Source organism: Streptosporangium sp. NPDC050855, from assembly GCF_044456585.1.
Classification (GTDB): Bacteria; Actinomycetota; Actinomycetes; order Streptosporangiales; family Streptosporangiaceae; genus Streptosporangium; species Streptosporangium longisporum.
Map to the genome: position 1 here is coordinate 171,477 of NZ_JBITFY010000016.1, position 57,671 is coordinate 229,147.

The following is a 57,671-nucleotide window of genomic DNA, read 5'->3' on the forward strand; positions in this document are numbered from 1 at the left end:
GACTTCGCCACCATCGTGACCTCGATGATCACCCTCAAGGGCATCTACGGCCGGGAGATGTACGAGACCTGGTACGCCATGTCCGTGCTGCTGGAGAAGGGCCTCGACCTGTCCCCCGTGATCACCGACCGCTTCTCCTACCGCGACTTCGACGCGGCCTTCGACACCGCCGCCGGCGGCAAGACCGGCAAGATCATCATGGATTGGACGGCCTGATGTTCGACAACGTTCGCGACGACCTCCGTACCACCCTGGACGAGATCGCCGAGGCGGGCCTGCTCAAGCCCGAGCGGGTCATCACCACCCCGCAGCGCGCCGGGATCGCGGTCGCCGGGGGCGGACAGGTGCTCAACTTCTGCGCCAACAACTACCTCGGGCTGGCCGACCACCCCGAGGTGGTCGCCGCCGCCAAGGAGGCCCTGGACCGCTGGGGCTTCGGCATGGCGTCGGTCCGTTTCATCTGCGGCACCCAGGAGGTGCACAAGGAGCTGGAGGCGCGGCTGTCGGCCTTCCTGGGCCAGGAGGACACGGTCCTGTACAGCTCGTGCTTCGACGCCAACGGCGGGGTGTTCGAGACGCTGCTCGACGACCGGGACGCGGTCATCTCCGACGCGCTCAACCACGCCAGCGTCATCGACGGCATCCGGCTGTCCAAGGCGCGGCGGCTGCGCTACGCCAACCGCGACCTGGCCGAGCTGGAGGCGCGGCTCAAGGAGTCCTCCGACGCCCGGCGCAGGCTGATCGTCACCGACGGCGTCTTCTCCATGGACGGCTACGTCGCCCCGCTGGCGGAGATCTGCGACCTGGCCGACCGCTACGACGCCATGGTGATGGTCGACGACTCGCACGCCGTCGGCTTCGTCGGCGACCACGGCGGCGGCACCCCCGAGCTGCACGGCGTACGCGACCGGGTCGACATCCTCACCGGCACGCTCGGCAAGGCGCTCGGCGGGGCCAGCGGCGGCTACGTCGCGGCGCGGAAGGAGATCTGCGAGCTGCTCCGCCAGCGCTCGCGTCCCTACCTGTTCTCCAACTCCCTCGCACCGGTGATCGCCGCCTCCTCGCTCCGCGTCCTGGACCTGATCAGCGGCTCGGACGAGGCCAGGACGCGGCTGCGCGCCAACACCGCGCGCTTCCGCACCGGCATGACCGAGGCCGGGTTCGACATCCTGCCGGGCGACCACCCCATCGTCCCGGTGATGATCGGCGACGCCGCCGAGGCCGGGGCGATGGCCGAGCGCCTGCTGGAGCGGGGCGTCTACGTGATCGGCTTCTCCTACCCGGTGGTCCCGCACGGCCAGGCCCGGATCCGGGTCCAGCTCTCGGCCGCCCACTCGGCCGAGGACGTCGACCACGCGATCGAGGCGTTCGTCGCCGCCCGCGGCTGAACACCCGTCCCCTCGCCCCGTCCCCCTCCCCCTCGGACCGCCGGTCCTCCGGACGGGTCCGGGCACGGGGCGCGGGTGATCTCGGCGACAATACAGGCGTGATAGACACGCGGCGGCTCAGGACCCTGCGCGCGGTCGCCGATCACCGTACGGTCACCGCGGCCGCGGCGGCGCTGCACCTGACCCCCTCGGCGGTCTCCCAGCAGCTCCTCGCCCTGGAGCACGAGGTGGGACACCGGCTGCTCGACCGCGACGGCCGGGGCGTGCGGCTGACCGCCGTGGGCCGCATCCTGCTCGGTCACGCCAACGAGGTCCTCGCCCAGCTGGAGCGGGCCGGGGCCGACATCGCCTCCCACACCGCCGGTACGGCGGGCGAGGTGACGGTGGCCTCCTTCGCCACCGCGATCGGCCTGGTCGTGGCCCCGGCGGTCGGCGTCCTGCGCGACAGGGAGCCGGGCATCCGGGTGCGCGTCCTGGACGCCGAGGGCGACCAGAGCCTCACCATGGTCCTGGACGGGGCGGTGGACGCGGCCGTGGCCGTGGAGTACCGCGGCGCCCCGGCCGAGGACGACCGGCGGCTCTCGCGCGTACCGCTGTACTCCGAGCCCTTCGACGTGGTGCTCCCCTCAGGCCACCCCCTGTCCGGGAGCGAGGTGACGGTGGCGGACCTGTCCGGCGAGACCTGGATCGGCCCCTACCCCGGCAACCCCTGCCACGACGTGATCGCCCTGGCCTGCGAGCACGCGGGCTTCACCCCCGAGTTCGCCCACTCCTCCGACGACTTCAGCGCGGTGGTCGCGCTGGCCGCCGCCGGGGCCGGGGTGGCGATGGTGCCGCGCCTGGCCCTGCGTGGCGTCGGCCTGTCGGGTGTGACCGTCCGCGAGGTCGCGGGACCCGAACGCCGTGTCTTCGCCGCCGTACGCCGGGGCGCGGAACGCCACCCCCTGCTCGTCCCACTGCTGGAGGTCCTGCGGGACACCGCGACGGCCCTGCGCCGTACCGCGCCCGCGTAGGGCGGCCACGGCCACCGCCTCGCCCACCTCCCGGCCCTTGCCACGGGTGGACGCCCCCGGGGAGTGGGCGCGCTTCGGGTGGCGCTACGAGGACGCCTCCGGGCGGAGCCTGCTGACCGGGACGGACATGGTGCACGTCACCCCCGGGGGTGACATCGACGAGATCGTCGTCTTCGCCGACCGCCCGGAGTGATCCCCGGAGCGGCCTTCGACCGGCCATGCCGGTTCAGGCCGGACGACGACCGGCCGGTGTGATCCTGGCGGGGCTTCCGGTACCGAACGGCGTGCACGCGGCGGGGCCTCTCGTTCACGAGGCGCGTCCCACGAGCCGTGCCCGTTCTTCCGAATACCGGGATTCAATGATGAGCCGACCTATAATAAACGTCTTCATCATTGACGGAGATGCGCATGGACAAGCCCGCGGGAATGTTCGACCGCGACTACGAGTGGTCGGAACTGTCGCGCTTCGTCCGCTACACCGGACCGGAGGCGACGCTCGGCGTGGTGTCCGGACGCCGCCGCCAGGGCAAGACCTTCCTCCTGGACGCGGTCTGCCGGGCCACGGGCGGGTTCTACTTCGCCGCGACCGAGGCGACCGAGACCGAATCTCTCCAGCAGTTCGGTACGGCCCTCGCCCGTCATCTCGGAGAGCCGGTCCCTCGCAGGTTCGCGAACTGGGACGAGGCCGTCGAATCCCTGATGACCATCGCCGTCGCCGGGCCGACCCCCGTGGTCATCGACGAGTTCCCCTATCTGGCCAAGGCCTCCCCGCACCTGCCCTCCCTGATCCAGCGGGCTCTCGGCCCCCAGGGGCAGCGTCACGGCAGCGCGGTACGGCTCCTGCTGTGCGGGTCGGCCCTGTCCTTCATGGGCTCACTCCTCGCGGGAACCGCGCCGCTCCGTGGTCGCGCGAGCCTGGAGCTGATGGTCCCCACCCTCGACTACCGGCTGGCCAGGGACTTCTGGGGCATCGCCGATCCGGCCCTGGCGTTGCAGGTCAACGCCGTCGTCGGCGGTACCCCCGCCTACAGACGCGAATTCACCCTCGGCGACGTCCCCTCCGGCATCGACGACTTCGGACCGTGGGTGACGCGTAATGTGCTCAACCCGGGCCGTCCCCTCTTCCGCGAGGCCCGGTTCCTCCTCGCCGAGGAGCCCGAGCTACGGGACGTCGCCCTGTACCACGGTGTCCTGTCGGCGATCGCGAACGGCAACCACACTCGGGGCGGCATCGCCGGTTACCTCGGCCGCAAGTCCACCGACCTGGGCCATTCCCTGACGCTCCTGGAGGACGTCGGAATGATCGCCCGCGATCCGGACGCCTTCCACGGCAAACGTTCCACCTATCGCATCACCGAGCCCATCCTCAGCTTCTACCACGCGATCATGAGGCCGGAGTGGACCGACCTGGAGCGTCCCGGTTACGCCGAACAGGTCTGGCGGCGTTCGCGGACGGCGTTTCACAGCAAGATCCTCCGCCCGCACTTCGAACACCTGGCCCGCACCTGGACGCGCTGGTACGCCCATGCCGAAACCCTCGGTGGTCTGCGCACCCGTGTCGCCTCCGGCGTCCTGCCCGACCCTGCGGCCAAGAGCAGCCACGAGATCGACGTCGTCGTCTTCGGACGTAACGACGAGGGCGGGGAGGTCATCCTCGCGATCGGTGAGGCGAAGTACGGCGACGTCATCGGCCGTGGTCACCTTGAGCGCCTCGAGCGCCTCCGGGAACTTCTCATCCGTCGCGACGACCGCGCCACCCCGGGCACCCGGCTTCTGTTGTTCGGCGCCGCCGGTTTCATGCCCCAGCTGCGGGAGACCGCACGGGACCGCGTGGACGTCCAGCTCGTCGACCTGACCCGTCTCTACGAGGGTTCCTGAACCCTCACGTCCCGTGAAGGACGGGGCGCCGGGTCGTCCTCGGTGCGGGGTGACACGAGCAGGGCGGCCAGCAGGCAGGCCGCGGCCGTCGCGAGGACGAGGGTCAGGCCGGCGCGCGTACCGGGCGCGACGAGCAGGATCCAGCCGAACGCGGCGGTGCCGAGCGAGCCTCCGAGCTGGCGGGCGAAGGTCAGGGTGCCCATCGCCGCGCCGATCTGCTCGGGACGGGCACGCCCCTGGGCGATCAGCGTGTACGCCTGCATGGACAGACCCAGGGCGCCGCCCGCCAGGGCCATGCCGAGCACGGCGATCGCGACCGACAGCGGGCGCGGGGCCTGGTGCAGGGCGGGGAGCAGGGCCAGCGCCGCCGTACCGGCGACGCCCATGACGAGGGCGAGACGGCCCCAGCCGGTGACGGCCGGCCGGCGGCGGGCCAGGACGGAGAAGGCCGAGGTGGCCGCGAGCTGGCCACCGGTCAGGGCCAGCAGCAGCAGGCCCGTGCGCCCGCCGTCCGCGCCGGTCCCCTCCTGGACGGCCATCGGGACGAAGGCGAAGGTGCCGAACAGCGCGACACCGGCCAGGCCGGTCGCGACGATGCTGCGGGCCAGGCCGCGATCGGCGAAGAGGGACGGCGGGATCAGCGGCTCGGCGGCCCGGCGCTCGGTCCGGACGAACAGGACCGCGCAGACGGCGACGGCCGCGACCACGGCGCCGGCGCCGGCGCCGAGCGGGCTGCGGGCCAGGGACTCCGAGGCTCCCAGCGCGACCGTACCGCCTCCGACGGCCGCGACGAGCAGGGCACCGGCCAGGTCGAACGGGGTACGGGCCCGCTCCGGCGGCCGTCCCGGAAGCCCGCGCAGCGCCAGGAGCGCGGCGACGGCACAGAGCGGGAGGTTGATCGTGAAGATCCACCGCCAGCCGGGTCCGGCCGCCAGCAGACCGCCCAGGGGCGGCCCGGCCAGCGAGGAGAGCGCCATGACGCCGATGAGGTACCCCTGGCGCCTGATCAGCTCCTCGCGGGTGAACATCTGCGCCAGGGCGCTGATCGCGGTGACCACCAGGCCGCCCCCGCCGACGCCCTGGACCGCCCGCGCGGCGATCAGGGCGGGAAGGGAGGGGGCCAGGGCGCAGGCCAGCGATCCGGCGGCGAAGATCAGCAGGGCGCCGTGGAAGACCGCGCGGCGGCCGAGCAGGTCACCGAGCTTGCCGTGCACGGGGGTGGAGACGGTGACGGTGAGCAGGTAGACGGCGGTGACGGCGGCGATCGCGCCGCCCGATCGCAGGTCGGCGGCCATGGCCGGGAGGGCGGCGACCACGACGTTGCCGTCCAGCTGGGCCATGAACATGCCCGCCAGCAGGGCGGCGAAGGCGAACCGCGTCGCGCGGGAGGACCGGGAGGGCCGGGAGGGCACGGCGGTGCCGCCGGAAGAAGATGCGTGCATATCGCACACATTACGATGGTTGCGATATGCACGCAATACGCGACGAGTGGTCTCGCGAGACCAGGCCGGGCGCCCCGTCATCACGAAAATGAAAACGATTATTTACATGACCATGATGACTACTTTATGCTGTCGTTCGATCACCCTTCGACATGACAGGAAGTAGGTGAGCACATGCCGGACAACGGCACGGAGATCCCTCCCGACCCCCGGGTGGCCTTCACGGACCTGACGACGGCCGACACGGGCCAGACGGACCAGCGCCCCGGGGTGGCCGACCGCACCGCCGTGGCCGCCAAGGGCGGCGACCCCCTGCCCCCGCTGGCCGACGAGGAGCTCGACGACAGACCGCTGGCCCTGCGCTTCACGGAAACGGCATCGGAGGAGTAGACATGCAACTGCGCTTCCGCAACCGCTACAGCTCCAAGGTGTGGGTCGCGATCATGTTCTACAGCCCGGACGGCTGCCGCGACTACGGCCAGTGGGGCACCCGGGGCTGGTGGGCGATCGACCCGGGCGGCGAGGCGTTCGTCCTCAACACCACCAACCGCTACGCCGCCTTCTACGCCGAAGCCGCCAACGGGGCCGTCTGGACCGGCCCGTACGGCCCGATGTACGTCTACCAGAACGCCTTCGACTCCTGCCTGGGCATCGGCAGCACCGCCGCCAGGCTCGTCGGTACCCGCCTGGTCGACATGAACGGTTACTCGACCTACTACGTGAACCTCACCGCATGACGCGCTCCGCCCCCTGACGCACCGCCCGGCAGCGGCCGGCCCGGTGCGACGGTACGGCGGACGCGGATGAGCGCCTCCCGGGCGACGGCCACCGATCCCCCTTTCCGGGCCGTCCCCCCTTACCGGGAGGCGCTCGATCCCACGCATCACCTCGGCGCCGGCGCGACTCCCGCCGTCCCGGCCCCCGGACACCGGCCGTGCCGATCTCGTCCGGACGGGCGGCGGCTCACCTTCTCCGCGCCCGCCCCCGCGTCATCGGCGGCCGCTCGCGACCGCCGCCGGCTCGACCGGCTCGGCGTCCGCCGCGGCCCGGGAGAGCCTCCTGCGGCGATAGGGGATGATCACGCCCGTCGCGTAGATCGCCACCCCCAGCAGGACCATGAACACGATCGTCGGCCACTGCAGCCACGGCGGCAGGTAGAGGGCCAGGAACCACGCACGCGTCGGGCTTCCCGTCGCCTTGAGGTATCCGGCCACCAGCCCCTGCGGGAACAACGGGATCGCGCCCACCATGAAGCAGAGCCCCACGATGATCTGCTCGTGGCGCGGCAGGTCCTCGAAACCGGTCCGGACGCCCGGCGTGCCGCTCGGCCCGGAGGACGACCTGCGGCCGGTGCGCATCATGTTGAGCAGTTCGGGCCCCTGCGCGAGCAACCGTCGCTCGGCGAGCAGCCCGAGCCCCCAGTACCAGAGGATCCCGGTCAGGACGCCGACGGCCACGCCCGCCCAGCCGTACAGCGCCGCCACGATCACCGCGGGGGCCGCGGTGAGGATCGCCAGCATCAGCACCGCGTACACCATGCCGGTGACCGCGCCGTCGTCGTCGGTGGAGCGCAGCGGGTTGCCACCGCGCCGGTGCGGGTCGGTGCCGGGGATGAGCCCGTACACCGAGACCAGGGCGACCAGCCCGGCACCGCCACCCAGCAGTGCGGGCAGGACGGCGAGCAGCATGGGCCACGGCCCGCCGGTGACCAGGGCCAGGCCGACCGTCAGCACGACGGCGAGGGGCGCGACCGACAGCAGCCACGCGTGCTGCCGCCCGCGGACGTCGCTCGCGCCGGGGGTCATGAGCGTCAGCCACAGCGCGGTGCCGTCGGTGCCGTAGAGGTTGGCCGACATGGCCGCGGCCATCACGACGAAGACCGGTCCCGCCCAGGGCAGCATCCCGGTCCAGCCCATCAGCAGCGGGGCCGCGGCGAAGCACACGCCGTAGGCGAGGGCGAAGGTCAGCTGATGGGTGCGCACCAGGTCACGCGACCAGGTACGCGCCTCCTTGGCCAGTACGGCGCCGGAGGCGGTGGTGGCCCGGATCGGGCGCCGTCCCCTCGTGGCCGCCCTGGACGCGCCGGCCCTCCGGGTGAGCAGCACCGCCCACGCGGCCAGCAGCAGGACGACCAGCAGCGCCATCCCGCCCAGGGCCGCAAGCACCCGGAGCCAGTCGGCGGACCCGGCGGCCTCGACCGCGACCGTCCCCCAGCCGGAGGGCAACCGGCGGGCCAGGTCCGTCACCACCGGCGGGATGCCGTTCGTCTCCCCGAGCACCACGAAGACGACCCAGATCTGGCCCAGGAACGCCAGGATCACGCCGTTGGCCAGGCCCGCGCCGATCGCGCCCACGCGGGAGCGCAGGGCCAGGCCGAGCACGGCGACCGCGACCCGGGAGAGCAGGACGAACACGGCGAGCTGGAGCAGCATCGCGGGGAGCGAGACGAGCGCGGCCACGACCCCCTGCCGCACGCCGAGGACCGCCAGCCCGGCCAGGGCGATCAGGCTGATCGCGGGCGCCACCCCGACGAAGGCCGCCATGAGCAGTCCCGAGGCCAGGCGGCGCGGGCGCAGGCCGAGCAGCGTGAAGTACTCCGGGCGGAGCGTCTCGTCGCCGCCGCCGGCGAAGACGGGGCCGAGCACCCAGCCCAGCATCCAGACGGCGTAGACGGCCACGAGCAGGTCGGCCCCGGACAGGGCCGCGATGATCGTGCCGGCCGCGAGGGTCAGGCCGAGCAGCGCGCCCATGAAGACGAAGCCGGCCCGCTGTCCCGTCATCGAGTGACGGAGCACGGCCACCTTCATCCGGACCATGGTCAGCTCGACAGCCATGTCAGCTCCTTCGATCCGCCGTCGGAGGTGCCGACCAGCTCGACGAAGGTGTCCTCCAGGGAGCCGGTGCCGCGGACCTCGTCCAGGGGCCCCGCGGCGGCCACCCGGCCCTTGTCGATCACTCCGACGTGGTCGCAGAGCTGCTCCACCAGGGCCATGACGTGGCTGGAGAGCACGACGGAGCCGCCCCCGGCCACGAAGCCGCGCAGGATCGTTTTGATCGTCGCGGCGGAGACGGGGTCCACCGCCTCGAAGGGCTCGTCGAGCACGAGCAGCCTCGGCGCGTGCAGCAGGGCGGTGGCCAGGCCGATCTTCTTGCGCATGCCGGTGGAGTACTCGATGACGAGCGTCTTCTCGGCCACGTCGAGCTCCAGCACGGACAGCAGCTCGTCGGCGCGGCGGTCGACGACGTCGCGCGGCAGCCCGCGGAGCAGTCCGAGGTAGGTCAGCACCTCGCGGCCGGTGAGCCGTTCGGGCATGGCCATCCCGTCGGGCAGGACGCCGACCAACGTCTTGGCCGTGGCCGGATCGGACCAGACGTCGGCGCCGAAGATCCGCGCGTGGCCCTCGTCGGGGCGCAGCAGGCCGACGGCCATGGACAGGGTGGTGGTCTTGCCGGCGCCGTTCTGGCCGACGAGCCCGTAGAAGGAGCCCTGGGGGATGGTCAGGTTCACGTGATCGACGGCTACCTTCTCACCGAAGGTCTTGCACAGGCCGTGGATCTCAAGTGCTGCGGGCATTTGATGACTCCGGATGGCGGGGGGAACCGGCCGGTTCGCGTGCGAGGTGGCCGGGTGGTGGATCAGCGAAAATACGCGCTAGAGACGTTACAGGCTCGACTGAACGTTAAATCCCTCATGTCCGAAAACTCAGGGCGTCCCGTCAGGTCCGGGCGCCGTCCCCGGCCACCGCGATCGCCTCGGTGAAGTTCCGGTAGCGCGTCAGCTCCTCCTCCACCGGCTCCAGCACCAGCTCACGGCCGACCCGTTCGACGCTCTCGCGCAGCGACCGGGCCGCCTTGCGCGCGCGGCGACGGCCGCCCAGCCAGGCGGCCACCCGGGAGAGCAGCGCGATCAGCAGACCGAGCAGGACCCCTCCGATCAGCAGCGCGCTGGGCCAGGGCAGCTCCCCCGCGGTCGGCAGGTAGAGCTGCGGGAGCCTCAGGTAGTCCAGGGCCACCAGGACGACCAGCCAGATCGCCCCGGCCAGCACGGTCGCGAGCGCCAGCCACTGCGCCACCCCGGCGAGCCGCCACCACAGGGGCCGCCGCGACACCCCGAGCGAGGTGGTCGCCACCGCCCGGTCCAGGCCGTCCTCCAGCTCGTCCCCGCGCGACCTCGCCGCCTGGCGCACGGCCGTCGCCCACGGCGCGGGCAGCCCGGCCGAGGCGGTTCCGGCGGCCTCCCGGATCGCGGTGTCCATCCGCGAGCGCTGGACGACGGTCGCGGCCGGGATCGACGTCCGGCCGACGATCTCGCTCCCGTCGGCGTCATCGGTGTCGCGCGTGCCGGCCGGGGTCCGGCTCGCCGCGTCCAGGCGCAGGCGCCGGAGCGGGTCCGGGCGCAGGCGCCGGATCCACCGGGTCGGCGGCCACCCGGTGGCGGCGATCGAGCGGTGCCGGTGCGACCTGGCCACGGCCTGCACGACCACCGGCACCCCGGCCGCCTCCGAGAGCGCGTCCCGCAGTGATCGCACCAGCCCCTCGGGCCTGGTCCCGGCGTCGGCGGAGAGCGTCTCGCCGGGGGCGACACCGGACGCGCGCAGCAGCTCGTCCGCGGCCATGCCCGCGTCGGCGGCGAGGCGGGCGGCCCAGGAGCGCCGGTCGGCGACCCGCGAGACGAGCAGGGAGCGCAGTTCGGGAACGCCCGCGCCGGTCCGGGTGGAGATCCCGACCACCGGCACCCCGGTCAGGCCGTCCTCGTCCAGGAGCCGCCGCAGATCCTTCATGCACCGCTCGGCGGCGGCCGGGGAGAGCCGGTCGATCTGGTTGAGGACGACGACCATGACGTCGCGGTGGCGGGCCAGCGGCCGCAGGTAGCGGTCGTGAACGGCCGCGTCGGCGTACTTCTGCGGGTCGAGCACCCAGACCAGCAGGTCGACCAGCTCGACGAGCCGGTCCACCTCCATCCGGTGCGAGGGCTCGATCGAGTCGTGGTCGGGCAGGTCCAGCAGGATCAGCCCCGCGGCCTCCCCGTCCGTCCCGAACGCCTGCCCTGCCGCACCGGACGTCTGGAGCGCCGTGCCGGACGGCCGGGACGCCGCGCCGGACCCCGGCCCGGCCCCCGCGGCCGTGCCGGACGGCCGCAGGACGGCGTCCGGGCCGGGGTCGAGGGTGTCGTCCTCCTTCGGCCAGGCCATCCGGTCCGCCCGGTCCGTACGGTCCCCTGCGTCCTGGGCGTTCACGAGCTCGTGGCGGCGGGGGATCTCCAGCCAGTCGAGCAGGGGGCCCGCGCCGCTCCCCTCCCACAGGGCCGCCTGGGCGGTGGAGGTGGTCGGCCTGGTGACCCCGACCGTGGCGAGCGAGGTGCCCGAGAGCAGGTTGAACAGCGAGGACTTGCCGCTGCCGGTGGCACCGGCCAGCGCGACCGCGGTGTGGTCGACCGACAGGCTGGCCCGTACCCCGGCGCGGGAGACCACCGACCGCGCGGCGGCCACCGCGTCGGCGTCCAGCCGTCCGTCCGCGAGGTCGGCGGCCCGTGCCAGCGCCTCCAGCCGGTCGTCCAGCGACACCGTCTTCGTACGTCGCAGCAGTTTCACGCCTCGCCCCCCTCTGTACCGTTCGCCCGGGGCACCCCGGCGGGACCTTCGTGCGGCCCCGGCGGGCCCCCGGGATCGCCGTCCGCCCGGGGAGCGATCTCCGGCGTCCCGGGCGTCCCGGGCGTCCCGGGCGCGGAGCCCACCTGCCGCGCCGAGCCCGCGGAGCCTGCTGAACCCGCGGAGCTCGCGGAGCTCGCGGAGCTCGCGGGGAGCGCGGCCCGGCGGTTCGCGACGGGCAGCTCGCGCAGGTGCTCGCGTACGGCGTCGGCGGTGCCGCGCAGGGCCGGGGCGGTCTCGTCCGGGGGCTGGACGGCGTCCAGCAGGTCGGTGAAGCGGTCGGCCTCCTGGCCCAGCAGGATCGCCACGCGGGCCCGCAGGTCGGAGCGGGCCTTGACCGTGAGGGTACGGACGGCCTGGTCGCCGAAGACGGCCTCCAGGACCTTCTGGCTGAGCACGCTGGTGCCTCCGGCGATGCCGACCTCGATGCCGGTCAGCCCGCCGGTCGAGGCGAACACCGCGATCATGAGCAGCAGGCCGGCCCCGTTCAGGCCGTAGGAGGTGATCCGCGCGGTGGTCCGCTTGTCGGCCCCCTCCTGCCGGACCAGGTCGAGCACGTAGGACTGCCATCCCCTGACGGCCTCCTGCGCCCTGGCGGGCAGGTCGGCCGAGGCCCTGCCGAGACGGGAGGTGACCTCCACCCCGGCGTCCTCCAGCAGCGCCCGCCCGGCCGGGTGCGACGACCACGACTCCATCAGGCGCTCGGCGGCGCCGTCGGCCGAGGCCCTGATCAGCGACTCCACCCCGCTCTCCAGCGCGACCCGCAGCTCGTTCTCGGGCGCGGGACGCCCCATGACGAGCGCCACGAGCCGGTCCCTGAACCGGCCGACCCGGCTCTCCAGGGAGCGCATCAGGTCGCCGGTCCCGATGAAGTCCTGCCAGCGGGCCAGCACCTCCCCGCGCAGCAGCGTCCCGTCCCGCATGCCCTCGTCGAAGGTGGACAGCCCCACCGCGTAGGCCCCGTCCGCCATCGAGCGCAGTTCCGCGGCCCCGGCGTGCTGGCGTTCGACCGCGGCGGCGAGGGCGGGCACCCGGGTGGCCAGGCTCTCCAGCGCGCCCGACAGGGTCTGGCGCACCACCTCGGCCCGGGAGCGGGAGTCGGCGGCGAGCGCCAGGAGCCAGTCGGCGACCGGCTGGACGGCCTGGCGGGGCAGCCGGGCGTTCTCCTCGGGCAGCACCAGCTCGGGCACCTCGAACAGCCGGGTGCCGCCCAGCCCGTTGGCCTCCAGCAGCCGGGTCAGGTCCTTGCGCACCACGCCCAGGGCCTCGGGCGGGACCCGGGACAGCACGATGGCCAGCGCCGTGCTGCGCTCCCTGGCCGTACGCAGGAAGCTCCAGGGGACCTCGTCCGCGTAGCGGGCGGCGGTGGTGGTGAACAGCCACAGGTCGGCGGCCGACAGCAGCTGCGCGGCCAGCTCGCGGTTGGCGGTGACGATCGAGTCGATGTCCGGGGCGTCGAGCAGGGCCAGGCCCGGCGGGACGGCCGAGGCGGTGACGATCCGGATCGTTCCCGGCTGGCCCCGGCCGCCACCGGTGACGCGGGACAGGCCGGGGAGCACGTTCTGGGCGGTGAACCACTCCCGGTCGGCCGAGGAGGTGACCAGGGTCGGGGCCATGGTCGTGGGCCGCAGCACCCCGGGCTCGGAGACGTCCGCGCCCACCAGGGAGTTCACCAGCGTGGACTTGCCCGCCCCGGTGGAGCCGCCGACGACGGCGAGCAGCGGAGCGTCGATCGAGGTCAGCCGGGGAATGAGGTAGTCGTCGAGCTGCCCGGACAGCTCGCGCGCCGCGCGGCGGTCGGCCGTCACGTCGCCGATCGCGAGGGGGAACAGCTCGCGGCCGAGATGCCGCCGCAGCTCCCGCAGCGTCTCCAGAAGACCGTCGTTGTCACCCATACGGTCGTCCTGCCCTGCGAGGACCCCTCTAGACGCGTTTGGCCCCACCGCTCGACCGGGTTACGGGGGCGAACTCGGTAAAGCGGTGGGGCCCTGCCCTCGGATCTCATCCGGAGGCCGTACAGGGTTCGTCTCCCCCGCAGCTGGAGGCGAACCCGAGCCTCTCGGACGGTTCCGAGGTGATCGGGGGTCGTGCTTCGTCTATTTGAACACACAAAACTGCGAATCGGGTCAGTCGGAGCTGAATATCGGCTGAAAATTCAATCACTCTGCGGCGGGCGCAGGACGTAGCCCACCCCGCGGAGGGTGTGGATGAGCCTCGGCTCGGCCGTGTCGACCTTGCGGCGGAGGTAGGAGACGTAGGACTCGACCACCCCGGCGTCGCCGCCGAAGTCGTAGTTCCAGACGTGGTCGAGGATCTGCGCCTTGGACAGCACCCTGCCGCTGTTGACCATGAAGTAGTGCAGCAGCTTGAACTCGGTCGGCGACAGCCGCACCGGCACCCCGGAGCGCCAGACCTGATGCGCCTCCTCGTCCAGCTCCAGGTCGCCGACCTGCAACCGGGTGGGCAGGTCGAGATCCCCCCGGGTACGGCGGAGCACGGCCCTGATCCGGGCGAGGAGCTCCTCCAGGCTGAACGGCTTGGTCACGTAGTCGTCGGCCACGCGCAGCCCGGTGACCTTGTCGTCCGTGCCGTCCCGCGCGGTCAGGAAGAGCACGGGGACCTGCCCGTTCGTCTCCCTCAGCCGTCCGGCCACGGTGAAGCCGTCCATGTCGGGGAGCATCACGTCCAGCACGACGAGGTCGGGACGGAGGCGTTCGGCGAAGTGCACGGCCTCCCGGCCGTCCACCGCGGTCATCACCTCGAACCCGGACATGCGCAGGCTCGCCGAGAGCAGCTCCCTGATGTTCGGTTCGTCGTCCACGACCAGCAGACGGGCTTCCACTCTGTCCGGCACACCCCGAGGTTCGCCCACCTCGCTGGAACGCCGCTCAGCCGGGGCTGAAGGTTTGCTGGGAGGAGTCCCGCTCGGCCGGAACCGGAACCCGGCTCGGGCCCGCGCCCGCGCCGGGTCCCGGTCCGGGTCCCGGTCCGGGTCCCGGTCCGGGTCCGGACGGCGGGACCCGGCGGTCCGGGACGGCGGGGTCAGTCGGACTCCGACGCCAGGGGGAGGAAGACCCGGAACGTCGCGCCCTTGCCCGGCTCCGACTCCACCGCGACGTCGCCGCCGTGCGCCTCGACCATCGCGGCCACGATCGACAGCCCGAGCCCGCTCCCGCCGTCCTCGGGAGCGCGCCGGCCCCGGGCCGAGTCGGCGCGGTAGAACCGCTCGAAGACCCGCTCGCGCTGCTCGGCGGTCAGGCCGGGCCCCTCGTCGGCGACCTCGATGAGGGCCATGTCGTTCTCGCCGGAGAGCGCCACCCGCACCGGGGTGCCCGCGGGGGTGTGGGTGAGCGCGTTGGTCATGAGGTTGCCCACCACCTGGCGGAGCCGTACCTCGTCGCCGGAGACGATGAGCGCGGAGCCGTCCACCGAGAGGCCGATCTCGCGCTCGGGGGCGAGGATGCGGGCGTCGTGGACGGCGTCGGCGGCGATGGCCAGCAGGTCGACCGGGCGCATGACCAGCGGCCGCTGCTGGTCCAGCCGGGCGAGCATCAGCAGGTCGTCGACCAGCAGGCCCATCCGGACCGCCTCCGACTCCACCCTGCGCATCAGCGGCGCGGCGTCGATGCCGGGCGCCTGCCGGTAGAACTCCGCGAAGCCGCGGATCGAGGTCAGCGGGGTACGGAGCTCGTGCGAGGCGTCCGCGACGAACCTGCGCATGCGCTCCTCCGACCTGCGGGCCGAGGACTCCGACTCCGACCGGGCCTGGAAGGCCGCCTCGATCTGGGCGAGCATGCCGTTGAGCGAGCGGCCCAGGCGGCCCACCTCGGTACGCGGGTCGGCGTCGGGGACGCGGCGGCTCAGGTCCCCTGCGGCGATGGCCTCGGCGGTGCGCTCGATCTCCTCCAGCGGGCGCAGGCTCCTGCGGATGATCAGCACCCCGGCCCCGGCGAGCATCAGCACCAGGCCGCTCCCGCCGAGCACCTCCACCAGGGCGAGCTGGCCGACGATCTGGTGCACCTCGCCCATGTCCACGGCCACGACGAGGCTTCCGTCCTGCGTCGGCACCGTACGGACCCGCCAGTCGCCGCTGTCGAACGGCAGCGCGCCCTGGCCCGCCGGGACGCCCGGCCCCGGCCTGTCCTCCACGTCGGCCCCGCTGAACGCGGCGAAGACCTCGCCCGCGTGGTTGCGCAGCTCCAGCTTCGCGTCCGGGGAGAGCGGCCTGCCGATGGGCGTGGCCCCCCGGTGCATCCGGCGCAGCGCGGTGTCGACGATCATGCCGATCTGGCCGTCGACGCGGTCGATCAGGTAGCCGCGCATGATCGAGACGCTGCCGATCCCGATGAGCGTCAGCGCGATCGTGAGCAGGATCAGGATGATCGCGATCAGCTTCACCCGGAGCGGGGTCGTGTCCAGCATCACGGCCCCGGGGGCAGGCGCAGCACGTATCCGACCCCGCGCAACGTGTGGATCAGCCGGGGGTCGACATTGTCGATCTTGCGGCGGAGGACCGAGACGTAGGACTCCACGATCCCGACGTCGCCCCGGAAGTCGTAGTCCCACACGTGGTCGAGGATCTGCGCCTTGGACAGCACCCGCCCGGCGTTCGCCATGAAGTAGCGCAGCAGCTTGAACTCGGTCGGCGACAGCGCCACCGCCCTGCCCTCGCGCCAGACCTCGTGGCTCTCCTCGTCCAGCTCGATGTCGGCGAAGGTCAGCCGGGGCGGCCGGGGCGGCAGGTCACCGGCGGAGGTACGGCGCAGCACGGCCCGGATCCGGGCCACGACCTCCTCCAGGCTGAAGGGCTTGGTCACGTAGTCGTCACCGCCCATGGTCAGCCCGCGGATCTTGTCCTCGGTGCCGTCGCGGGCGGTGAGGAAGACCACCGGGGTGTCGCTGCCGCCACCGCGCAGGCGCCGTACGACGTCGAAGCCGTCCATGTCGGGCAGCATCACGTCGAGCACGATGAGGTCGGGGCGGTGGCGCTGCACGGCCGCGACGGCGTCCGTGCCGTTGCTCGCCGTGTTGACGCCGAATCCGGCGAACCTCAGGCTCGCCGCGAGAAGTTCGAGAATGTTCGGCTCGTCTTCGACGATCAGCAGGCGGGCCTCGGGCGAATCGGTCACCGCTCTATCCTCACCGGCCCATATGAGAAAACAGTCAACTGGTCAATGTCGAGGTTATCCCCACAATATGCCTGGCGATCGCCAGGCTGGAGGTCGCCGCGGGCGAGGGGGCGTTCCGCACCAGGACGACGCGGCCGTGCACGTCGATCGAGAAGTCGTCCAGCATGCCGCCGCGGGCGTCCACCGCCTGGGCGCGCACGCCCCCGGTGGTCCTGACCAGATCGCCGGCGGTCAGGGCGGGCACGTAGCGGCGCGCGGCCCTCAGGAACGACCGCCTGCCGATCGACCCGGCCACCTCCTTCACGCCGGTCCGCCAGTGCCGGGCGGCCATCCTGCGGGTGCCCGGCCAGGTCAGGATCCGGGCCAGCTCGGCCGGGGCGAGGTCCCGCCAGGAGTAGCCCTCCAGCGCCAGGGCCATGACCGCGTTCGGCCCGACCAGCACCTCCCCGTCGATCCTTCGGGTCAGGTGCACGCCCAGGAAGGGGTAGCGGGGGTCGGGGACGGGGTAGACGAGCCCGCGGACCAGGTCCCTCGCCGTACCGGCCAGCGCGTAGTACTCCCCCCGGAACGGGACGATCCGTACGTCGCCGGGCGCGCCGGCCATCCGCGCGACCGCGTCGGTGCCGAGCCCGGCGCAGACGATCAGCCGGTCGAAGGTCAGGGTCCGCTCACCGGCCACGACGCGCACCCCTCCCGCGGTCTCCCGGACGGACCGCACCGGGTGGGAGAGCAGCACCGACCCGCCGCCCTGCCGTACGTCCTCGGCCAGGCGGCGGGCGACGGCGGGGAAGTCGGCGATCGCGGTACGCGGGGAGTGCACCGCCCCGGTGCCGACGACGTGCGGCTCGATCTCGCGCAGCGCCAGCGCGTCCAGCTCCGCGATCCCGGGCACCCCGTTCGCGCGGGCCCGTACGGCGATCTCGCGCAGCGCGGGCCGCTCGGCCGCGGTGGAGGCCACGACGAGCTTGCCGACCTCGGCGTAGGGGAGGCGGTGCTCGGCGCAGTACTCCCGCAGCAGCGCCACGCCCTCCCGGCAGAGCCGGGCCTTGAGCGAGCCCGGCCGGTAGTAGATCCCGGCGTGCACGACGCCGCTGTTGTGCCCGGTCTGGTGGGCGCCGACGCGGTCCTCCTTGTCCAGGACGGTCACCCTGGCCCCGTGGGCCAGCGCCGCCTGCCTGGCCACGGCCAGCCCGACGATCCCGCCTCCGACGATCCCGACGTCCATCGCGGCCTCCCCTTCCCGTGAAGCCCGTCACCGCTTCCCGTGACGCTCGTCACCGTTTCCTGACCGTGACGCTCGTCGCCGTTCTGCGTGACGCTCGTCATGGTTTCCGTGACGCTCGCCACCGCCCGGCCGCCCGAGGGTACGTCACCGGGCGACGCTGTCCGCCAGCCTGCCGACCCTGCCGGCGTCGAGGTGTCCCTCCTGCGCCAGCCAGCGCAGCGCGTCGGCGACGGTCTCGTGCACCGGGCGCAGGCCCACTCCGAGCGCCTCCAGGGTAGGGGTGTCGTAGGTGCGGACCATCGTGACCATCATCTCGACGGCGTCCCGGGTGAGCGGGTAGTCGATCTCCTTGATCAGCTTCATCGCGTCCCCCACGGCAGCCGCGCCGCGCAGCACCGCCCGGTGGATCCTGAACCTGCGGCAGCGGCTCCCGGTCACCTCGTCGCAGACGTCGGCGAGCTGCGACCAGGTGAGGTAGTGCCCGCCCAGCATGAACCGGCGCGGGCCCCGCCCGGGTTCGAGACAGCGGGCGAGCACGACGGCCAGGTCCCGCACGTCGACGATGTTGACGCCGCCCTCGGTGATCGGCCAGCCCTGCTCCAGGCCGGCGCGCAGGCCCTCCATCAGCGCGTCCAGCGAGGGCTGACACGGCCCGGCGACCCCGGACGGGTAGACGATCGTGACCGGCATCCCCTGCTCCTGGAGGCCCCGGGCGTACCGCTCGGCGGAGATCTTGGTCCTGCCGTACTCGTTCCTCGGCACCGAGAGCGGGCTCTCGGTCGTGATCACCGGCCCGGACGGGGGGACGAAGACGCTGATGCTGGAGACGTGCACGACGGGGTCGAGACCGAGCTCGACGGCCTGGCCGAGGACGTTCTTCGCCCCCGTCACATTCGTACCGTCCAGATCGTCCGCGCGGCCGGTGACCCCGATTTCCGCGGCGGCGTGAATGACCGCGTCGCAGCCCTCCAGCGCGTCCCGTACGGCCGCGGCGTCGCGGATATCGGCCTTATGCAGAGAAATGGGCTCGTTCACCCCGAGGCGGGCCAGCACCCGGCACGTTTTCCCTGGATCGCGCACGAGGAGCAGCGGCTCGTGCCCGTCGGCGAGAAGGCCGGGGACGGCGTGCGAGCCGACGAAACCTGATGCTCCCGTTACCAGAACGCGCATGCTCGCAAGTTAGCGGCAATCCTCACCGGAAGAGAAGGGATAACCGGCACCGTTCTTAGTCGTCATTGTTCATTGCGGGATATCCGTACGGCACGGTCAAGGAATACGCGAATATGTCCGGTCAGTAAATCGCGATGCGGTCATTCACCTTCGGCATGAGAACGTGTTCCATGCCGATCCCGGGGAGCCGTCCCCGGGCCGGTCCGGCGGGTGTGGTCACCGGTGAGTGCACGCGCCGTTACGCACATGTCTCCGGTCCGTCGCCCACGCCGGCGTCCGGGCGGGGTATACCTTGATCGGGCCGGACGGCGGCCCGAGTCGACCGTTCCCGGGTGGAGATGCGAGGCGATGAGCAGAGAACTCTCCATCGGCGTCGACCACCACGAACACACCGGCTGCACCGTGATCACCGTCACCGGCGACATCGACCGCAACTCCAGCGGGCTGCTGAGGGCGACCATCGAGCGGCTGGTCTCCGACCGGCACACCCGGATCGTCATCGACGCCGAGGACATCAGCTTCTGCGACTCCACCGGCCTGCGGGCGCTCCTCAGCGGCATACGCGTGACCTCGGAGGCGGGCGGCTGGCTCCGTCTGGCCGGGGTCTCCGGGGTCCTCGAACGCCTGCTGCGGATGACCGACCTCTACGGCTGGTTCCCTGTCGACGCCGACGTGATCGCCTCCCTGGGCCACGCCCGCGGCCGGAGCCTGTAGCCCCGGCCTGGGACCGGACCACGACCAGCGGGGACGGTCAGCGCATCCGGCCCACGGCCGCGCGCAGGCGCCGTACGTCCCGCAGGCGCGCCTCGTAGGTCGCGCCGACGGCCACCAGCAGCAGCCCGCCCAGCGCCATCGGCACCCACCGGGGCACCAGCGCGGCCAGCTGCGCGACCCACGGCGTCAGCTCGTGCAGGGCCACGGCCGCCAGGGTCAGCCCGCCGAGCACGACCGGCGCCTGGCTCCGGAACCGGGCACCGGCCAGCAGCACGGCCAGCGCGGCCACGCCGAGCAGCAGCGGCCGGAGCGTGCCCGAGCCGCCCAGGAGCGCCAGCAGGGAGGGCAGCAGGCTGGAGGCGAGCCCGGGGCCGTAGGCCACCCAGGACGAGGTCGGCCCGCGCCGCGCCCGCAGGAGACCGATCACCAGCAGCACCACCGAGAACGGCACCGTGTAGGCCTCGACCACGGTGACGTCGGAGGCGAGCAGCCGCAGCCAGGAGGCCGCCAGCAGGAACCCGGTCCCCACGTACCCGGCCCACCGCCGCCGGTCGGGCCGCAGCGCGGTCCCGGCCATCAGCACGCCCGCGACGGCGCAGGCCAGGCTCGCCGTCGGCAGATCGGCCGACGCGAGCGGCAGGCCCACGCCCACCAGCGCGTACCCGGCCGCCTCCACCCCGGCCGCGAACGGCGACCGCCTGAACCGGCCCGCCAGGACGGCGGCGGCGCAGGCCACGGCGAGCGGGCCGAACGCCGCGTACCGCACCGGCCAGTCCGGTGCCAGACCCGCGGCCAGCGCCTCGCCGCCCGCGAGCAGCGTCGCCAGCCCGGCCGCGACCGGCGCCACCCCGGCCGCCCGGCCCCGCAGGGCGACCGCCGCGGCGACGACGGCCAGCACCGGCAGCACGACCAGGGTGGCGGTCTCGCTCGCCAGGGCCCAGGAGATCGCCACGAAGGCGGCCCAGGTCGCCGCCACCCCGCCGAAGGCCCAGGCCGCGCGGCTGCGCGCCGCCGCCCACGCCGGCGGGACCACCCCGGCGACGAACATCGCCACCTCCGTCCCGTACGGCAGGGCGACCGAGACCGGCAGGGACACCAGGACCAGGGGCCAGGCCAGCAGGGCCGTCCTGACCGCGCCCGGGCGGCGCGCCATCTGCCAGGAGACCAGCACCGCCGCCGTCGCGGTGAGGACCACCACGGCCGCGAGCACCGGATGGACGACCCCGGGCCAGGCCGGCGCCGTCCAGGGCCGCAGGAGGGGCCGGTGGAAACGACCGATCGCGATCAGGGCCGGGGTGGCGGTGAGGACCGCGAGGAGGGCCAGCGTCCCGCTCAGTACCAGCCCGGTGAGACGTCTCGGGTCATCCACCGAGGCCGCGGAAGCCGGGGTCGTGGAAGGCGAGGTCGCGGAAGGCGAGGTCGCGGAAGGCGAGGTCGCGGAAGGCGAGGTCGCGGAAGGCGAGGTCGCGGAAGGCGGGAGGGCGGACGGCATGAGGGCGGGCAGGACGAGCAGGGCGGCGAGCACGGCCCCGGCCGCCAGCGCGAGGGACAGTCCTTCCCCCTCGGCCGCCCATCCGAATCCGCTGAGGAACGTCCAGCCCAGACCGATCGCCGAGAGCACGCCCGCGACCAGCGAGAGCGCCGCCACCGCCCGCACCCGGGCGGTGTACGCGGCCACCCCCCAGGCGACGAGCAGGACGGTGAGCACGACGTACGTGGTCGTCCGGGTGGCGAGCCCGACCGCCAGCGCCTCGGCCGACACCGTCCCGGCCGCCACCGCGAAGGCCCACGCCCACCGCGGTCGCGTGGCCAGGGCCAGGGCCGCCACGAGCGCGACGGCCAGCACCGACAGGACCGCCAGGTCCACCCGGTGGCCCCAGCCGAAGGCGACGGGTGCGACGGCCACGGTGAGCGTCCCCGCGGCGATCGCGGCGAACCCCAGGAGGGGCCGGCCCCGCAGGGCCGCCACCGTCGCGGCCAGGGCCAGCAGCCCGGCCACGACCGGGAACTGCGGGAAGGACGCGATCGGCCACGCGGCGCCGAGGTTCCCCGCGGCGTCCAGGCGGGCGTACTGCCCCCGGTTGAGCAGGGCGAAGGGCACCACGTCCACGAACGGGAGCGTGGTGACCGCGGCCAGCACCGCGCCGGAGCGGGCTCCGGTCGAGCGGAGCCGCGGCTCGTCCAGGCCGGGCGCGCGGAGCATGACCACCACCGTGGCCAGGGCCGCCAGGGTGTAGAGGACGACCTCCCAGGCGCTGGGGAACAGCGGCCGGAACGGCGCCGCCAGCCCCACGGTCAGGGTGAGCGCGGAGACGGCGGTGGCGACCCCGAGACGGCCGTCGTGCCGTACCCGGCGCGCGACCGCCAGCCCGGTCACGGCCATCGCGACCAGCACGGCGCCCTTGGCCGCGGAGGCCGCGACGCCGTCGCCCAGGCCGTCGCCGAGCACCTGCTGCAGGAGGACGGCCAGGATGCCGTGGCACACGCCCAGGCCCCAGACCACACCGAAGCAGACCGCCACCGTCGCTCTCACCCCGGCCCGGGGGGTGGACGCGGGGACGGGCGCGGGGTCGCGGCGGGCCGTGAGGATCAGGAAGGCCGCGTCGGCGGCGGCCGTGGCGGCGAGGGCCGCGGTGATCCACGACGCCGACTCGTCGAAGGCGAGGAACGAGAGCGGGAACTGGGCGACGACGACCGCGACGGGCAGCGGCAGCCGCAGCGGGAGCAGCCGCGAGTACCCCGCCACGGCGAGGGCGACCAGCGTGAACAGCAGCGCGGCGTAGTGGGGCCCGGTCAGCTCGTCGGCCCCCGCCAGCCCCGTGTGCCGGGCCGCGTAGCCGTCCAGGAACAAAAGCGCGACGCCGAACATCGCCATGGTCTCGGCGGTGGTGACGAGGCCGCGTCTCACCAGCGGGACCGGCGCGGCGAAGGCCAGCCCGGTCACCCCGGCCAGGACCGCCGCCCTCCCGCCGATGCCCATGCTCCCCCAGCTGACCACCGTGAACACCACGGCGGCGACGACCAGCAACAGGCCGCCCAGACCGAGGAGCAGGTTCTGCACCGCCCGGGGCGAGACCTCCTTCTTCGGTACGGGGACGGGTACGGGTCCCGGAACCGGCACGTCCCCGGGTCCGGCCGCGAACCCGGGCCCCGGCACGGGCCCGGCCGCGGCCGTGGAGGAGGCTCCGGACCCAGGCTCGGCACCGGCTCCCGGCACGGCCCCCACCCGAGGGCCGGAGCCGGGTCCGGAGGCAGCGGCCGGGGACGGACCCGATGCGGGCGCCACCGGACCGGCCGTCCCCGCGCGGGCCCGTTCGGAACCGAGCACGCCGAGCAGGTGGGCCCGGCGGGCGAGGAGCCCGGCCTCGCGGGCCCGCAGCCCGGCCAGATCCCGGTCGAGCCGCCACAGCTCGGCCGCGACCGGCCCCCGCAGGAGCAGCGCGCAGCGCGGGCAGCGCTCGTACGTCCCGGCCAGGGGGGCGTCGCACTCGGGGCAGGTCACCCGCATCGGCGGGCGGCCGGGCGGGGGTGCCGGGATCTCGTCATGCATGCCCCACAGGATGACGGTGACGGCTTGCGGTGCGCTTGCGCCGGATTACTCAACCGTGCCTGAGTACCCCTCAGCGGGTGTGGCGGGCGATCAGCGTGATCACGCCGGTGGCACCCGCCGCGATGGCCAGCCACAGGAGCACGGCCGAGGCCGGCACGCCCGCGTCGGCGTCGTCCTCGGCGGCGTCGGCGTCCCTGGTCCCGGCCACCGGTGTGGTGCCCGGGTCGGCGGTGCCGGGCGTCGTCGCGGGAGCGGCCCGTCGCGCGGCCGGTGTGGGCTCGGGGGCCGCGGCGGCGAGGACCGTCGCGGGCAGCGGCACCCGGTGGACCGGGCTGCGGTTCCCCTCGGTGCCGGTCAGCAGGCTCCTGCCGTCGCGCGTGTAGGCGATCGACTCGGCCTGCTCCAGGTCCGGCATGGTCACGCGGGCGATCTGCTCGTCGGGCGCGCGGTAGACCGTGGCGGAGAAGTAGGTGCGGATCACGAAGCTCGACCCGTCGGGGGCGTAGGCGGCGTCGGTGGCCATGATGGGCGCGGAACCGACCTTGCGGAGCACGTTGACCCGGTCGGTCCGCAGCCGCTTCGGCGCCTGGTAGACGGCCCCGGAGAACTGCTTGGTCACGACGAGCAGGCGCCCGGTGCGGGGGTGGACCATGATCCCCTCGGCGTTGTGCCCGCCGTCCTCGTAGCGGAACCGGTAACGCACGGCGGGGACGACGGCGTCGGTGAGCGTCGCGGGCTCCTCCACCCGGTACACCGACACGTCGGGCCAGGCGCCCTCGAAGTTGTCGCCGATGTCGGCGAACCAGAGCACCCCCCGTCCGGTACGCGGGTCCGTGGAGGCGGCCATGCCCTCCCAGTCGCGGGAGTCCGCCCCCCGCAGCGTGAAGGTCGCGCGGGTCCGCCCGTCGGGGCCGACCGCGAAGAAGACCGGGCCCGCGGAGCTGTCGTTGTGGGTGTAGTAGACGCCGTCACGGGTGGGCGAGACCGCCAGGCCGCTCGACTCGGTGATCCGCTCGTCCTTGAAACGGAAGAGGATCCGCCCCCCGTCATCCCCGGGCGAGCCCTGCCCGGGGTCGCGCGCCGTGCCGGCCCCGGCGTCCCGCGCCGTTCGCAGTCCCGCACCGGCCCGCGCCTCCTGACCCACCGCGGCTCGTGTCTCCTGCCCTGCCGCGGTCCGCGTCTCCTGGCCCGTACCGGCCGAGGCGCCGTGTCCGGTGAGGACCACGGCCGCGGTCACGCCGGCCACCGCGAGCACGCGCATCACGACATCCCCCGGCTTGTTCAGCATGCAGCCATCATGCCCCGGCGGCACCGGTGGGCGGCGCAGACGCGGCGGGCCGTACCGGTGCGGATTTCCCTCCGCCCCCGCTCGCCTGGAGTGCACTCCAGGTACCTAGTGTGGGTCGCATGGATTACACGCAGCTCGGCCGTACCGGCCTGAAGGTCAGCCGTCTCTGCCTGGGCACGATGAACTTCGGCCCCCAGACCACGGAGGACGACTCCTTCGCGATCATGGACCATGCCCACGAGCTGGGGATCAACTTCTTCGACACGGCCAACGTCTACGGCTGGAAGAAGGGCGAGGGCATCACCGAGAACATCATCGGCCGATGGTTCGCCCAGGGGGGCGGGCGCCGCGAGAAGACGGTGATCGCCACGAAGCTCTACGGCGACATGGGCGACTGGCCCAACGACGGACGGCTCTCCGCGCTCAACATCCGCCGGGCGGCCGACGCGTCGCTGAAGCGGATGCAGACCGACTACATCGACCTCTACCAGGCGCACCACGTCGACCGGAACACCCCGTTCGAGGAGTTCTGGGAGGCGATGGACGTCCTCAAGCAGCAGGGCAAGATCCTGTACGTGGGGTCGTCCAACTTCGCGGGCTGGCACATCGCCAAGGCCCAGGAGGAGGCCAGGCGCCGCAACACCCTCGGCCTGGTCTCGGAGCAGTCCCACTACAACCTGCTGGTCAGGGCTCCCGAGCTCGAGGTGATCCCGGCGGCCGAGGACTACGGCCTCGGGCTGATCCCGTGGAGCCCGCTCGCCGGCGGCCTGCTCGGCGGCATCCTGCGGAAGATCGACAAGGGCCGTTCGGCCACCCCGCAGATGGCCTCGGAGCTGGAGAAGCACCGCGACAAGGTGGAGGCCTACGAGGCGTTCGCCGACGAGCTCGGCGTGGACCCGGCCCACCTGGCGCTGGCCTGGCTGCTCCACCAGAAGGTCGTCACCGCGCCGATCATCGGCCCGCGTACGATCGACCAGCTCGACGGCACCGTCAGGGCGCTGGAGGTCGAGCTGGACGAGAAGGCGCTGGCCCGGCTTGACGAGATCTTCCCCGGGTTCAGGACGGCACCCGAGCACTACGCCTGGTGACCCGTGGCCGGACGGCGCCGACCGGCGCTGACCGGCGCTGACCGGCGTCGGCGGCGTCGACCGGCTAGGAGACGAGGGCGCCGACCACCACGAGGAGCACGAGCAGTACGAGCACCGTGGGCAGAAGCCAGCGACTGGGACGATCCACGCCCTGGAGCCTAGCCCTGCCCACGGGGTGCCCGTGCCGCCAGGCGCCATTCCGCGACGCTCTCGTAGCGGACCCGGCCCCCGCGAGGGGCCGCGGTCCCGGCGTCGCTGCGCATCAGGTGGACGGCCGAGGCCTCCCAGGAGGTGCCGGAGAACGGCGCGAACTCCTCGACGAGCCCGCGCACGTCCGTACCGGGACGGCATCGGGCCAGGCTGAGGTGGGGGACGAACCGCCGCTCGGCCCCGCCCGCCCGGCCCGTCGCGGACCCCGCGGCATCCTCCAGCGCGGCGCGCACCCCGTCCCGTACGGATCCGGCCAGGCGCGCGAGGCGGGGGACGTCGCCGGTCACCCCGGTCCACAGGACCCGGGCGCCGTCCGGCGACGGGAACGCCCCGGCCCCGGCGAACGAGAGCGTCATCGGCCCGTGGCCCGCGGCGGCGTCCCCCAGCCGTGACCGCAGCCCGGGGAGCGCACGGTCGGGCACCTCCCCCAGGAACGCCAGCGTCACGTGCCAGTTCGCCGGGTCCAGCCAGCGCAGCGCGGGCCACCGCGCCCGTGAGGACGCGAGGGCGCGGGCGAGTTCGTCACGCGCCCGCGGGGGCGGTGTCAGTCCCACGAACAACCGCACGGGTCCTCCTGCTGATCACCTTCGTCAGTGTCATCGCCGCGCCGATGCCCAGCATGGTGAGCACCCCGCCGACCGCGACCCCGGCGCGCGGGCCGCCCAGCTCGGAGATCCAGCCGAGCAGCGGCGCGCCCAGCGGGGCCCCGCCGGTGAAGACGAGCACGTATATGCCCATCACCCGGCCGCGCATCTCCGGTGAGGTGGCCATCTGCACGCTCGCGTTGGCCGCGGTGTTCACCGAGATCAGCGCCATCCCGGCGGGCACCAGCAGCACCAGGTAGAGGGGGTACCAGGGGGCCAGCCCGCTGGCGATCTGGAACAGGCCGAACGAGACCGCCCCGGCGATCAGCAGCCGCCTGCTGGGCCGTACCCGGCGGGCCGCCATGAGCCCCCCGGCCAGCGCGCCCACCGCGAACATGCTGGAGGCGAGCCCGAACGAGGACGCGCCCGCCCGGAAGACCTCCTTGGACATGAGCGCGATCGACATCGAGAACGACTGGGTGAACAGCGAGACGAAGCCGAGCAGCAGGATCGGCATCAGCAGCTCGGGCCGGGCCATGACGTAGCGCACCCCCTCGCGCAGCTGCCCCTTGCCCCGGGGCACCGGCTCGGAGGCGACCAGCTCGCCCCTGCGCATCAGCAGCAGGCCGCCGATCACGGCGACGAACGACAGCGCGTTGATCATGAAGATCGGGCCGGTGCCGCCCAGCGCGTGGATCAGGACACCGGCGACGGCCGGGCCGACCACGCGGGCCAGGTTGAAGCTGGAGGAGTTCAGCGCGATCGCGTTGGGCAGGTCCTCGCGGCCCACGATCTCCACGACGAACGCCTGGCGGGTCGGCACCTCGACGCAGGCCAGCAGGCCCACCGAGAACGCCATCACGTACACCTGCCAGACCTGCGCCGAGCCGGTCACCGTGAGCACGCCCATGGTGAGCGCCAGCAGGCCCATGAGGGACTGGGCGGCCAGCAGCAGCGGACGCTTGGGGTAGCGGTCGGCGAGCACGCCGCCCCAGAGGCCGAACAGCAGCAGCGGCAGGAACTGCAGCGCGACGGTCAGGCCCAGCGCGGAGGCGCTGCCGTTCGTCAGGTCGAGCACCAGCCAGTCCTGGGCGGTGCGCTGCATCCACGTTCCGACGTTGGAGACCACCCCTCCGGCGGCGAACAGCCGGTAGTTGTGGATGCGCAGCGAGCGGAACATCCCGCCCCGCGTCCCGGGCACGTCCCCCGAGGCCGCCGGGGCGTCCGGGGTCTTTCCGAGATCCGGAGTCTTCTGAACCTCCGGAGCCTCCTGAGCCTCCTGGGCCTCCTGGGCCTCCTGGGCCTCCTGGGCCTCCTGGGCCTCCTGGACGTCCGCGGTCACCGCGGGGACCGGGACCGCGGGACTCCCGGGTTCCTCGGGGTCGGCTAGATCCGGCTGAGCTTCTCCAGGATCGGAGCCGCCTGCCGGAGCACCGCCCTCTCCTCGGGGGTCAGCTCCTTCAGCCGCTGCGTCAGCCACGCCTCCTTGAGCCGCCGTTCCTCGCCGAGCAGGGTCGAGCCCTCCTCGGTCAGGCTCACGCTCACCTGACGCCGGTCGGTCGGATGCGGCGTACGTGACACCAGCCCCCGCTCGGCCAGCGCGGCGATCACGCGGGTCATCGAGGGCGGTTGCACCTTCTCGAGGTCGGCCAGCTCGCCGGGGGTTATCCCGGGATTTCGCTCCACCGTGGCGAGCGTCGCGAGGTGGGTGGGCGTCAGCGAGTGCACCGCGGCCTGCCTGCGCAGACGCCTGTTCAGCCGCGCCATGGACACGCGCAAAGCCGAAGCCAGACCGGCGTCGCTGCGCAGGCTGGCGGCGTGGTCCTTCTTGGGAAGATTCGTTAGCATAAGTCATTACCTTTGCTAACTATATAGGGCTGCACGGGATTCCCTCCACGGGGGTCCTGCTCGGCGCGGGCCGTACAGCGTCCCAGACGGCCGGGGGTTCGTCGAACCCCTGCCCCGAAGCGCCCGCACCGGCCCGTGACGGCTCGTGGCGGCTCGTGACGGCCCCGGAAGACGCCTCGGGCGGACCGCGGGCGGCCACGCCCCCTCCGCCGCCGGGTCCGTGACCCGCCCCCGGGCCTCCCGAGGCGCGGGGGTTTCGGTTGGTTATATCCCTGACGGCGGGGTAGTCGCCGACCACTTCCACCGGACGGGAAAGGACGATCGACATGGGAATCAAGGAGACCCTCTTCCAGGGACGCGCCGAAGTGGTCTATGACGGTCACACCATCACCGTGGAGAGCAAGACCGGCCGCGGGGTCGGCAACCATCACCGCCTGTTCGTCGACGGCGAGGCGCAGGACGCCGAGACGACGTTCCTGGGCGACCACCTCGACGGCACCCTTCCCGACGGCAGGGCCTTCAAGGTCCGTGTCGAACAGGGCGTGCGCACCCACTACCACCTGCTGATCGGCAACGAGGAGATCAAGATGGGCAGCGACTTCGTCGCCTGACCCGCCGGTCACCCCGGCTTTTCGGCCGTCTCCCGGCCGTCTCCCTACCGTGCGGGGACGGTGCGAGCCGCCCGCGCGGCCGGGAGACGGCCGTGACCGGACCGGCGCGAGCCCGTCACCGCACCCGCCCCGGGCCTCGGCCGGACCGCCGGGAACGGCGCGGCGTCGTGTCCGATTCGTTCAAGACGGCCGGGCCGGTGCTCGGCCAGCATGGACGCCATGAGCGATGACATCTTCGGCAGCGCGCGGGACTTCCTGCTCCGCGAGGGGCGCCTGCTCGAACGGCGCCTGTTCGCCACCCTTTTCGAGGGAGCGTCCGCCGACGGGGTCGTGGACTGCCTGCGCGGCTACCAGAACCCCGACGGCGGCTTCGGCCACGGTCTCGAACCCGACAAGCGCTGCCCCGCCAGCCTGCCCATCGACGTGGAGACCGCCTTCCAGGCGCTGGTGACGGCCGGTTCCCCGGACGGTGGGCAGATGGTGTCGCGCGCGTGCGACTGGCTGGCCACGGTCGCCGCGCCGGACGGGCTGGTGCCCCTGTCCCTGCCGGTCATGGAGGGCTACCCGAGGGCCGGGCACTGGTCCGACTGGACGTACGCGCCGGGGCTGAACCCCACCGCCGGGCTGGCCGGGCTGCTCCACCGGATGGGGGTGGAGCACCCCTGGCTCACCCGGGCCACCGACGGGTGCTGGGCGGAACTGGAGAAGGGCTTTCCGAAGGACGCGCACGCCATGTCCGAGACGATGGTCTTCCTCGAGCACGTCCCCGACCGCGACCGGGCCGAATCCGTCGCCGAGCGGGTGGGAGCGTGGCTTCCCGAGCTGAGCTGGTACCGCGCCGATCCCGCGGACCCGGGCTACGGCGTCACCCCGCTGCACCTCGCCCCCACGCCCGGAAGCCACTGGCGCCGGCTGTTCCCCGACGACGTGATCGAGGGTCACCTCGACCGGCTGGCGAAGGACCGGCAGCCGGACGGAGGGTGGGCCATCACCTGGGAGCCACCGGGCGCCGCCGCCACCCTCGAATACCGGGGCGTCGAGACCCTGCGGGCCCTGCGGGTGCTCACCGCCTACGGGAGGTGCGAGGGGTGATCGTCCCGGCGCGGCCCGAGGCCGTCATGGCGACGGTGGAACCGGTCGCCATGACGGCCTCGGGCGTACCGCTCAGCCCAGGCCGAGCAGGGCCTTGATCGGGCCGAGGGCGAAGTAGATCACGAACAGCCCGGCGACCGTCCACATCAGCGGGTGCACCTCGCGGGCCCTGCCGGTGACGGCCTTGATCAGGACGTAGGTGACGAAGCCCGCCCCGATGCCGGTCGCGATCGAGTACGTGAACGGCATGAGGACGATCGTCAGGAACGCCGGGATGGAGATCCCGTAGTCGGTGAAGTCGATCTCGCGGATCGCGGTCATCATCAGGAAGCCGACCACGACCAGCGCGGGGGCGGCGGCCTCGTACGGGACCACTGCGACCAGCGGCGAGATGAAGATCGCCAGCAGGAAGAGCACGCCGGTGACGACGCTCGCCAGGCCGGTGCGCGCGCCCTCGCCGACACCGGCGGCCGACTCGATGTAGGTGGTGTTGGAGGAGACCGAGGCCGCGCCTCCGGCCGCCGCGCCGATCGAGTCGACGAGGAGGATCTCCCGGGTCCTGGGCAGGGTGCCGTCCTCGCGCAGCAGCCCGGCCTGCCCGCCGACGCCCACGATCGTGCCCATGGTGTCGAAGAAGTCGGTGATCAGCAGGCTGAAGATGAGCAGCAGCGCCAGGATGGCCGAGACGGAGCCGAAGGCGCCGAAGGGGTCGAACTCGCGGAACAGCACCAGCGGATTGTTGAACCCGAAGACCTGCTCGGGCAGCCGGGGGACGACGAGCTGCCAGCCCGCGGGGTTGGGCGCCTTGCCCGGCACCGTCGAGGCGCCGACCTTGGCGACGGCCTCCACGACGATCGCGAGCACGGTGGTGGCCAGGATGCCGATCAGGATGGCGCCCCTGGTCCTGCGCGCCACCAGCACCACGATCAGCAGCAGGCCGACCACGAAGACGAAGATCGGCCAGCTCGTCAGCGAGCCCGCGATGCCCAGCTCCAGCGGCGGCCCGGCCGCCACGCGGCGGACGAAACCGGCGTCCACGAAGCCGATCAGGGCGATGAACAGTCCGATGCCGACGCTGATGGCGGTCTTGAGCTGCGACGGGATGGCGTTGAACACGGCGGTGCGGAACCCGGTCAGCACCAGGATCGCGATGATCACACCTTCCAGGAACACCAGCCCCATCGCCGACTCCCAGGACATCTGGGTGGCGATGCCGTAGGTGACGAAGGCGTTCAGGCCGAGACCGGCGGCCATCGCGAAGGGAACCTTGCCGATGACTCCCATCAGGATGCTGAGCAGGCCCGCCACCAGGGCGGTACCGGCCGCGACGAGCGGGATGTTGGGAGCGCTTCCGTCGCCGATGAACTGCCCCTCGGCGTCCTTCACGGTCGCGATGATCAGAGGGTTGAGCACGACGATGTAGGCCATCGTGAAGAACGTGGCGAACCCGCCGCGCACCTCTCGGCCGACGGTGGAGCCCCGGTCGGAGATGAAAAAGAACCGGTCAAGTCCACTGCTTCGGGAAGGTATGACATCTTTCACTCACGCAGAGTGACATTGACCTCCCCTCCAGGGAAGTACCGGCCACCGATGGTGATGGTTTCGAGACGGATTCGCGCCTTGGCGTAATCCGTTTTGCGAACAGTGGGATGCCATCACCTAGTCTGGAGCGCGTGAACCAGCCACGCCCTCCGGAGCTGCAGCCGTTGAAGACCAACGACACGCTCACGATCCTCGTGGGCACGGTTCTGTGGGCCGTCGCCCTGGTCGTGCTCCTGCTCGTGCAGCCCGATCCCGGGCAGCGCTGGTGGATCTGGACGTGCGTCTCCGGCATCTGCGGGGGCCTGTTCGGCATGTGGTTTGTCCGCCGCCGTGACCGGCGCCGGCCTCCCCCGGACGAGGAGCCGATCGAGCCGACCACGGCGATCCTGTAGGGCCGCCGCCCCGCCCCGGACCCACCGGACCCACCGGACCCACCGGACGCGGACCCGCACGGGGCCGCCCGCCCGGGTCACGGTACGGACGGGCAGCGCCGCCGACGGTCCCGCGGACGGTCCCGCCTAGGTGGAGGCGGTCCAGCTGTCCAGGTCGGCCTCGGCCAGCAGCAGCGGCACCGCCGCGGGATCCCGGAGCAGCGCGGCCACCGCGAGGCGGTCGCCCCACTGGCCGGACGCCCAGGCGAGCCCACGCGCCAGCCCCTCCACGCCCGAGGCGTGCACCGTGCCCTCGAAGAAGCGCCAGGCCGCGGGGACGCCGTCCACCAGCAGATCCTCGTGCGCCACGTAGCTCGTGGGCGCGGTGGGCAGCAGCGATCGCACCGCGGGCGGGACGTCGCGGACCTCGCCCGAGGACGTCACCTCCCCGGCCGCCTCCTCACCGGCCAGCGGCAGGTCCAGCAGTTCCGACAGCGCCTCGGCGAGGTCGAACGGGGCCAGGATCAGCGGCCGTCCGGCGACGAGCGGCAGCAGATCCGGGGCCTCGACCACGACCGGCTCGCCCGGCCCGTCCGTCTCGCCCCGGCCGTCGGCGGACAGCGTACGGCCGTCCTCCGCGTCCACCACGACGACCTCGCCCCCGAGGACGGCGCGTACCGAGCGCGGGGGCGCGACCCGGGACGGGTCGACGGCCGCCAGGGCCACCCACAGGGAGCGCAACTGGGCCCGGTCGACCTCCACGGACGGGTCGCCGAGCAGGTCGAGCAGCTCGTCGGGGCCGCCGTGCGAGGCCAGCAGCTCGGCCAGGGTGCTCCGGACGCCGATCATCGCCAGCGCCGCCGCGTCCACGACCGCCGGGGCGTCCCCGTACAGGCCGAACAGCAGCGGGTCGCCCGCCGGGAGCCGCAGCTGCGTGGGACGCCTGCCGTCCAGCACGGGGTGGGTGGAGAGCCACCACGCGGTGTAGGAGGGCACCTCCACGACCTCACCCGCCACCAGGATCCGCAGCGGGTGCAGGACCGAGCGCAGCGGCGGGCGCGACAGCAGGGCGAGGGCGGCCGGCCAGTCGGCGACGTACTCCAGGTCGCGGACGGCGGAGAACTCCCGGGCGACCGGCGGGACGTCCATCTCGGGCAGCAGGTCGAGGACGGTCTCCAGCCACTCGTCCTCGCGGTCCAGGTCGTGGTCGCACTCGTCCGGGTCGATCATGACGTCGGTGTCGTTGACCACCGCGAAGCCGTCGAGCACCCCGGTCGCGGCGAGAACCCTGGGGCCGTAGCGCTCCACCAGCTCGGGCGCGGCCGTGCCGAAGTGCGTCTCGTCGTCGAGCAGCCCGGCCAGCGCGCCGTCGGCGAGGAGCAGCTCGCCGGCCGGGTACAGCTCGCCGTCGGCGCCGCGCAGCGCCAGCTCCGCCAGCCAGGGGGCGTCGCCCGCGGCCAGCCCGGCGGCGTCGACGAGCGCGAGCACCGCGCGGGCCACCGGTTCGGGGTCGGGGCGCTCCAGCGACTCCGACACGGCCGAGCGGGTCAGCGGGTCCTCCAGGACCGTGCGGGGGGTCGCCTCGCCCGCGCCGAGCCTGAGCAGGAGCGGGTGGGCGGCGTCCGGGTGGACCACGCGCAGTCCCAGGGGCGCCAGGACGGCGGGGTCCAGCGCCGAGTCTCCGGTGCCGCCGGTGCCGCCGGTGAGCAGCAGGGTGCCGCGCGGTCCCCTGACCAGGCGGCCGTCGGCGAGCGGGACGGGCAGCGCGCCGAGCGCCTCGGGGTCGTCGGCGGGCAGCACCTCGTACAGCGACCGCCACCAGGCCGGGTCCCTGTCCTTGACGGCGTCGCCGGAGAGCATGTCCACGATGTCGGAGAGCTGCACCTTCCTGACACCGAGGGCGGTGATCGCCGGATGCCGGGACGGCCACCCCGCGGGCAGCAGGCCCGGGATCATCGGGGCGACCCTGTCCAGCAGCTCCGCGGGCGCCGCCACCACCGAGGCCTGCCGCCCGGAGACGACGAGGTCCTCACCTGGTACGGGCGCGGGCGGGGAGGCCGCGGGGGAGGCCGGAGCCGGGGCCTCGGGCGCGCCGGGGTCGACGAGGCCGAAGTCCGCGAACGCCGAGGAGCCCGAGGAGGCCGCGGAGGCCGCGGGGTCCGCGGGCGGGGACAGGGCGGGCAGCAGCGGCGCGTCCGGGAGCCTGCGCAGGATGGCCCGGCGGATGCGGGCGTCGAGCTCGCCCTTGCCCATCAGGCCGGGGACGAGGTCGAGGAGCCGGGGCGTGCGGGGCAGCCGCGCGAGCAGCTCCAGGTAGGTGTCGGCGGCGCGCTCGACCAGGAAGTCGGCCAGCGGGCCCGGTGCCACGTGCCTGCGGTCGGTGGCCATCGGGAACGAGGCGATCAGCAGCGCGGGCAGGTCCAGCGGCTCGTCGCTCGGTGTGGGCGCGTGCACCACGGGCGGCACCAGGGCGGGCAGCGGCACCGGCTCCCCGTCCGGCGTACCGGAGACGGAGACGGCGAGGGACGCGGGCGCGGAGCCCGATGCGGAGCCCGGCGCGGGATCGGGGGCGGGGGTCGTGCCCGCGACGGGCACCGCCCAGCGGACCAGCCAGTACGGCCGGGAGCGCTCCTCGGTCGGCCGGTCGGCGAAGAGCACGGCCACCTGCTCGGGGGTGAACGTCCCGGAGGTGGAGACGACCTTCCAGCCCTCCGCGGTGACCGTCCTGGTCTCCCCGTCCAGGTTGATCTCGATCGACTCCAGCGCGGGCAGGCCCAGCAGCAGCGCGGGGCCGGTCTGGCGGAGCATCACCCGCACCGCGTCCACGGCGGCCTCGTCGCGGAGCGGCAGCCGTACGAGCGTGTCGAACCCGGCGGGGATCTCGACCGGCCCGGCCGGGAAGGGCAGGCGCAGCAGCGGGACGTGCCCGCCGCGCTCGGCGAGCTCCTTGGCCAGCGCGGGCTCGGCGGCCACCAGGGCCGCGGTCCGGTCGCGGGACCAGCGCACGACCCCCGAGCCCAGGGAGCCGATCACCGGCTCGTCGCAGACCGACACCACGGCCGCGAACCCGACGCCGAACCGGCCGGCCGCGCGGGTCTCGTCCCGCTTGGCGGAGACGCGCAGCGTGGACAGGCCCTCGATCCCGGCCCTGTCCACGGGGGCGCCGGTGTTGGCGGCCGAGAGCACGCCCTCGCGCAGCGAGAGGCGCAGCCGCCCGGGAACGCCCGCGCGCAGCGCCGCGTCCGCGGCGTTCTGGGCGAGCTCGACGATCAGCCGGTCGCGGTAGCCGCCGAGCGCGAAGTCCTCCTCGGCGTTGGCGTCCTCGCGGAAACGCGCGGGCGAGGCCGTCCAGGCGGCCAGGACGGCGGAGCGCAGGCGTTCGGTACCGAAGATGTCAGTCAAGGCGATGCTTTCCAAAGGTCGGGGCCCCCGTGGGCCGTCTGTCGCGTCCGATCGTCCGGGCGTACACGATCATCCGGCGTGCGCGCCCGGCCGGGGGCGCACGCCGCGCCGCCCGGTGCCCGGCGCCGGACCGGACGGCCGGGACGCCACCGGGGGCGTGGCCGGCCGTCGGCGACCGGGCGGGTCGCCGACGGGGCGGCCCTGAGGGGGCCGCCGGGGAACGTCCGGGACCGCCCGGTCACGGGCCGGTCCCGGATCTCCGCGTCAGAAGGGACCGGACGGCGTCCCCCGTCAGGAGTGGCCGAGCGGCTCGGATGCGGTCTCGTCCACCGAACCGGCCAGGTCGGGCTCGGGCCCGCTCTCCGGGTTCTCGGCGGTGTCGTAGGAGAGGTCGTCGAGGATCGGCGAGGCCGGCTCGACCTGGTGCGGCAGCACCGCGGCCTCGGAGTGCGCGCCGCACCCGTGGTCGGCGGCCACCACCCGCCCGTCGTCGGGGGCGTACTCGTTGGCGCAGACGCCGAAGCCGGTGCGCAGCGCGCCCGCGAGCGGCCAGTAGAAGCCGCAGGTGGAGCACTGGGCCGGGGCGGCGTGCGCGAGCGGGGTGTGCGGCCCGGACTCGCCGGAGTGCCAGCGGCGCACGGCGCGGTCGCGGCCGATCGGGGAGAGCACCCGGGCGCGGCCGAGACCGTACTCGAAGATCATCTGATGGTCGGTCTCGTCGTCGGTCTCGGTGAAACCGGGCGCGAGCCGGTCGTCGTCGTCGGAGGTGGGCAGCAGGTCGCCCACGCCGAGGTCGCCGGGGCGCAGCCGCTCGCTCCACGGCACCCACTGTGGCGGCATCAGCGCGCCCGTCCCGGGCAGGAGCACGACCTCGCTGACCGTCACGTTGCGCGCGCGGGAGGCGCGGGCCACGGTGACGGCCCAGCGCCAGCCCCGGTAGGCGGGGTCCAGGCAGGCGAAGTAATGGGTGACGACGCGGTCGCCCTCGCCCTCCACCCCGAGGTGCTCGCCCACCTGCTCGGCCTTGACGTTCTCCTCGACCGCCCCACGGGCCAGGTCGACGGCCGCGACGCACGCCTGGTCAAGGACCACGGCGCGGGATCGAGTCCGGCTCACGAGTCGTCTCCCGTCAGCCTCGCAGCACCACGGCTGCTGTCCCTACTGGCTCGCTCGCTGCGCTCACTCACAGTTCATTCTCACCCATGACCGGAGCGAACGGCACCGCGGACCGCCGATCACCCTGCGAGTGACCAACCGCACCGGACAACTCACCCGCCCTTCGGGTATGACTGGATACGTGGCAGCGGGGTGGGAGCGGGTGCGGCAGGCGGCGGGTGAGGCCTCCCGGCAGGTGGGCCGGTCGGTGGCCGCAGCCGGGCGCGCGGGCGTGCGGGCCGGGCGGGGCACCGGCCGTACGGCGGCGCGGGCGGGCCGCGGCGCGGTCGGCGGCACCCGGCGGGTGGGCCGGGCCGCGCGGCGGCTGACCCACGCCCAGGGGGCGGGCCGCACCGGGCTGGGCCAGCTGATCGAGCTGACCGCCGCGCACAGCGCGGGTGACGCCCTGGTCACCGCCGCCCTGGCCGGGACGCTGTTCAAGCTCCCGGTCAACGAGGCGCGCGGCCAGGTCGCCCTCTACCTGCTGATCACGATGATCCCGTTCGTGGTGGTGGCGCCGTTCGTCGGCCCGGTGCTGGACCGGTTCCGCTCGGGGCGGCGCTTCGTGATGGCCGGCACCCTCTTCGGCCGCGGCCTGCTCTGCTTCGCCATGGCGGCGGCGATCGTCCCGGGCGACGTGTTCACGATCTTCCCGGCCGCGCTGGCCGTGCTGGTGCTGTCGAAGGCCTACAACGTCTCCCGGGCGGCGATCATGCCGAGCGTGCTGCCCGCCGACATCGCGCTGGTCACGGCCAACGCCAGGGTGGCCCTGTTCGCGCTGGTCAGCGCGGGGATCGCGGTGCCGCTCGGCGCCGGCGCCAGCGCCTGGCTGGGCGCCGAGTGGGTGCTGCGCGCCGCGACCGTGCTCTTCCTGCTCCAGGGCGTGCTGGCGGTACGGCTCCCCCGGCACGTCGACTCCCCCGACCTGGAGGGCCTGGACGAGCAGGGTGAGGACCGGCCGCACCGCTGGCGCACCATGCTCAACGTGGGGCCGGTGGTGGCCGAGGCGATGTACGCCAACGTGGCCGTCCGCGTCTACTCCGGTTTCCTGCTGTTCTACCTGCTGTTCCTGGTCCAGGACAGGAACCTGCCCGGCCTGCCGCCCACGGTGGCGATCGGCGTGCTGGCCGTGGCCGCGGGCGCCGGGGGGCTGGCGGGCACGGCGGTGGCCTCCTGGGTGCGCAACCACTCCCCGCAGGTCATCGTGCTGGCCACGCTGGCGGTGACGACCGCGATCACCGTGCTGGCGGCGGTCGTCTTCCAGATGTGGAGCGCGGTCGCGGTCGCCCTGGTGGCGGCGTTCGCCCAGGGCCTGGGCAAGCTCGCGCTGGACGCGGTCGTGCAGCGCGAGATCGGCGAGGAGGTGCGCTCCTCCACCTTCGGCGTGGTGGAGGCGTTCCTGCAGATCGCCTGGGTGCTGGGCGGCCTGGTCGGGCTCTGGCTCTCGCTGTTCGCCTCCGGGTCGGCCGGGCTCGCCGCGATGGCCGTGGTACTGGCGGGCTCGCTCGGCTGGCTGCTGGTCCGGCGCCGCGGACGGGTCCGCGACGTGGAGGCCCGGGTGGAGGCCGCCCGGGGGACGTCCTCCCCGGACGACGTCCCGGCCCCCGCGGGAGGCGGCTCCTCGCCCCAGGACGCGTGGGGCAGGCCGTGGCCGGGCGGGACGACCACCGCGGTGGTGCGGCACGCCGAGCCCCCGACCGAGAAGCGGACCCGGCCGCTGACCAACCCGCACGGCTGATCCGTCCCCCGGGCCGGGCCGGGTCCCGGCCGTCCCCGGCGGCCGGGCGGGGTGTCAGTCGTCCAGGTCGTCGGCCACGGCCCGGAGGACGGCCGCGATCTTCTTCGCGTGCGCGGCCTCGGGCTGCTTGCCCTTCTGGTACGACGTGGAGACCGTGTCGAGGAGCTTGATCAGGTCCTCCACGATGACGACCATCTCGTCGGGCTTCTTGCGCTTGCCCTTCGGCTTGGCGGTCTTCGCGAGCGTCGGGGGCTGGTCGATCACCCGGACCGACAGGGCCTGCTGGCCGCGGCGTCCCTCGGCCACGCCGAACTCGACCTTCTGGCCCGGCTTGAGGGAGTCCACGCCGGAGGGCAGCGCGGAAGAATGCACGAAGACCTCGCCGCCGTCGTCGCGGGTGAGGAAGCCGAATCCCTTGTCGGCGTCGTACCACTTGACCTTGCCACTCGGCACAGGGGTGACCTCGTTCAGACTGTCGTGAAAAGGAATGGATGTAGGTTATGCCCAGCGGGCGCCGGGAGCGACCGCATATCGAGCCCCGAATTACGCGGGAACGGCGACGGTTCTCCAGCCTTCGAACCATTCGGCGAACTCGGTCAGATCCTCCAGGACCACGTCGGCTCCGTGATCGCGTAAATCCCCCGCCGAGCAGGGGCCCGTCGCCACCGCCACGCTGAAGGCACCCCCCGCCCGCGCGGCGTCGACGTCCGCGACGTGATCTCCGACATAGGCGGCGGCGCCGAACGCCGCGAGGGCCGTTCCCTTGGCCGCCCCGAAGACCGAACCGGCGACCTCGTCCACGTCCAGGCCGAGGAACTCGACCGTGCGCGTCGCGTCGTGGACGTTCTTCGCCGTCACCACGATGACCCTGCCCCCCGCCCGGCGCACGGCCTCCACGGCCTCGCGGGCACCGGGCATGGGGGTGGTGACGGGGACGGCGATCGACGCGTACAGCTCCCGGTAGAGGCTCGCGACGGCCGGGACCTCCTCCGCGGGCATCCAGTGGGCCAGTTCGTGCTCCAGCGGCGGACCCAGCCTGGCCAGCACGACGGCGGTGTCGATGCGGACGCCGATGCGCGCCGTCACCTCGTCGAAGGTCGCGGCGATACCGGCACGCGTGTCCGCGAGCGTCAGATCGAGGTCGAACCCCACCGAGTTCATCGGGTCACTCACCGTTCCTTCTCGACTACACGAAGACAATTCTCCGATAACCTCTCAGAGAATGCCAAATCGCCTTAAATATGGCTAACTCAAATCCTGTCGCCGACACTCCCCGCCACGGCACTCCTCGGGAAAGTGTTTACTTATGCGGAAGGCGGTGGGCTCTTCCCGGGTCGCGCGACCGGTCCGCCTCCGCACGGGCGGCTCACCTCCGCACGGGCGATCCGTCTCCGCACTGGCGGTTCGGCTTCGCGCGGGCGATCCGTCTCCGCACGGGAGGTCCGCCTCCGCGCGGCCGGACCGGCTCGGACCGGCGCGGCGCGGCCGGGCGTGCTCCCCACCGGTTCCCGGCACTGGATAAGGTCACCGTGGAGGTATCGGCAGAGAAATGACCAGATCGACGCGCGAGCGGATCATCGACGAGTCCCTGCGCCTGTTCGCCGAACGAGGCTACGCGGCGACCTCGGTGGCCGAGATCGAGGCCGCCTCGGGGCTGTCGCCGGGCGCCGGTGGCCTCTATCGCCACTTCAAGTCCAAGTACGAGGTGCTGGCCGCGGCGATGAACGAGCACGCCGCCCGGACACGGGTGCAGATCGCCGAGACCCTGGCCGAGTTCGGCGTCGTCGACACCTCGTCCGGCATCGAGGAGCGGCTGGCCCACCTGTGCAGGGCGGGCCTGGCCAAGGTCAGCGAGGAGCGGGAGCTGACCCGCGTCTTCTTCCGCGACCTGAGCCAGTTCCCCGAACTGGTCGCGACCGTGCGCGAGGGCCTGCTGCAGCCCATGTTCGACGCGATCACCACGTGGTTCCACGCCCAGCCCGAGTACGCCGGCGTCGAGGCCGACTGGCACGCCATCGGGGCCGTGCTCGGCGGGGCGGTCGTGCACTACCGGCTGTTCCAGGAGACCGTGGGCGAACCGCCCGGCCGCGCAGAACGCGATCGCTTCGTCTCCGCCTGGGTACGGCTCGCGCTCGGCCTGCTCCCCCACCCGGCGGTCCGGGCGGTCGTCTGAGACGGGCGTCACCGCCCTCCCCGGCCCGGCTGGATCACCGGGTTGAGCAGGCGGTAGGTCAGCCAGAAGACCCCCCACGCCGTGCCCAGCAGGAACATCAGCCCGCTGATGGTGAAGAACTCCTCCACCACCCTTCCGATGTCGCCCCGGGCACGGACCAGGGCGACCAGGCCGCCGCCCAGGGTGTAGCTGAGCATCGGGGAGACGATCCCGATCACCTTGTCGGCGGGAAGCCACGCCTGGCAGGCGACGACCACGACCGCGCCCACGGCCCAGACCAGCACCGGCACCGTGAAGATCGCGATCGGGGCGAACGGGAACGGGATCAGCAGCCCGGCCAGGGTGAGCAGGGCCATGCCGACCGTCTCGAGCCGGTGGCCCAGCAGGATCGTCCGGGCGTCCTGGGTGCCCGGCACGATGTCCTCGCGCGACCGGGGCGGGCGGTTCCGGCGCAGCAGGCCCGGACGGGCGCGCGACTGCTTCCTGGCCAGCCGCTCCTCCGCCTCCCGGATCCCCCTGGCCACGCCGGGCGGCATCCCCGGCCGGACCCCCGCGGGCCCTTTCCCGGACGCGTCCCCGTTCCCCGGGCCCTTGCTCCGCGGCTCCGCCTCCTTTCCCGGCTCCGTCTGCGGCACGGGCCCCGGCACCGGCGGCGCCAGGGGATCCGGTACGGACGGCGCCAGGGGATCGGGCACGGACGGCGCCAGCGGGTCCGGTACGGACGGCGCGAGAGGGTCGGGGGCGGGAGGCGCGACGGGGTTCGGCACGGGCGGTGCCAGGGGGTCGGGGGCGGGCGGTGTCGGGGGGACGGGCGGCACGGGCGGGATCTCCTCGGTCGGCGGATCCCCCTCCACCGCGTCGTCCCACTCGTCCTCGGACCGCCGGCCCGGGACGGACGCCCGGTCCGGGGAGGCCGAAGGGTCCGAGGGGGGCGTCGAGGCGTAGGGATGTCCGCGTACGGGCCGTCGGGGGGCGGGGACGCCGGCGTCGTCACCTTCGCCGGGGTCGTCGGGGTCACGGGAGTCGCCGGAGTCGCGGGACGTGGGCGCGGCGAGGGGCGACGCCGGGGCCGGCACGGAGGCCGATGCCGCGGGGGCCGATGTCGCGGACGAGGGTGCCGCGGACGAGGGTGCCGCGGAGGCCGGTGGCGCGGAGGCCGATGAGGCGTGGGCGGGGACCCCGGGCGGCCGGGGCGTCTCCTGCCTGCCCAGCCGTCGCAGCTCCTGCCCGACCAGCTCGACGGGGTCGCCGAGACCGGCCAGCATCCTGGCCACGGCGGCCGGGTCGTCCGTCCCCCTCCGCTCGGCGTCGATCCGCCTGCGCAGGCCCGTGACGAAGTCGATGCGTTGTCTCGGTGGCAGCACCCCGTGGGCGGCGTCGGCCACCTTGCCGACGTAGTCCAGGACGAGCTGATCGGTGCGCTCGATCACACTGCCATCCTCTCTCGACATCGCCTCGCACGGGAGCCCCTTCCCTCATTCACCGCCCGTCAAGTGATCGATTCGGGCCCTTCGCGCGATCGTGGAATTCCCCCAGGCCGCGCGATGTCGGTCAAGCCTCCTACCATTGGCGGAATGAGCACGGAGTTCACCGAGTGGCTGCGCGGCCGCAGCGACGACCGGTTGCGGGCGCTCGTCTCCGCGCGTCCCGAGCTCATCACGCCTGTGCCCGCCCATCTGGAGGGCCTGGCCGGACGGGCGAGCAGCCCGTCGGCGGTGGGCAGGGCCCTCGACCGGCTCGACCGGTTCGCCCTCGCGGTCATGGAGACGCTGGTCGTGCTCCCCGGCCCCGTCCCCTACCGGTCGCTCCGCGCCCAGATGGCCCGCGCCCTGCCCGGAGCGGCCGATCCGGCGTTCCAGAACGCGCTCAAGGAGACGGTCGAGCGGCTGCGCACCATGGCCCTGGTCTACGGGCCCGACAAGGCGCTGGCCACGGCTCCCGGGGTGCGCGAGGTGCTGGACGGTCCCGCCGGGCTCGGCCCGCCCGCCGTGGAGGCGTTCCGGCACCATCCCGCCGAGCGCCTCGCCGAGCTGGTGCGGGACGCCGGGGGCGAGGACGGTGACACCAAGGAGGCCCTGGCCGCGCTGCTCGCCGACCCGGAGGTCGTCGGGCGGCTGGTCGGGGAGGTCTCCCCGCAGGCCCGGTCGGCGCTCAACGAGCTGGCCTGGGGCCCGGCCAGCGGCCGGGTGCCGAACGCCCGGCGCGAGGTGCGCGCCGCCACCGCGCAGTCCCCGATCGACCAGCTGCTCTCCCGGGCACTGCTGGCCGCCACCGGCGAGGAGAGCGTGGTGCTCCCCCGCGAGGTCGGCCTGTTCCTGCGCGGCGGCCGCGTCCACCGCGATCTCTCCCCCTTCCCACCGGTGACCGAGGGCACCGAGCGCGACCAGGGGCTCGCCGACCGCACGGCGGCCGGGCAGGCGTTCACCTTCGTCCGCGCGGTGGAGGAGCTGTGCGAGCGCTGGAGCGCCGACCCGCCCGGCGTGCTCCGCAGCGGCGGCCTGGCCGTGCGCGACCTCAAGCGGACCGCCGCCCTGCTCGACCTGCCCGAGTGGGTGACGGGGCTCATCATCGAGGTGGCGTACGCGGCGGGGCTGGTGGCGGCGAGCGGCGCGGTCGACGGCGACTGGATGCCCACGCCCGGCTACGACGGCTGGCGGGTGAAGGCCACCGAGGACCGCTGGACGACGCTGGCCACGACCTGGCTCACCATGGACCGGCTGCCGGGTGTGATCGGCGACCGGGACGAGCGCGACCGGCTGCTCAACGCCCTCCATCCCGACCTGCGCCGCCCGTCCGCGGCCGAGGTCCGCGCCGCCACCCTGGGCGTGCTCGCCTCCGCGCCGGGGACGGCGCCCACCCTGGAGGCGGTACGCGACCGCCTGGCCTGGGAGCAGCCGCGCCGCCGGGGCGGCCACCGCGACCAGCTGGTGGAGTTCACCCTGCGGGAGGCCGAGCAGATCGGCGTCACCGGGCTGGGCGCGCTCTCCGCCCACGGCCGCGCCCTGCTCCCCGACGCCTCCGGCGACCCGGGCGCCTGCGGGGGGTCCGGCGGGTCCACCGCGTCCGGGAGTCCCGCCGGTTCCGCAGGTTCCGGGGGTTCCGGCGCCCATGCCGCCGCGCGGCTGCTCCTCCCGCTGCTGCCCGAGCCGCTCGACCACGTCCTGCTGCAGGCCGACCTGACCGCCGTCGCCCCCGGGCCGCTCACCGGCGAGCTGAGGCGGTGGCTGGCACTGGCGGCCGAGGTGGAGTCCACCGGCGGCGCCACGGTCTACCGGTTCGACGAGCGGTCGATCCGGCGGGCGCTGGACGCCGGGCAGGGCGCCGACGAGCTGCTCGCCATGCTGGAGCGCCACTCGACCACGCCCGTCCCGCAGCCGCTCGGCTACCTGATCGCCGACGTGGCCCGCAGGCACGGCCGGATGCGCGTGGGCACGGCGAGCGCGTACGTGCGCTGCGACGACTCCTCGCTGCTGGACGAGGTCATGGCCGACAAGCGGGCTATCCCGCTGCGGCTGCGCCGGCTCGCACCCACGGTGATCGCCTCCAAGTCCTCCCGGCCCGTGCTGGTCGACGCGTTGCGCGCGATGGGGTACGCCCCCGCGGCCGAGTCGCTCGACGGAGACGTGATCATCACCCAGCTCGACGTGCGCCGGACCGAGGGCCCGCCGGCGGCCCGCGCGCCGGTCACGTTCGGCGGCCCGGAGGCCGACGTGGTGGCCGCGGCCGTCCGCGCCGTGCGCGCCGGAGACGCCGCCCATCTGGCCCGGCGTCCCCCGGTGGCGGCCCCCGGTGGCCAGGTGCCGCGTTCCCCGGCCACCGCCACGATCACCGCGCTGCGCGAGGCCATCCGGCAGGGCTCGCAGGTCTGGATCGGCTACCTCGACTCGCAGGGCAACGCGACCAGCCGGATCCTCGAACCCGCCCGGATGGAGGGCGGCTACCTCACCGCCTACGACGAGACACGAGCGGCCGTGCACCGTTTCGCCCTGCACCGCATCACCGGCATCGCCGACATCGCCTGAGCCTCCACGAAACCGGCACGGCACCGGCACGGCACCGGCGTGACACCGCCCGGCGTCGCACGACGTCACCCGGCACCGGCCCGCACCGCCCGCACCGGTCCGCACCGACCGGTGACGGGCGGCACCGGTCAGCATCGGCCGGTGACGGGCGGCACCGGCCGGGAACGCCCGACATCCGGCGTCATCGGTCGCCATCGGCCGTCATCGGCCGGTGTTCCCGTCCTCGGCCGCGTCGCCGGGAACGCCCCCGCGCGTTCCGGACGGGGATCGGGAACGGCCGCACGGTCGCGGTGTACCGGGCAGGGCCACGGGGTAATGTCGGTTCCGGAACGGACCGCCCCGAGGCCGGCCGCCGGGTCGCCGAGGCAGGTCGCCGCGCGGAGCGGGGTCCTTCCCGGTCTCACCCGGAGTCCTTCCCGGTCTCACCCGGGATCCGGCCGCCGGAGCGGAGACCGACCCATTCGTCCGTGGCACACGGTTCACGGCTCATATCGTGATATCTGTTGATGTCCCGAGCTCCACGGAAGCGAGAGATCCACGGTGAGCAGCGGTCATTCCGAAGGCCCCAGCACCAACCCGGACGACTGGAAGAGCCCCTACGGCACGGGTCCCGGCCCGGCCTCCGGCGACGACCGGCTCGCCTACGACCGGGAACGGTCCCCCCAGGGGTACTCGTCCGGCCACGACCGGGCCTCCGGCGACCCGGCCCACACCGGCCAGGGGTACGGCGCGCCGGCCTACGCCGACCAGGGGTACGGCGCTCACGAGCGCGCCGATCAGGGATACGGCCAGGGATACCCCGGTCAGGCGTACACCGACCACGGCCATGCGGGCGGATACGGCGACGGGGGGTACACCCGGCCGGATCACGGCTCCTACCCGGGCGGATACGGCCAGGGCTATGCCGAGCAGCCCTACGGGGCCGGTCACGACCCCGTGGCGTCCCGGAACGCCGAGGGGGTCAGGACGCACGCGATCATCGTCCTGGCCGTCGGCATCGTGCTCTCGCTGAGCTGTTTCCTGAGCATCGGCGGTCTGGTCAGCGCCGTCCTGTCGGGCATCGCGCTGGGCAGGGTCGACTCCGACCCCCGGGGGGCCAGGGGCCTGCTCCGATGGGCCTGGATCAGCATCGGCGTCAACGTCGGGCTGCTCGTCCTGGGAGTGGCCGCCTTCATCGTCGCCGGGCTCAACGACGCCTTCAGCGCCTGACCATGCCGGAGACACCGGGACCACCGGGAGCGTCCTCGGACCCGTGCCCCGCCCCGTGTCCGTCGCGGAGCCCGCGCGCCCGGCGCCCGCATCCCCGGCGACCCCGTACTCTCGATGTCCGGGCACGGTGCGTACGCACGCGTGCCGGCCGGGGATGTGAGATCGCTCGCATCGGCGGGTCGCGCGGGACTGCCCACGCGTCCCCGTCCGTTGCACCCGGGGAACGTGGGGCAGCAGACGGTCCGGCGCCCACCCGCCGGGTCCGACCGAGAGCCGAGCCGCCCAACCCGCGGTAACCGAGGGAGACGTCTGTGACTGACGGACCATTGATCGTCCAATCGGACAAGACCCTGCTCCTCGAGGTCGACCACGAGAGGGCCGGGGAGTGCCGTAAGGCGATCGCGCCCTTCGCCGAGCTGGAACGCGCCCCCGAGCACGTGCACACCTACCGGGTCACGCCGCTGGCGCTGTGGAACGCGCGGGCCGCCGGGCACGACGCCGAGCAGGTGATCGACGCCCTGATCGCCTACAGCCGCTACCCGGTGCCGCACGCGCTGCTGGTCGACGTCGCCGAGACGATGGCGCGCTACGGCAGGCTGCGCCTGGAGAAGCACCCCGTGCACGGGCTCGTGCTGACCAGCACCGACAGGGCCGTGCTGGAGGAGGTATTGCGCTCCCGGAAGATCCAGCCGCTGCTGGGCGAGCGCCTGGACGACGGCGTGGCCGTGCACCCGAGCGAGCGCGGCAACATCAAGCAGCACCTGCTCAAGCTGGGCTGGCCCGCCGAGGACCTGGCCGGGTACGTCGACGGCGAGCACCACCCGATCGAGCTCACCGAGGACGGCTGGGAACTGCGCACCTACCAGCGCGAGGCCGCCGAGGCGTTCTGGCACGGCGGCTCCGGCGTGGTGGTGCTCCCGTGCGGGGCGGGCAAGACGATCGTGGGCGCCGCGGCGATGGCCCAGGCCAAGGCGACCACGCTGATCCTGGTGACCAACACGGTCTCGGCCCACCAGTGGAAGCAGGAACTGCTCAAGCGGACCTCGCTGACCGAGGACGAGATCGGCGAGTACACCGGTACGAAGAAGGAGATCCGGCCGGTCACCATCGCCACGTACCAGGTGATGACGACCCGCAGGCAGGGCGTCTACCGGCACCTGGAGCTGTTCGACGCCCGTGACTGGGGCCTGGTCGTCTACGACGAGGTCCACCTGCTGCCCGCGCCGATCTTCCGGATGACCGCCGACCTGCAGGCCAGGCGGCGGGTCGGGCTGACCGCGACGCTGGTGCGCGAGGACGGCCGGGAGGGCGACGTGTTCTCCCTGATCGGCCCCAAGCGCTACGACGCGCCGTGGAAGGAGATGGAGAACCAGGGCTGGATCGCCCCGGCCGACTGCGTCGAGGTGCGGGTGACGCTCACCGACGAGGAGCGGCTGGCGTACGCGATGGCCGAGTCCGAGGAGCGCTACCGGTTCTGCGCGACCACGCCGTCCAAGACGCGGGTGACCGAGGCGCTGGTCCGCCGGCACCTGGACGAGCAGGTGCTGGTCATCGGGCAGTACATCGACCAGCTCGACGAGCTGGGCGAGCACCTGAACGCGCCGGTGATCAAGGGTGAGACGAAGGTCAAGGAGCGGGAGCGGCTCTTCCAGGCGTTCCGCGACAAGGAGATCCAGGTCCTGGTCGTCTCCAAGGTCGCCAACTTCTCCATCGACCTGCCCGAGGCGGCGGTGGCCATCCAGGTGTCGGGCACCTTCGGGTCACGGCAGGAGGAGGCGCAGCGGCTGGGCCGGGTGCTGCGGCCGAAGGCCGACGGCGGCGGGGCCCGCTTCTACTCGGTGGTCAGCCGTGACACGGTCGACCAGGACTTCGCCGCGCACCGGCAGCGTTTCCTGGCCGAGCAGGGGTACGCCTACCAGATCATCGACGCGGACGACGTGCTCGCCGGAGAATGACTCCACCTGGCGAACACGTCGTCGATGTGTGTCAGGCCCACGAAATCCCTCGGGCTTTCGACAAACAGACCACCCCCTCGCTAGGCCTCTGCGGCCACTGGCGACATACCCCCATGATCTGCGCGAGTCACCATGTTCGGCTGCCTTTTTCATCATTTCTACACGGAATTACCCAGAGTATCAGAGTGATTACGGAACGGTCTCAACGCCGGTCCCGACAATGCCCGCGATGACCGCTGAATGACGATCCGACGATCGATGAAGACGTCGTCACGGCGATTCTTACCGGGGCGGGCCGTCCCGAAGGACGCGCCCGCCCGAGGTCCCGGGCGCCACCGCGTACCCGGCCCTAATCCCTTTGAGACGCGCGGGCGTCGCCGCTAGGCTGGTCGATTCGCTGCCCGATGACCACCACCTCCGTTCATGAATGGGAGGCGCTTCAGCGTGCCCGCACACCAACTGGCCCCCGACATATCCTCCGATCCCGCCCGGATCCTCGCCGCCGAACGTGAACACCTGGCCGCCTCCAGGGCGGCGCTGCGCGCGATGCGCGAGCACGCCGCCTCCCTGTCCGCCGACGCCGCCGGGGACTGGGTCTCCCAGCAGGTCCTGCAGGGGCTGCTGGACCAGCGGGTCGCGGCGCTCGCCGACCACTCCGGCACGCCCCTGTTCTTCGGCCGGCTCGACCGGGAGGCCGGCGACGATCTGCCCGAGACGATCCACGTCGGGCGCAGGCACGTCCACGACGACCGCAGCCGCCCCCTGGTCATCGACTGGCGGGCTCCGGTCTCCCGGGCCTTCTACCAGGCCGGCCCGGCCGATCCGATGGGCGTCGTACGGCGCCGCCGGTTCGGCTACCAGGGCGGGGACCTGACCGCCTACGAGGACGAGCGCCTCGACCAGAGCGACACCGCCGTCGCGCAGAGCAGGATCCTCACCGAGGAGATCGAGCGCCCCCGCTCGGGGCCGATGCGCGACATCGTCGCGACGATCCAGCCCGACCAGGACGAGATCGTCCGCTCCGAGCTGACCCGGACCGTGTGCGTCCAGGGAGCCCCCGGCACCGGGAAGACCGCGGTCGGCCTGCACCGGGCGGCCTACCTGCTCTTCACCCACCGCGAGCGGCTCGCCCGGTCGGGCGTCATGATCGTCGGCCCGAACCGGGCGTTCCTCTCCTACATCTCCTCGGTGCTGCCCGCCCTGGGCGAGGTCAAGGTCGACCAGACCACGGTCTCCGGCATCCTCGGCGACCACTCCGCGCCCGAGGACGCGGCGGTCGGCGCCGTCAAGGGCGACGCCAGGATCGTCGAGGTGCTCAGGCGCGCCCTGTGGATGCACGTCGTCAAGCCCACCGAGGGCGTGCTGTACACCAAGGGGATCAACCGCTACCGGGTCGCCGACCACGAGGTGCGCGAGATCGTCGCCGCCCTGCGCGGCACCACCCGCTACGGGCCCGGCCGCGCGACGCTCGCCCAGCGCCTCGCCCACCTGGTGCTCGTCCGGATGGAGCAGCGCGGCGAGTCGCCCGACGACCGGGTGCAGGACGCGGTGGCCCGGTCCGCGCCGGTCAAGCGGCTGGTGGACGCGGTCTGGCCCAAGGTGACCCCGCAGCAGGTGCTGTACCGGCTGTTCAGCGACCCCGGCTTCCTGGCCTCCGCGGCCAAGGACGACCTCACGCCCGAGGAGCAGGCCCTGCTGCTCTGGGCCAGGCCCGCCAAGTCCTTCCGCTCGGCGAAGTGGTCGGCGGCCGACGCCGCGCTGATGGACGAGCTGGGCGACATGATCGAGCGGACCGTACCGCTGGGCCACCTGGTCGTGGACGAGGCCCAGGACCTGTCGGCGATGCAGCTGCGGGCGCTCGGGCGGCGCTGCCGTACCGGGTCGGCCACCGTGCTGGGCGACCTCGCCCAGGGCACCACGCCCTGGTCCGCGCGCTCCTGGACCGAGGTGCTGACCCATCTGGGCTTCGAGGACGGCAGCGTCACCGAGCTCACCCTGGGGTTCCGGGTGCCTCGCGAGGTCCTCGACTACGCCGCCAGGCTGCTGCCCTCGGTGGCCCCTGGCCTGGCCGCCCCCCGGTCACTGCGGCCCGGCGCGGGCTCCCTGTCGGTGCGGCGGGTGACGGACCTGGCCACGGCGCTGTCCGGCGCCGCCGAGGAGGCGCTCGCCCGCGAGGGGTCGATCGGCGTCATCGTCCCCGACGCCTCGGTGGACGCGGCGTCCGCCGCCCTGTCCCATCTGGATCACCGCGTGCTGAGCCCCGACACGGTCGCCGACCACCGCCTGCTGGTCGTCCCGGCCACCCTGGCCAAGGGCCTGGAGTACGACCACGTGATCGTGACCGAGCCGGCCGACATCGTCGCCGCCGAGCCCCGGGGCCTGGCCCGCCTGTACGTGGTGCTGACCCGCGCGGTCACCTCGCTGACCGTGCTGCACGCCCGGCCGCTCCCCGCGCAGCTCGGCTGACCACGCGACGCACCGGACGGTGAACGACGCGACGTCCGGCCGTTGAACGACACGGCGTCCGGACGGTGAACGCAAAAAGAGGCGGCCCCGACGGGGGTCGCCTCTTTTTCGAAAGCGTATGGACTAGAAGTCCATGTCGCCACCGCCGCCGGGCATGGCGGGAGCGGCACCGGCCTTCTCGGGCTTCTCGGCGATGACGGCCTCGGTGGTGAGGAACAGCGCCGCGATGGACGCCGCGTTCTGCAGAGCGGAACGCGTCACCTTGGCCGGGTCGATGATGCCCGTCTCGAACAGGTTGACGTACTCGCCGGTGGCGGCGTTGAGGCCCTCACCCGCGGGAAGGTTGCGCACCTTCTCGACCACGACGCCACCCTCGAGGCCGGCGTTCACGGCGATCTGCTTCAGCGGCTCCTCGAGAGCCTTCTTCACGATCGCGGCACCGGTGGCCTCGTCGCCGGTGAGCTCCAGCTTGTCGAACGCCTTGGCGCCGGCCTGCAGCAGGGCCACGCCACCGCCGGGGACGATGCCCTCCTCGACGGCCGCCTTCGCGTTGCGAACGGCGTCCTCGATGCGGTGCTTGCGCTCCTTGAGCTCGACCTCGGTCGCCGCGCCGGCCTTGATGACGGCCACGCCGCCGGCCAGCTTGGCGAGACGCTCCTGGAGCTTCTCGCGGTCGTAGTCGGAGTCGGTGTTCTCGATCTCGGCGCGGATCTGGTTGACCCGGCCGGCGATCTGCTCGGCGTCGCCGGCACCGTCGACGATGGTGGTCTCGTCCTTGGTGACGATGACCTGGCGGGCCCGGCCGAGCTGGTCCAGCGTGGTGGACTCCAGCTTGAGGCCGAGGTCCTCGCTGATGACCTGGGCGCCGGTCAGGATGCCGATGTCGCCCAGCATGGCCTTGCGGCGGTCACCGAAGCCGGGCGCCTTGACGGCGACCGAGCGGAAGAGACCGCGGATCTTGTTCACGACCAGGGTGGCCAGGGCCTCGCCCTCGACGTCCTCGGCGATGATCAGCAGCGGCTTGCCGGCCTGCACGACCTTGTCGAGAACGGGGAGCAGGTCCTTGTTGGCGGACACCTTGGAGTTGACGACCAGGATGTAGGGGTCGTCGAGGACGGCCTCCATCCGCTCCGGGTCGGTCACGAAGTACATCGAGGTGAGGCCCTTGTCGAAGCGCATGCCCTCGGTGAGCTCGAGCTCGAGACCGAAGGTGTTGCTCTCCTCGACGGTGATGACGCCTTCCTTGCCGACCTTGTCCATCGCCTCGGCGATCATCTCGCCGATCTGCGGGTCGCCCGCGGAGATCGAGGCGGTGGAGGCGATCTGCGCCTTCGTCTCCACGTCCTTGGCGAGCTTGGACAGCTCCTCCGACACGCGCTCGACGGCGGCCTCGATGCCCTTCTTCAGGGCCATCGGGTTGGCGCCGGCGGCGACGTTGCGGAGACCCTCACGTACGAGAGCCTGAGCGAGCACGGTGGCGGTGGTGGTGCCGTCACCCGCGACGTCGTCGGTCTTCTTGGCGACTTCCTTGACGAGCTCGGCCCCGATCTTCTCCCACGGGTCCTCGAGCTCGATCTCCTTCGCAATGGAGACACCATCGTTGGTGATGGTGGGGGCTCCCCACTTCTTCTCCAGAACGACGTTACGGCCCTTGGGGCCGAGGGTCACCTTCACGGCGTCCGCGAGCTGGTTCATGCCACGCTCGAGACCGCGCCTGGCGTCCTCGTTAAACGCGATCATCTTGGCTGCCATACGGCTAGACCTCCCAGATACAGGGTGGCTTGCTCCGGACCGAGCCGACGCCCGCGACGGCATGTGGGCCCACGACTCCGTTCGGCGGGCCCCATCGCCTCGATCCAGGTTTGGCACTCCTCATGTGCGAGTGCCAACAAACTGTTTAGCACTCTACCCTGCCGAGTGCAAGCTGCGATCGCCTGACCTGCGTCGCACCAGGGGACGTCGCGCCTTCACGGCGGCGCGTCAGGGGTACGGCACCGGCCGCCTCGTGGCACGTCAGGGGCGATCCACCGGGTACGACGCCCGGCCCGCCGGGGCGTGGGGCGTCCTTTCGCCGTCCGACGACGGCGGGACCGTTCCGCGCAGAGCGAAGGCCCGGTCCGTCCCCGCGGGAACGGACCGGGCCCGACGAAACGAACCGCTCGGACCGATCCCGGCCAAGCCGGACCAAGCCAAACCAGTCCAGATCAGCCCGCACGAAGCCGGACCAAGCCGGACCAAGTCGAACCAGCCCGGATCGGCCCGGACAGGACGGATCACATCGGACCGGAGTGAACGGCCTCGAACCGGACGGGCCGGGTCCGACGAACCCGTCCGGATCCGGCCGGATCCGGACGGGCCGAGCCCCGACCCGACCCGACGTGACCTGACGAGCCGACCACGCCGGACCGGGCCGGACATGAGGGGCGGGCGTGCGGAGCGGTCGGACAGACCGCGATCCGCAGGGTTCCACGAGGTTCCACGAGGTTCCGCGGGGCTCTGCGGTGCTCCGCGAGACTCCGCGGGGCTCCGCGGGATCCGCCGCCCGCCCGGAGAGTTCGGGGGACGGCCGGGTCAGACCGTCCGGACGGCTTCGGCCTGGGGACCCTTCTGACCCTGGGTGATCTCGAACTCCACCCGCTGGCCCTGCTCCAGTGCCCGGTAGCCGTCCATCATGATCGCGGAGTAATGGACGAACACATCCTTACCACCGTCTACCGCGATGAAGCCGTAGCCCTTGTCCGCGTTGAACCATTTGACGGTGCCCTGCGCCACTTGTGACTCCTCTTACTGGTCTTTAGGACGACGCCCATTCCTCTCGCGAAGTCCTCAATCTTCGGGCGAACTTCGCCACGTCGATCGCCCTCGACCATACCTGTGAGAAGTGGTCGAGCAACAGAGTCAAGCACCAAACTACCCGTTTACGCGAGTTTTCCGTACGAGAACATAGTTTGACTATCACTAGTAGTTAGTTTAAATTTGTACGATCTCTTCATACGCAAGGAATATGAGTCCGGGTCATAAAAAACGACACCCGCGCGGCCTGAGCCGTGCGGGTGTCGTGGGGAGATGTCGATGGCGAACGGGGCCGGGCCCCGAGCCCACCGGCGGTCCGGACGGGCCCGCAGGGGCCGGCCCGGGGCGGGTCGGGGACGACGTGACGGCGCGGGAGCGCCGGGACCGGGACGCCGGGTGGGCGGCGGTTCAGCCCCCGGCCACCGCCGGGATGATGGAGATCTGCGCGCCCGAGGGCGTGGCCGTGTCCAGGTTCTCGGCGAAGCGGACGTCCTCGTCGCCAACGTAGACATTGACAAAACGGCGAATCTTACCCGTTTCATCAAGGATTCGGGCACCGATCCCCGGGAAGTCCGCGTCCAGCTTCTGCAGAACTTCGCGCAGGGTCTCACCCTCCGCGCTCACCTCGGCGGCACCACCGGTGTACGTCCGGAGAATCGTCGGAATCCGCACAGAAACGCTCATAGTTCGGTACCTTTCACGGTTTTCAGGCGATGGCCGCACGGAATGCGTCAAGGGAGGGCCGGATGACCGCGGTGGGACGCGCCTCGGAGGCCACCGCGTCCAGGGTCTTGAGGCCGTCCCCGGTGTTGAGCACCACGGTCTCCGCGTCGGGGTCGAGCGTGCCCGAGGCGACCAGCTTGCGGAGCACGCCGACGGTGACGCCACCGGCGGTCTCGGCGAAGACGCCCTCGGTCCTGGCCAGCAGCCGGATCGCGTCGACGATCTCGGCGTCGGTCACGTCCTCGACGGCGCCACCGGTACGGCGGGCGATGTCCAGGACGTAGGGGCCGTCGGCCGGGTTGCCGATCGCCAGCGACTTGGCGATGGTGTCCGGCTTGACCGGGCGGATCACGTCGTGACCGGCCTTGTAGGCCGCCGAGACCGGCGAGCACCCCTCGGCCTGGGCGGCGAAGATCTTGTACGGGGTGTCCTCGACGAGCCCGAGCCGGATCAGCTCCTTGAACCCCTTGTCGATCTTCGTGAGCTGGGAGCCCGAGGCCACCGGGACGATGATCTGGTCGGGGATGCGCCAGCCGAGCTGCTCGGCGATCTCGTAGGCCAGCGTCTTGGAGCCCTCGGCGTAGTACGGCCGCAGGTTGACGTTGACGAAGCCCCACTTCTCGCCCAGCTCGTCGCCGATGAGCTCGGAGCAGAAGCGGTTCACGTCGTCGTAGGTGCCCTCGATGCCCACCAGCCTGCCGCCGTACACGGAGGCCATGACGATCTTGGCCTGCTCCAGGTTCGAGGGGATGAACACGCAGGAGTCCAGCCCGGCCCGCGCGGCGGCGGCGGCCACGGCACCGGCCAGGTTGCCGGTGGAGGAGCAGGACAGGGTGTGGAAGCCGAAGGTGCGGGCCGCCTCCACGGCGATGGCCACCACGCGATCCTTGAAGGAGTGCGTGGGGTTGCCCGAGTCGTCCTTCACGTGCAGCGAGCGGATACCGAGCTCGCGAGCCAGGTTCCGGGCGTTGACGAGCTTGGTCCAGCCGGGTGCCATGTTGGGCTTGGAGGCCACGTCGGCCGGGACCGGCAGCAGTGAGCGGTAGCGCCAGATGTTGTCCGGCCCCTCGGCGATCTGCTCCCGGGTCACGCGCCCGAAGTCGTAGGCGATCTCGAGGGGCCCGAAACATTCGATGCACGCGAAGCTCGGGCCGAGGTCGTAGCGGGCACCGCACTCGCGACAGGACAGGGCCACGGCGGGGCCGAAGCTTCCGCCCGCGTCCTGCTGGGCGGGCGAGGTGACGGTGATGTTCTCAGTGGTTGCGAGCGCCATGAAGCGAGGCCTTTCCCTCATCTTCGTCTGCGACCACCCTGGTCACAGACCGGAATTGGCACCTGTCCCGGCCGACCTCGTCAGATCACGAGTCTTGAACCGGGAGGGTTGCCGGGGCTTCGCAGGGCCGGTCCCTCCACCCCTCTGGATGAGCACGTATTCAGTTGTCGACCTGATGCGCAGGTCTCCAGCACTCTACCCCGCCACCCCGCCGTCCCGGCAAGCCGTCTCACCGTATGAGACATGGCGTGTTACCTGCCGGACAGGGACATCGGCGGGGGTGTGGTCACCGGCCCTGACGCCGACCCGGGACCGGGCCGGCGTCAGGGCCGGGACCGTGCCGGAGGCCTGACGCCCGGCCGGACACCGGACTTCCCGAAGACGGCCGCTCAGGTCAGGGCGCGCTGCGGACCGAGAGCGGGGACGGCGCCCTGAGCCCCACGGTGTAGGCGCCGGAACCGGCCACGCTCGCCACCCGGTAGCGGTAGAAACCGGGCGTCCCGGTGTAGGTGATCTTCTCGTCGGGGCCGGCGCTCCTGGAGGAGGCGACGACCCGCCAGGCGGAGCGGCTCCACTTCTGCAGGTACAGGTCGAAGTCCGCGCCGGCGGGGCCGTCCAGGCACCCGAAGTGGTTCCCGGGAATGCCCGCCCGGTAGTAGACGCTCCTGGGGTGGTAGACGGACCTCCCGGCGGCCAGCGCGCCGGTGAAGGTGGTGGGATAGCCGGTGCAGGTGCCGGTGGTCGGCGGCGGCGGATTGCCCGCCGTGGTCCTCAGGGCCAGGCCGTAGGCGGTGAGGATCTCGGCGATCGGCTGGAAGTAGGTGACGCCTCCCGAGGCGCAGTCGCCCGAGCCTCCGGAGGTGACGCCCTGGGCCTGGTCGATGGCGATGAACGAGCCGCCCGAGTCGCCGGGCTCGGCGCAGACGCTGGTACGGGTCAGCTCCAGGACGGCGCCCTGGGGGTAGGTGACGCTGGCGTCGCGCTGCTGGATGAGGCCGCAGTACCAGTCGGTGGTGGAGCCCGACCGGCAGACCGAGGCCCCCTCGATGGCGACCCGGGCCCCGGCGACGGGGACGATGCCGCCCTCGCCGTTGTCCACACCGGCGACGGCCGTCCAGGCGGCGTTGGTGGCCACCCAGGCGTAGTCGCTGCCCGGGAAGACCGACCCCTGGAAGACCCCCTGGGCCTGGCGGTTGAACCCGAGGGTGGGCGCGCCCTGCCTGCCGCAGTGACCGGCGGTGACGAACCCCTGCTGGTTCCCCTTGAGGACGGAGAAGCCGACCGAGCAGCGGTTGACGGTGTTGATGTAGTAGGCGTTTCCGCCGACCAGGTCGTACAGCGGCAACGGCGCCTCGGTGGAGGGCAGTACGATCACGGCGGTCTGGTCGAGACCGGAGGACTCGATGATGTTCTCGGTCTGGTCCGGCCGCGGGGCCAGCACGACCACCTTGTTCCGCTTGACGTCGATGTAGCGGACGCTGGAGACCAGCGGCTGCGGCGGCAGGGTGGCGTCGAGCTTCGCCTTGATGGCGGACAGCTCCGTCAGCGACGTGGGAACGATCTCGGCCTGCGCGCCCGCGGCCAGGATCTGGGGGATGTCGGCGGCCCTGGTGCTGGCCACCACCAGGGTGTGCGCGGTCTTGGCCCGCAGCCAGGCGCCGCCGAAGCGGTCACCGAGCCTCCTGCTCATCTGCTCGGCGATCGGGATCAGCCGGGCCTCGTTGAGCAGCCGGGTCTCGGCCTCGGCCCGGGTCAGGCCCAGGTCGCGCTGGAGCGCCTCGAGCATGCCCGGTGGCGGCGCCGCGGCCCTCGCGCCCCCGGGAACCGTCACACCCGGCGTCCCGGCCCTGGAAGGCGTTCCCGGTGTCTTCGTCGCGATCGGTACGGCGGGCCCGACCGGCTCGGCCGCCCCGGGCCCGCCCGTCCGGGGGTCGGCGTCCGCCGGAGCGGCGGCCAGGGTGAGCGCGGTGATCGCCAGGACGCATCCGGCGGTGACGGCGTGTCTGCGGGACATGTGGGTCTCTCCTCGACCTCGGCTTCCGGAGCTGAGGGGGGAGATCGCCCCATGTCACCGACGGCCTGATGACGCGGGCACCGGGCCGGGTGACGCGGACGGGGCCACCCTAATCCAGCCGTCACCGGTCAAGGCCGCAGAAGCCGCACGCCACGCGGACGACCCTCGTTGAGGGGCGGGAGGCGACGGGCCGGAGCCGGCCGGAGGCGACCGGCCGGCCCGCAAGGAGCCGGTCGGAAGGAGACGGCCGAAGAAGGGCGGGCCGAAGAGAGGACGGGCCGGAGAAGGACGGGTCAGAGACCGTAGGCCTCCCCCAGGGCCCCCTGGACGTACTTGCGGGCCTGGTGGATCCGCGACTTGGCGGTGCCCAGCGGGATGCCGAGCTGCTCGGCCACCTCGTTGTAGTCGAGCTGGCAGATGTCACGCAGCACCAGAGCCTGCGCCAGGTCGGGCTTCTCGGCCTCCAGCGCCTCCATCGCGTCGAGCAGGTCGAGCCGGGATCCGGCGATCACGCTCACCCGGGCGACGTCCGGCTTCTGCAGGGGGAGCTCGTCCGAGCTCTGCTCGGCGGCGCGGCGCTTCAGCGATCGGTAGGTGGTCCTGGCGCAGTTGGCGGTCACGATGTGCAGCCAGGTGCTGAACCGGGCGCGACCCTCGAAGCGGCCGATGTTGCGGGCCACCGCCAGCAGGGTGTCCTGGCAGGCCTCCTCGGCGTCCTGGCGGTAGGGGAGGATGCGGCCGCAGTGCCGCAGCACGGCGGGCTCGATGCGCTTCAGCAGCTCGCCGAGCGCGCGGTGGTCACCGAGGGCGGCCTGCCGGGCCAGTTCCTCGGTCGTCTCGTCCAGCGCCATCACGGGCCCCCATCAGCGGTCACGGTCGCTGGACATCCTACGGTCGTAGATGACAGACGTTCACCGTCGATCGCGCCATAAAAGCGGGTAAAACCCATGAACACAA

The 57,671-nt window shown here is 72.9% G+C and carries 45 protein-coding genes and 1 riboswitch (1 of these 46 only partly in view); of the genes, 18 read left to right on the forward strand and 27 right to left on the reverse strand.

Annotated features, from left to right (window positions below; translation table 11 throughout):
- From tdh to ACIBCT_RS29205, 5 genes are all read left to right on the forward strand, one after another.
- Positions 1 to 216, forward strand: the 3' portion of a protein-coding gene (tdh, locus tag ACIBCT_RS29185; protein ID WP_399193930.1) for an L-threonine 3-dehydrogenase. Its footprint begins 813 nt before the window's first position; only the last 216 of its 1,029 coding nucleotides appear in the window; its start codon lies beyond the left edge, outside the window; the stop codon is at positions 214 to 216.
- Entirely contained in the window at positions 216 to 1,388 is a 1,173-nt protein-coding gene (locus ACIBCT_RS29190; protein WP_399193932.1) for a glycine C-acetyltransferase, read from the forward strand. Before tdh ends, ACIBCT_RS29190 begins: the two co-directional genes overlap by 1 nt.
- Before the next feature lie 98 nt (positions 1,389 to 1,486).
- Positions 1,487 to 2,401, forward strand: a complete 915-nt coding sequence (locus ACIBCT_RS29195; RefSeq protein ID WP_399193934.1) for a LysR family transcriptional regulator — start codon at positions 1,487 to 1,489, stop codon at positions 2,399 to 2,401.
- A gap of 37 nt (positions 2,402 to 2,438) precedes the next feature.
- Positions 2,439 to 2,594 (forward strand): hypothetical protein, encoded by a 156-nt coding sequence (locus ACIBCT_RS29200; RefSeq protein WP_399193936.1) that lies wholly within the window; start codon positions 2,439 to 2,441, stop codon positions 2,592 to 2,594.
- Positions 2,595 to 2,809: 215 nt separating this feature from the next.
- Positions 2,810 to 4,279, forward strand: coding sequence for an ATP-binding protein (locus ACIBCT_RS29205; protein WP_399193938.1), 1,470 nt, complete (start codon positions 2,810 to 2,812; stop codon positions 4,277 to 4,279).
- Here the strand turns inward: ACIBCT_RS29205 and ACIBCT_RS29210 are convergent.
- Positions 4,264 to 5,721, reverse strand: coding sequence for an MFS transporter (locus tag ACIBCT_RS29210; protein WP_399193940.1), 1,458 nt, complete (start codon positions 5,719 to 5,721; stop codon positions 4,264 to 4,266). The genes ACIBCT_RS29205 and ACIBCT_RS29210 overlap by 16 nt on opposite strands.
- 174 nt (positions 5,722 to 5,895) lie before the next feature.
- Here ACIBCT_RS29210 and ACIBCT_RS29215 point away from each other — a divergent pair, with 174 nt between their 5' ends.
- Together ACIBCT_RS29215 and ACIBCT_RS29220 are read left to right on the forward strand one after the other, a co-directional pair.
- On the forward strand, positions 5,896 to 6,111 hold the full coding sequence (locus ACIBCT_RS29215; protein ID WP_399193942.1) for a hypothetical protein: 216 nt from the start codon (positions 5,896 to 5,898) through the stop codon (positions 6,109 to 6,111).
- A gap of 2 nt (positions 6,112 to 6,113) precedes the next feature.
- On the forward strand, positions 6,114 to 6,458 hold the full coding sequence (locus ACIBCT_RS29220; RefSeq protein ID WP_344899627.1) for a DUF1036 domain-containing protein: 345 nt from the start codon (positions 6,114 to 6,116) through the stop codon (positions 6,456 to 6,458).
- 252 nt (positions 6,459 to 6,710) lie between these two features.
- Here the strand turns inward: ACIBCT_RS29220 and ACIBCT_RS29225 are convergent, their stop codons facing one another.
- The 9 genes from ACIBCT_RS29225 to ACIBCT_RS29265 all read right to left on the reverse strand — a co-directional run bounded on the left by ACIBCT_RS29225 (position 6,711) and on the right by ACIBCT_RS29265 (position 18,893).
- Entirely contained in the window at positions 6,711 to 8,555 is a 1,845-nt protein-coding gene (locus tag ACIBCT_RS29225; protein ID WP_399193944.1) for a hypothetical protein, read from the reverse strand.
- Positions 8,540 to 9,295 carry an ABC transporter ATP-binding protein gene (locus tag ACIBCT_RS29230; protein ID WP_399193946.1) on the reverse strand — a complete coding sequence of 252 codons (756 nt, stop codon included), beginning with the start codon at positions 9,293 to 9,295 and terminating at the stop codon, positions 8,540 to 8,542. The genes ACIBCT_RS29225 and ACIBCT_RS29230 overlap by 16 nt, the downstream gene beginning before the upstream one ends.
- 142 nt (positions 9,296 to 9,437) lie before the next feature.
- On the reverse strand, positions 9,438 to 11,312 hold the full coding sequence (locus ACIBCT_RS29235; RefSeq protein ID WP_399193948.1) for a GTPase family protein: 1,875 nt from the start codon (positions 11,310 to 11,312) through the stop codon (positions 9,438 to 9,440).
- Positions 11,309 to 13,264, reverse strand: a complete 1,956-nt coding sequence (locus ACIBCT_RS29240) for an ABC transporter (RefSeq protein WP_399193950.1) — start codon at positions 13,262 to 13,264, stop codon at positions 11,309 to 11,311. The genes ACIBCT_RS29235 and ACIBCT_RS29240 overlap by 4 nt, the downstream gene beginning before the upstream one ends.
- Positions 13,265 to 13,524: 260 nt before the next feature.
- Positions 13,525 to 14,211: a response regulator transcription factor gene (locus tag ACIBCT_RS29245; RefSeq protein ID WP_399193952.1), complete on the reverse strand. Its 687-nt coding sequence runs from the start codon at positions 14,209 to 14,211 to the stop codon at positions 13,525 to 13,527.
- A 200-nt stretch (positions 14,212 to 14,411) separates the two neighbouring features.
- A complete protein-coding gene (locus ACIBCT_RS29250) occupies positions 14,412 to 15,791 on the reverse strand; it encodes an ATP-binding protein (protein ID WP_399193954.1) in 1,380 nt (459 codons plus the stop codon).
- The gene (locus ACIBCT_RS29255; RefSeq protein ID WP_399193956.1) at positions 15,791 to 16,498 is read right to left on the reverse strand and encodes a response regulator transcription factor; all 708 of its coding nucleotides are present in this window, start codon (positions 16,496 to 16,498) and stop codon (positions 15,791 to 15,793) included. The genes ACIBCT_RS29250 and ACIBCT_RS29255 overlap by 1 nt, the downstream gene beginning before the upstream one ends.
- Positions 16,499 to 16,532: 34 nt before the next feature.
- Positions 16,533 to 17,723: an L-2-hydroxyglutarate oxidase gene (gene lhgO, locus ACIBCT_RS29260; protein WP_399193958.1), complete on the reverse strand. Its 1,191-nt coding sequence runs from the start codon at positions 17,721 to 17,723 to the stop codon at positions 16,533 to 16,535.
- 144 nt (positions 17,724 to 17,867) lie between these two features.
- Positions 17,868 to 18,893: an NAD-dependent epimerase/dehydratase family protein gene (locus tag ACIBCT_RS29265; protein ID WP_399193960.1), complete on the reverse strand. Its 1,026-nt coding sequence runs from the start codon at positions 18,891 to 18,893 to the stop codon at positions 17,868 to 17,870.
- Positions 18,894 to 19,241: 348 nt separating this feature from the next.
- Here ACIBCT_RS29265 and ACIBCT_RS29270 point away from each other — a divergent pair, with 348 nt between their 5' ends.
- Entirely contained in the window at positions 19,242 to 19,607 is a 366-nt protein-coding gene (locus tag ACIBCT_RS29270) for an STAS domain-containing protein (RefSeq protein WP_344899647.1), read from the forward strand.
- Positions 19,608 to 19,644: 37 nt separating this feature from the next.
- Here ACIBCT_RS29270 and ACIBCT_RS29275 read toward each other — a convergent pair whose 3' ends face one another.
- Both ACIBCT_RS29275 and ACIBCT_RS29280 read right to left on the reverse strand, forming a co-directional pair.
- Positions 19,645 to 23,157, reverse strand: a complete 3,513-nt coding sequence (locus tag ACIBCT_RS29275) for an SCO7613 C-terminal domain-containing membrane protein (protein WP_399193962.1) — start codon at positions 23,155 to 23,157, stop codon at positions 19,645 to 19,647.
- Between the two features lie 70 nt (positions 23,158 to 23,227).
- Positions 23,228 to 24,445 carry a hypothetical protein gene (locus ACIBCT_RS29280; RefSeq protein WP_399193964.1) on the reverse strand — a complete coding sequence of 406 codons (1,218 nt, stop codon included), beginning with the start codon at positions 24,443 to 24,445 and terminating at the stop codon, positions 23,228 to 23,230.
- A gap of 119 nt (positions 24,446 to 24,564) precedes the next feature.
- Here ACIBCT_RS29280 and ACIBCT_RS29285 point away from each other — a divergent pair, with 119 nt between their 5' ends.
- Complete coding sequence (locus ACIBCT_RS29285) at positions 24,565 to 25,533, forward strand: aldo/keto reductase (protein ID WP_344899653.1); 969 nt, start codon at positions 24,565 to 24,567, stop codon at positions 25,531 to 25,533.
- 158 nt (positions 25,534 to 25,691) lie between these two features.
- On the opposite strand, the gene thpR is transcribed toward ACIBCT_RS29285, so the two are convergent.
- From thpR to ACIBCT_RS29300, 3 genes are read right to left on the reverse strand one after another with little or no spacing between them, the layout of a single operon-like run.
- Positions 25,692 to 26,309, reverse strand: coding sequence for an RNA 2',3'-cyclic phosphodiesterase (gene thpR, locus ACIBCT_RS29290; protein ID WP_399193966.1), 618 nt, complete (start codon positions 26,307 to 26,309; stop codon positions 25,692 to 25,694).
- The gene (locus ACIBCT_RS29295) at positions 26,266 to 27,669 is read right to left on the reverse strand and encodes an MFS transporter (protein ID WP_399193968.1); all 1,404 of its coding nucleotides are present in this window, start codon (positions 27,667 to 27,669) and stop codon (positions 26,266 to 26,268) included. Before ACIBCT_RS29295 ends, thpR begins: the two co-directional genes overlap by 44 nt.
- A gap of 44 nt (positions 27,670 to 27,713) precedes the next feature.
- The gene (locus ACIBCT_RS29300; protein WP_399193970.1) at positions 27,714 to 28,175 is read right to left on the reverse strand and encodes a MarR family winged helix-turn-helix transcriptional regulator; all 462 of its coding nucleotides are present in this window, start codon (positions 28,173 to 28,175) and stop codon (positions 27,714 to 27,716) included.
- Between the two features lie 326 nt (positions 28,176 to 28,501).
- On the opposite strand from ACIBCT_RS29300, the gene ACIBCT_RS29305 reads away from it, so the two are divergent.
- Together ACIBCT_RS29305 and ACIBCT_RS29310 are read left to right on the forward strand one after the other, a co-directional pair.
- Positions 28,502 to 28,786, forward strand: coding sequence for a hypothetical protein (locus ACIBCT_RS29305; protein ID WP_399193972.1), 285 nt, complete (start codon positions 28,502 to 28,504; stop codon positions 28,784 to 28,786).
- 219 nt (positions 28,787 to 29,005) lie between these two features.
- Positions 29,006 to 29,878: a hypothetical protein gene (locus ACIBCT_RS29310; RefSeq protein ID WP_399193974.1), complete on the forward strand. Its 873-nt coding sequence runs from the start codon at positions 29,006 to 29,008 to the stop codon at positions 29,876 to 29,878.
- Between the two features lie 72 nt (positions 29,879 to 29,950).
- Here the strand turns inward: ACIBCT_RS29310 and ACIBCT_RS29315 are convergent, their stop codons facing one another.
- Positions 29,951 to 31,420 carry an NCS2 family permease gene (locus tag ACIBCT_RS29315; protein ID WP_399193976.1) on the reverse strand — a complete coding sequence of 490 codons (1,470 nt, stop codon included), beginning with the start codon at positions 31,418 to 31,420 and terminating at the stop codon, positions 29,951 to 29,953.
- Positions 31,421 to 31,551: 131 nt separating this feature from the next.
- Here ACIBCT_RS29315 and ACIBCT_RS29320 point away from each other — a divergent pair, with 131 nt between their 5' ends.
- The gene (locus ACIBCT_RS29320; RefSeq protein ID WP_399193978.1) at positions 31,552 to 31,812 is read left to right on the forward strand and encodes a DUF2530 domain-containing protein; all 261 of its coding nucleotides are present in this window, start codon (positions 31,552 to 31,554) and stop codon (positions 31,810 to 31,812) included.
- A gap of 126 nt (positions 31,813 to 31,938) precedes the next feature.
- Here ACIBCT_RS29320 and ACIBCT_RS29325 read toward each other — a convergent pair whose 3' ends face one another.
- Together ACIBCT_RS29325 and ACIBCT_RS29330 are read right to left on the reverse strand one after the other, a co-directional pair.
- A complete protein-coding gene (locus ACIBCT_RS29325; RefSeq protein WP_399193980.1) occupies positions 31,939 to 35,193 on the reverse strand; it encodes a sacsin N-terminal ATP-binding-like domain-containing protein in 3,255 nt (1,084 codons plus the stop codon).
- Between the two features lie 291 nt (positions 35,194 to 35,484).
- Positions 35,485 to 36,309 carry a DUF3027 domain-containing protein gene (locus ACIBCT_RS29330; RefSeq protein WP_399193982.1) on the reverse strand — a complete coding sequence of 275 codons (825 nt, stop codon included), beginning with the start codon at positions 36,307 to 36,309 and terminating at the stop codon, positions 35,485 to 35,487.
- Positions 36,310 to 36,490: 181 nt separating this feature from the next.
- On the opposite strand from ACIBCT_RS29330, the gene ACIBCT_RS29335 reads away from it, so the two are divergent.
- Positions 36,491 to 38,086: an MFS transporter gene (locus ACIBCT_RS29335; protein WP_399193984.1), complete on the forward strand. Its 1,596-nt coding sequence runs from the start codon at positions 36,491 to 36,493 to the stop codon at positions 38,084 to 38,086.
- A 54-nt stretch (positions 38,087 to 38,140) separates the two neighbouring features.
- Here ACIBCT_RS29335 and ACIBCT_RS29340 read toward each other — a convergent pair whose 3' ends face one another.
- Complete coding sequence (locus ACIBCT_RS29340) at positions 38,141 to 38,539, reverse strand: cold-shock protein (RefSeq protein WP_344921876.1); 399 nt, start codon at positions 38,537 to 38,539, stop codon at positions 38,141 to 38,143.
- A gap of 90 nt (positions 38,540 to 38,629) precedes the next feature.
- Positions 38,630 to 39,259 carry an HAD family hydrolase gene (locus tag ACIBCT_RS29345; protein ID WP_399193986.1) on the reverse strand — a complete coding sequence of 210 codons (630 nt, stop codon included), beginning with the start codon at positions 39,257 to 39,259 and terminating at the stop codon, positions 38,630 to 38,632.
- Positions 39,260 to 39,635: 376 nt separating this feature from the next.
- Here ACIBCT_RS29345 and ACIBCT_RS29350 point away from each other — a divergent pair, with 376 nt between their 5' ends.
- Positions 39,636 to 40,259 carry a TetR/AcrR family transcriptional regulator gene (locus ACIBCT_RS29350; RefSeq protein WP_399193988.1) on the forward strand — a complete coding sequence of 208 codons (624 nt, stop codon included), beginning with the start codon at positions 39,636 to 39,638 and terminating at the stop codon, positions 40,257 to 40,259.
- 8 nt (positions 40,260 to 40,267) lie between these two features.
- Here ACIBCT_RS29350 and ACIBCT_RS29355 read toward each other — a convergent pair whose 3' ends face one another.
- Positions 40,268 to 41,689, reverse strand: a complete 1,422-nt coding sequence (locus tag ACIBCT_RS29355; protein WP_399193990.1) for a hypothetical protein — start codon at positions 41,687 to 41,689, stop codon at positions 40,268 to 40,270.
- A 144-nt stretch (positions 41,690 to 41,833) separates the two neighbouring features.
- On the opposite strand from ACIBCT_RS29355, the gene ACIBCT_RS29360 reads away from it, so the two are divergent.
- The 4 genes from ACIBCT_RS29360 to ACIBCT_RS29375 all read left to right on the forward strand — a co-directional run bounded on the left by ACIBCT_RS29360 (position 41,834) and on the right by ACIBCT_RS29375 (position 49,911).
- Positions 41,834 to 44,281 carry a helicase-associated domain-containing protein gene (locus ACIBCT_RS29360; protein ID WP_399193992.1) on the forward strand — a complete coding sequence of 816 codons (2,448 nt, stop codon included), beginning with the start codon at positions 41,834 to 41,836 and terminating at the stop codon, positions 44,279 to 44,281.
- 540 nt (positions 44,282 to 44,821) lie between these two features.
- Positions 44,822 to 45,490: a hypothetical protein gene (locus tag ACIBCT_RS29365; protein ID WP_399193994.1), complete on the forward strand. Its 669-nt coding sequence runs from the start codon at positions 44,822 to 44,824 to the stop codon at positions 45,488 to 45,490.
- Positions 45,491 to 45,801: 311 nt separating this feature from the next.
- Positions 45,802 to 47,445 carry a DNA repair helicase XPB gene (locus ACIBCT_RS29370; RefSeq protein WP_399193996.1) on the forward strand — a complete coding sequence of 548 codons (1,644 nt, stop codon included), beginning with the start codon at positions 45,802 to 45,804 and terminating at the stop codon, positions 47,443 to 47,445.
- A gap of 444 nt (positions 47,446 to 47,889) precedes the next feature.
- Complete coding sequence (locus ACIBCT_RS29375) at positions 47,890 to 49,911, forward strand: HelD family protein (protein ID WP_399193998.1); 2,022 nt, start codon at positions 47,890 to 47,892, stop codon at positions 49,909 to 49,911.
- Between the two features lie 123 nt (positions 49,912 to 50,034).
- On the opposite strand, the gene groL is transcribed toward ACIBCT_RS29375, so the two are convergent.
- The 6 genes from groL to ACIBCT_RS29405 all read right to left on the reverse strand — a co-directional run bounded on the left by groL (position 50,035) and on the right by ACIBCT_RS29405 (position 57,565).
- Positions 50,035 to 51,663, reverse strand: coding sequence for a chaperonin GroEL (groL, locus tag ACIBCT_RS29380; RefSeq protein WP_399194000.1), 1,629 nt, complete (start codon positions 51,661 to 51,663; stop codon positions 50,035 to 50,037).
- An 819-nt stretch (positions 51,664 to 52,482) separates the two neighbouring features.
- Positions 52,483 to 52,683 (reverse strand): cold-shock protein, encoded by a 201-nt coding sequence (locus ACIBCT_RS29385; protein ID WP_344899693.1) that lies wholly within the window; start codon positions 52,681 to 52,683, stop codon positions 52,483 to 52,485.
- 429 nt (positions 52,684 to 53,112) lie between these two features.
- Positions 53,113 to 53,388: a MoaD/ThiS family protein gene (locus ACIBCT_RS29390; RefSeq protein WP_399194003.1), complete on the reverse strand. Its 276-nt coding sequence runs from the start codon at positions 53,386 to 53,388 to the stop codon at positions 53,113 to 53,115.
- A 22-nt stretch (positions 53,389 to 53,410) separates the two neighbouring features.
- Positions 53,411 to 54,700, reverse strand: coding sequence for a threonine synthase (thrC, locus tag ACIBCT_RS29395; RefSeq protein ID WP_399194005.1), 1,290 nt, complete (start codon positions 54,698 to 54,700; stop codon positions 53,411 to 53,413).
- 14 nt (positions 54,701 to 54,714) lie between these two features.
- Positions 54,715 to 54,855: riboswitch (SAM riboswitch) on the reverse strand.
- A gap of 239 nt (positions 54,856 to 55,094) precedes the next feature.
- Positions 55,095 to 56,714 (reverse strand): S1 family peptidase, encoded by a 1,620-nt coding sequence (locus ACIBCT_RS29400; protein ID WP_399194007.1) that lies wholly within the window; start codon positions 56,712 to 56,714, stop codon positions 55,095 to 55,097.
- Positions 56,715 to 57,007: 293 nt separating this feature from the next.
- The gene (locus ACIBCT_RS29405; protein ID WP_344899701.1) at positions 57,008 to 57,565 is read right to left on the reverse strand and encodes an RNA polymerase sigma factor; all 558 of its coding nucleotides are present in this window, start codon (positions 57,563 to 57,565) and stop codon (positions 57,008 to 57,010) included.
- Positions 57,566 to 57,671 lie beyond the last annotated feature (106 nt).

Coding starts and splice junctions, on each gene's coding strand:
- ACIBCT_RS29190 (WP_399193932.1), top strand. CDS start 216: ATGTTCGACAACGTTCGCGACGACCTCCGTACCACCCTGGACGAGATC.
- ACIBCT_RS29360 (WP_399193992.1), top strand. CDS start 41,834: ATGAGCACGGAGTTCACCGAGTGGCTGCGCGGCCGCAGCGACGACCGG.
- ACIBCT_RS29250 (WP_399193954.1), bottom strand. CDS start 15,791: ATGCTGGACACGACCCCGCTCCGGGTGAAGCTGATCGCGATCATCCTG.
- ACIBCT_RS29285 (WP_344899653.1), top strand. CDS start 24,565: ATGGATTACACGCAGCTCGGCCGTACCGGCCTGAAGGTCAGCCGTCTC.
- ACIBCT_RS29280 (WP_399193964.1), bottom strand. CDS start 24,445: ATGCTGAACAAGCCGGGGGATGTCGTGATGCGCGTGCTCGCGGTGGCC.
- ACIBCT_RS29210 (WP_399193940.1), bottom strand. CDS start 5,721: ATGCACGCATCTTCTTCCGGCGGCACCGCCGTGCCCTCCCGGCCCTCC.
- ACIBCT_RS29305 (WP_399193972.1), top strand. CDS start 28,502: ATGGGAATCAAGGAGACCCTCTTCCAGGGACGCGCCGAAGTGGTCTAT.
- ACIBCT_RS29405 (WP_344899701.1), bottom strand. CDS start 57,565: ATGGCGCTGGACGAGACGACCGAGGAACTGGCCCGGCAGGCCGCCCTC.
- ACIBCT_RS29220 (WP_344899627.1), top strand. CDS start 6,114: ATGCAACTGCGCTTCCGCAACCGCTACAGCTCCAAGGTGTGGGTCGCG.
- ACIBCT_RS29270 (WP_344899647.1), top strand. CDS start 19,242: ATGAGCAGAGAACTCTCCATCGGCGTCGACCACCACGAACACACCGGC.
- ACIBCT_RS29240 (WP_399193950.1), bottom strand. CDS start 13,264: ATGGGTGACAACGACGGTCTTCTGGAGACGCTGCGGGAGCTGCGGCGG.
- ACIBCT_RS29300 (WP_399193970.1), bottom strand. CDS start 28,175: ATGCTAACGAATCTTCCCAAGAAGGACCACGCCGCCAGCCTGCGCAGC.
- ACIBCT_RS29400 (WP_399194007.1), bottom strand. CDS start 56,714: ATGTCCCGCAGACACGCCGTCACCGCCGGATGCGTCCTGGCGATCACC.
- ACIBCT_RS29215 (WP_399193942.1), top strand. CDS start 5,896: ATGCCGGACAACGGCACGGAGATCCCTCCCGACCCCCGGGTGGCCTTC.
- lhgO (WP_399193958.1), bottom strand. CDS start 17,723: ATGGACGTCGGGATCGTCGGAGGCGGGATCGTCGGGCTGGCCGTGGCC.
- ACIBCT_RS29205 (WP_399193938.1), top strand. CDS start 2,810: ATGGACAAGCCCGCGGGAATGTTCGACCGCGACTACGAGTGGTCGGAA.
- ACIBCT_RS29230 (WP_399193946.1), bottom strand. CDS start 9,295: ATGCCCGCAGCACTTGAGATCCACGGCCTGTGCAAGACCTTCGGTGAG.
- ACIBCT_RS29225 (WP_399193944.1), bottom strand. CDS start 8,555: ATGGCTGTCGAGCTGACCATGGTCCGGATGAAGGTGGCCGTGCTCCGT.
- ACIBCT_RS29350 (WP_399193988.1), top strand. CDS start 39,636: ATGACCAGATCGACGCGCGAGCGGATCATCGACGAGTCCCTGCGCCTG.
- ACIBCT_RS29275 (WP_399193962.1), bottom strand. CDS start 23,157: ATGCATGACGAGATCCCGGCACCCCCGCCCGGCCGCCCGCCGATGCGG.
- ACIBCT_RS29265 (WP_399193960.1), bottom strand. CDS start 18,893: ATGCGCGTTCTGGTAACGGGAGCATCAGGTTTCGTCGGCTCGCACGCC.
- ACIBCT_RS29390 (WP_399194003.1), bottom strand. CDS start 53,388: ATGAGCGTTTCTGTGCGGATTCCGACGATTCTCCGGACGTACACCGGT.
- thrC (WP_399194005.1), bottom strand. CDS start 54,700: ATGGCGCTCGCAACCACTGAGAACATCACCGTCACCTCGCCCGCCCAG.
- groL (WP_399194000.1), bottom strand. CDS start 51,663: ATGGCAGCCAAGATGATCGCGTTTAACGAGGACGCCAGGCGCGGTCTC.
- ACIBCT_RS29310 (WP_399193974.1), top strand. CDS start 29,006: ATGAGCGATGACATCTTCGGCAGCGCGCGGGACTTCCTGCTCCGCGAG.